This window comes from Pseudoalteromonas sp. SG44-17, assembly GCF_014164235.1.
Classification (GTDB): domain Bacteria; phylum Pseudomonadota; class Gammaproteobacteria; order Enterobacterales; family Alteromonadaceae; genus Pseudoalteromonas; species Pseudoalteromonas rhizosphaerae.
Genome location: NZ_JACJEV010000029.1, coordinates 1 through 56,034, shown reverse-complemented (window position 1 = coordinate 56,034; position 56,034 = coordinate 1). Strand labels below are relative to the sequence as shown.

54 protein-coding genes are annotated in these 56,034 nt (G+C 37.6%); 27 read left to right on the top strand and 27 right to left on the bottom strand.

Going from position 1 to position 56,034, the window contains the following annotated elements:
• The 8 genes from H5182_RS17360 to H5182_RS17325 all read right to left on the bottom strand — a co-directional run.
• The coding region (locus tag H5182_RS17360; RefSeq protein ID WP_182758824.1) for a conjugal transfer protein TraG N-terminal domain-containing protein at window positions 1–5,964 on the bottom strand (5,964 nt) is incomplete at its 3' end.
• A gap of 3 nt (window positions 5,965–5,967) precedes the next feature.
• Window positions 5,968–7,377, bottom strand: coding sequence for a conjugal transfer protein TraH (locus H5182_RS17355; protein ID WP_182758825.1), 1,410 nt, complete (start codon window positions 7,375–7,377; stop codon window positions 5,968–5,970).
• Window positions 7,377–8,384, bottom strand: a complete 1,008-nt coding sequence (gene traF / locus H5182_RS17350) for a conjugal transfer protein TraF (protein ID WP_182758826.1) — start codon at window positions 8,382–8,384, stop codon at window positions 7,377–7,379. The genes H5182_RS17355 and traF overlap by 1 nt, the downstream gene beginning before the upstream one ends.
• Window positions 8,385–8,562: 178 nt before the next feature.
• A complete protein-coding gene (locus tag H5182_RS17345) occupies window positions 8,563–9,081 on the bottom strand; it encodes a hypothetical protein (protein WP_182758827.1) in 519 nt (172 codons plus the stop codon).
• A gap of 95 nt (window positions 9,082–9,176) precedes the next feature.
• Window positions 9,177–9,758: a FlhC family transcriptional regulator gene (locus tag H5182_RS17340; RefSeq protein WP_182758828.1), complete on the bottom strand. Its 582-nt coding sequence runs from the start codon at window positions 9,756–9,758 to the stop codon at window positions 9,177–9,179.
• Between the two features lies 1 nt (window position 9,759).
• Window positions 9,760–10,080 carry a hypothetical protein gene (locus H5182_RS17335; RefSeq protein WP_182758829.1) on the bottom strand — a complete coding sequence of 107 codons (321 nt, stop codon included), beginning with the start codon at window positions 10,078–10,080 and terminating at the stop codon, window positions 9,760–9,762.
• Window positions 10,081–10,330: 250 nt separating this feature from the next.
• On the bottom strand, window positions 10,331–10,687 hold the full coding sequence (locus H5182_RS17330) for a hypothetical protein (RefSeq protein ID WP_182758830.1): 357 nt from the start codon (window positions 10,685–10,687) through the stop codon (window positions 10,331–10,333).
• Window positions 10,688–10,690: 3 nt separating this feature from the next.
• Window positions 10,691–11,734, bottom strand: coding sequence for a ParM/StbA family protein (locus H5182_RS17325; protein ID WP_182758831.1), 1,044 nt, complete (start codon window positions 11,732–11,734; stop codon window positions 10,691–10,693).
• Window positions 11,735–12,979: 1,245 nt separating this feature from the next.
• Here H5182_RS17325 and H5182_RS17320 point away from each other — a divergent pair.
• From H5182_RS17320 to H5182_RS17260, 13 genes are all read left to right on the top strand, one after another.
• Window positions 12,980–13,480 carry a conjugative transfer protein MobI(A/C) gene (locus H5182_RS17320; RefSeq protein WP_182758832.1) on the top strand — a complete coding sequence of 167 codons (501 nt, stop codon included), beginning with the start codon at window positions 12,980–12,982 and terminating at the stop codon, window positions 13,478–13,480.
• Window positions 13,470–14,219 carry a hypothetical protein gene (locus H5182_RS17315; RefSeq protein ID WP_182758833.1) on the top strand — a complete coding sequence of 250 codons (750 nt, stop codon included), beginning with the start codon at window positions 13,470–13,472 and terminating at the stop codon, window positions 14,217–14,219. The genes H5182_RS17320 and H5182_RS17315 overlap by 11 nt, the downstream gene beginning before the upstream one ends.
• The gene (gene mobH / locus H5182_RS17310) at window positions 14,219–16,765 is read left to right on the top strand and encodes a MobH family relaxase (protein ID WP_182758834.1); all 2,547 of its coding nucleotides are present in this window, start codon (window positions 14,219–14,221) and stop codon (window positions 16,763–16,765) included. Before H5182_RS17315 ends, mobH begins: the two co-directional genes overlap by 1 nt.
• Window positions 16,758–18,779: a conjugative transfer system coupling protein TraD gene (gene traD, locus H5182_RS17305; protein ID WP_182758835.1), complete on the top strand. Its 2,022-nt coding sequence runs from the start codon at window positions 16,758–16,760 to the stop codon at window positions 18,777–18,779. Before mobH ends, traD begins: the two co-directional genes overlap by 8 nt.
• Window positions 18,770–19,858 carry a hypothetical protein gene (locus H5182_RS17300; protein WP_182758836.1) on the top strand — a complete coding sequence of 363 codons (1,089 nt, stop codon included), beginning with the start codon at window positions 18,770–18,772 and terminating at the stop codon, window positions 19,856–19,858. The genes traD and H5182_RS17300 overlap by 10 nt, the downstream gene beginning before the upstream one ends.
• Window positions 19,855–20,505, top strand: a complete 651-nt coding sequence (locus H5182_RS17295) for a hypothetical protein (protein WP_182758837.1) — start codon at window positions 19,855–19,857, stop codon at window positions 20,503–20,505. Before H5182_RS17300 ends, H5182_RS17295 begins: the two co-directional genes overlap by 4 nt.
• A 690-nt stretch (window positions 20,506–21,195) precedes the next feature.
• Entirely contained in the window at window positions 21,196–21,540 is a 345-nt protein-coding gene (locus H5182_RS17290; protein ID WP_182758838.1) for a hypothetical protein, read from the top strand.
• Window positions 21,541–21,695: 155 nt separating this feature from the next.
• The gene (gene traL / locus H5182_RS17285; protein ID WP_024595919.1) at window positions 21,696–21,995 is read left to right on the top strand and encodes a type IV conjugative transfer system protein TraL; all 300 of its coding nucleotides are present in this window, start codon (window positions 21,696–21,698) and stop codon (window positions 21,993–21,995) included.
• 11 nt (window positions 21,996–22,006) lie between these two features.
• Entirely contained in the window at window positions 22,007–22,657 is a 651-nt protein-coding gene (locus H5182_RS17280) for a TraE/TraK family type IV conjugative transfer system protein (protein WP_182758839.1), read from the top strand.
• 9 nt (window positions 22,658–22,666) lie between these two features.
• Window positions 22,667–23,734: a type-F conjugative transfer system secretin TraK gene (locus tag H5182_RS17275; RefSeq protein WP_182758840.1), complete on the top strand. Its 1,068-nt coding sequence runs from the start codon at window positions 22,667–22,669 to the stop codon at window positions 23,732–23,734.
• Complete coding sequence (locus H5182_RS17270; protein ID WP_182758841.1) at window positions 23,731–25,089, top strand: TrbI/VirB10 family protein; 1,359 nt, start codon at window positions 23,731–23,733, stop codon at window positions 25,087–25,089. The genes H5182_RS17275 and H5182_RS17270 overlap by 4 nt, the downstream gene beginning before the upstream one ends.
• The gene (locus H5182_RS17265) at window positions 25,089–25,529 is read left to right on the top strand and encodes a hypothetical protein (protein ID WP_182758842.1); all 441 of its coding nucleotides are present in this window, start codon (window positions 25,089–25,091) and stop codon (window positions 25,527–25,529) included. The genes H5182_RS17270 and H5182_RS17265 overlap by 1 nt, the downstream gene beginning before the upstream one ends.
• A gap of 478 nt (window positions 25,530–26,007) precedes the next feature.
• Window positions 26,008–26,982, top strand: coding sequence for a hypothetical protein (locus H5182_RS17260; RefSeq protein ID WP_182758843.1), 975 nt, complete (start codon window positions 26,008–26,010; stop codon window positions 26,980–26,982).
• Window positions 26,983–27,208: 226 nt separating this feature from the next.
• Here H5182_RS17260 and H5182_RS17255 read toward each other — a convergent pair whose 3' ends face one another.
• The 16 genes from H5182_RS17255 to H5182_RS17185 all read right to left on the bottom strand — a co-directional run bounded on the left by H5182_RS17255 (window position 27,209) and on the right by H5182_RS17185 (window position 39,895).
• Window positions 27,209–27,451, bottom strand: coding sequence for a hypothetical protein (locus H5182_RS17255; protein WP_182758844.1), 243 nt, complete (start codon window positions 27,449–27,451; stop codon window positions 27,209–27,211).
• Window positions 27,452–27,460: 9 nt separating this feature from the next.
• On the bottom strand, window positions 27,461–27,592 hold the full coding sequence (locus tag H5182_RS22395) for a hypothetical protein (protein ID WP_259398326.1): 132 nt from the start codon (window positions 27,590–27,592) through the stop codon (window positions 27,461–27,463).
• A gap of 330 nt (window positions 27,593–27,922) precedes the next feature.
• The gene (locus tag H5182_RS17250) at window positions 27,923–28,354 is read right to left on the bottom strand and encodes a hypothetical protein (protein WP_182758845.1); all 432 of its coding nucleotides are present in this window, start codon (window positions 28,352–28,354) and stop codon (window positions 27,923–27,925) included.
• A gap of 143 nt (window positions 28,355–28,497) precedes the next feature.
• The gene (locus H5182_RS17245; RefSeq protein WP_182758846.1) at window positions 28,498–29,946 is read right to left on the bottom strand and encodes an SH3 domain-containing protein; all 1,449 of its coding nucleotides are present in this window, start codon (window positions 29,944–29,946) and stop codon (window positions 28,498–28,500) included.
• Between the two features lie 435 nt (window positions 29,947–30,381).
• Entirely contained in the window at window positions 30,382–30,912 is a 531-nt protein-coding gene (locus H5182_RS17240; protein ID WP_182758847.1) for a single-stranded DNA-binding protein, read from the bottom strand.
• Window positions 30,913–30,989: 77 nt separating this feature from the next.
• The gene (locus H5182_RS17235) at window positions 30,990–31,286 is read right to left on the bottom strand and encodes a hypothetical protein (protein WP_182758848.1); all 297 of its coding nucleotides are present in this window, start codon (window positions 31,284–31,286) and stop codon (window positions 30,990–30,992) included.
• A 97-nt stretch (window positions 31,287–31,383) separates the two neighbouring features.
• On the bottom strand, window positions 31,384–32,181 hold the full coding sequence (locus tag H5182_RS17230) for a hypothetical protein (RefSeq protein ID WP_182758849.1): 798 nt from the start codon (window positions 32,179–32,181) through the stop codon (window positions 31,384–31,386).
• Window positions 32,182–32,192: 11 nt separating this feature from the next.
• Entirely contained in the window at window positions 32,193–32,624 is a 432-nt protein-coding gene (locus H5182_RS17225; protein WP_182758850.1) for a hypothetical protein, read from the bottom strand.
• Between the two features lie 111 nt (window positions 32,625–32,735).
• On the bottom strand, window positions 32,736–32,912 hold the full coding sequence (locus H5182_RS17220; protein WP_182758851.1) for a hypothetical protein: 177 nt from the start codon (window positions 32,910–32,912) through the stop codon (window positions 32,736–32,738).
• Window positions 32,913–32,940: 28 nt separating this feature from the next.
• The gene (locus H5182_RS17215) at window positions 32,941–33,732 is read right to left on the bottom strand and encodes a PRTRC system ThiF family protein (RefSeq protein WP_182758852.1); all 792 of its coding nucleotides are present in this window, start codon (window positions 33,730–33,732) and stop codon (window positions 32,941–32,943) included.
• Window position 33,733: 1 nt separating this feature from the next.
• Window positions 33,734–34,480 (bottom strand): PRTRC system protein B, encoded by a 747-nt coding sequence (locus tag H5182_RS17210; RefSeq protein WP_182758853.1) that lies wholly within the window; start codon window positions 34,478–34,480, stop codon window positions 33,734–33,736.
• Between the two features lie 77 nt (window positions 34,481–34,557).
• Entirely contained in the window at window positions 34,558–35,904 is a 1,347-nt protein-coding gene (locus H5182_RS17205) for a hypothetical protein (protein WP_182758854.1), read from the bottom strand.
• Window positions 35,905–36,031: 127 nt separating this feature from the next.
• Window positions 36,032–36,241 (bottom strand): hypothetical protein, encoded by a 210-nt coding sequence (locus H5182_RS17200; protein WP_182758855.1) that lies wholly within the window; start codon window positions 36,239–36,241, stop codon window positions 36,032–36,034.
• Window positions 36,242–36,269: 28 nt separating this feature from the next.
• A complete protein-coding gene (locus tag H5182_RS17195; protein WP_182758856.1) occupies window positions 36,270–36,797 on the bottom strand; it encodes a hypothetical protein in 528 nt (175 codons plus the stop codon).
• Window positions 36,798–36,913: 116 nt separating this feature from the next.
• On the bottom strand, window positions 36,914–38,656 hold the full coding sequence (locus tag H5182_RS17190) for a PRTRC system ParB family protein (protein WP_182758857.1): 1,743 nt from the start codon (window positions 38,654–38,656) through the stop codon (window positions 36,914–36,916).
• Window positions 38,657–38,722: 66 nt separating this feature from the next.
• The gene (locus H5182_RS17185; protein WP_182758858.1) at window positions 38,723–39,895 is read right to left on the bottom strand and encodes a DNA polymerase III subunit beta; all 1,173 of its coding nucleotides are present in this window, start codon (window positions 39,893–39,895) and stop codon (window positions 38,723–38,725) included.
• A 378-nt stretch (window positions 39,896–40,273) separates the two neighbouring features.
• On the opposite strand from H5182_RS17185, the gene H5182_RS17180 reads away from it, so the two are divergent.
• From H5182_RS17180 to H5182_RS17150, 7 genes are read left to right on the top strand one after another with little or no spacing between them, the layout of a single operon-like run.
• Window positions 40,274–41,050, top strand: a complete 777-nt coding sequence (locus H5182_RS17180; protein ID WP_182758859.1) for a thioredoxin fold domain-containing protein — start codon at window positions 40,274–40,276, stop codon at window positions 41,048–41,050.
• Entirely contained in the window at window positions 41,051–41,818 is a 768-nt protein-coding gene (locus tag H5182_RS17175) for a hypothetical protein (RefSeq protein WP_182758860.1), read from the top strand. It abuts the gene before it with no gap.
• On the top strand, window positions 41,815–41,973 hold the full coding sequence (locus H5182_RS17170; RefSeq protein ID WP_182758861.1) for a hypothetical protein: 159 nt from the start codon (window positions 41,815–41,817) through the stop codon (window positions 41,971–41,973). Before H5182_RS17175 ends, H5182_RS17170 begins: the two co-directional genes overlap by 4 nt.
• A complete protein-coding gene (locus H5182_RS17165) occupies window positions 41,963–42,706 on the top strand; it encodes a TraV family lipoprotein (RefSeq protein ID WP_182758862.1) in 744 nt (247 codons plus the stop codon). Before H5182_RS17170 ends, H5182_RS17165 begins: the two co-directional genes overlap by 11 nt.
• A gap of 19 nt (window positions 42,707–42,725) precedes the next feature.
• Window positions 42,726–45,296: a TraC family protein gene (locus H5182_RS17160; protein ID WP_182758863.1), complete on the top strand. Its 2,571-nt coding sequence runs from the start codon at window positions 42,726–42,728 to the stop codon at window positions 45,294–45,296.
• Window positions 45,297–45,310: 14 nt separating this feature from the next.
• Window positions 45,311–46,030 carry an HDOD domain-containing protein gene (locus H5182_RS17155; RefSeq protein WP_182758864.1) on the top strand — a complete coding sequence of 240 codons (720 nt, stop codon included), beginning with the start codon at window positions 45,311–45,313 and terminating at the stop codon, window positions 46,028–46,030.
• Between the two features lie 8 nt (window positions 46,031–46,038).
• On the top strand, window positions 46,039–46,608 hold the full coding sequence (locus H5182_RS17150; RefSeq protein WP_182758865.1) for a hypothetical protein: 570 nt from the start codon (window positions 46,039–46,041) through the stop codon (window positions 46,606–46,608).
• Here the strand turns inward: H5182_RS17150 and H5182_RS17145 are convergent.
• The 3 genes from H5182_RS17145 to H5182_RS17135 form a co-directional block, all read right to left on the bottom strand.
• A complete protein-coding gene (locus H5182_RS17145) occupies window positions 46,550–47,569 on the bottom strand; it encodes a hypothetical protein (RefSeq protein ID WP_182758866.1) in 1,020 nt (339 codons plus the stop codon). The genes H5182_RS17150 and H5182_RS17145 overlap by 59 nt on opposite strands.
• A gap of 19 nt (window positions 47,570–47,588) precedes the next feature.
• Complete coding sequence (locus H5182_RS17140) at window positions 47,589–48,617, bottom strand: hypothetical protein (protein ID WP_182758867.1); 1,029 nt, start codon at window positions 48,615–48,617, stop codon at window positions 47,589–47,591.
• 61 nt (window positions 48,618–48,678) lie between these two features.
• A complete protein-coding gene (locus H5182_RS17135) occupies window positions 48,679–49,527 on the bottom strand; it encodes a recombinase RecT (protein ID WP_182758868.1) in 849 nt (282 codons plus the stop codon).
• A 1,144-nt stretch (window positions 49,528–50,671) separates the two neighbouring features.
• Between H5182_RS17135 and H5182_RS17130 the strand changes: the two genes are divergently transcribed.
• The 7 genes from H5182_RS17130 (at window position 50,672) to H5182_RS17100 (ending at window position 55,593) form a co-directional block, all read left to right on the top strand.
• Window positions 50,672–51,775, top strand: a complete 1,104-nt coding sequence (locus tag H5182_RS17130) for a replication protein A (protein ID WP_182758869.1) — start codon at window positions 50,672–50,674, stop codon at window positions 51,773–51,775.
• Window positions 51,776–51,864: 89 nt separating this feature from the next.
• Window positions 51,865–52,986 (top strand): PD-(D/E)XK nuclease-like domain-containing protein, encoded by a 1,122-nt coding sequence (locus H5182_RS17125; RefSeq protein ID WP_182758870.1) that lies wholly within the window; start codon window positions 51,865–51,867, stop codon window positions 52,984–52,986.
• A 91-nt stretch (window positions 52,987–53,077) separates the two neighbouring features.
• Window positions 53,078–53,794, top strand: coding sequence for an LPP20 family lipoprotein (locus tag H5182_RS17120; RefSeq protein WP_182758871.1), 717 nt, complete (start codon window positions 53,078–53,080; stop codon window positions 53,792–53,794).
• Between the two features lie 5 nt (window positions 53,795–53,799).
• Window positions 53,800–54,279 carry a metal-dependent hydrolase gene (locus tag H5182_RS17115; protein ID WP_182758872.1) on the top strand — a complete coding sequence of 160 codons (480 nt, stop codon included), beginning with the start codon at window positions 53,800–53,802 and terminating at the stop codon, window positions 54,277–54,279.
• The gene (locus H5182_RS17110; protein ID WP_182758873.1) at window positions 54,276–54,812 is read left to right on the top strand and encodes a YbjN domain-containing protein; all 537 of its coding nucleotides are present in this window, start codon (window positions 54,276–54,278) and stop codon (window positions 54,810–54,812) included. The genes H5182_RS17115 and H5182_RS17110 overlap by 4 nt, the downstream gene beginning before the upstream one ends.
• A gap of 121 nt (window positions 54,813–54,933) precedes the next feature.
• The gene (locus H5182_RS17105; RefSeq protein ID WP_182758874.1) at window positions 54,934–55,398 is read left to right on the top strand and encodes a hypothetical protein; all 465 of its coding nucleotides are present in this window, start codon (window positions 54,934–54,936) and stop codon (window positions 55,396–55,398) included.
• A 36-nt stretch (window positions 55,399–55,434) separates the two neighbouring features.
• Window positions 55,435–55,593, top strand: coding sequence for a hypothetical protein (locus H5182_RS17100; protein ID WP_182758875.1), 159 nt, complete (start codon window positions 55,435–55,437; stop codon window positions 55,591–55,593).
• Window positions 55,594–56,034 lie beyond the last annotated feature (441 nt).

Sequence of the window (56,034 nt, the reverse complement as noted above, 5' to 3'; positions counted from 1 at the left end):
TTGAGCCGTTGAAGCCGTAGCCGCCGTATTCAGCGGGGCATTGCCTGTACCAAAATCGGTAGCTTTCACGTTTTGCCCATTATCAGCTTGATCTGCATTTAGTGAGCTTTCACTGCCAGCCTGAGTATTGTCAGCTTTTGTTTGAGTAGGCTCAGTCACTTGCTGAGTAGCATTGGCTTGAGCTGTTGAAGCAGCACCCGTATTCAGCAGGGCATTGCCTGTACCAACATTGGTAGCTTTCACGTTTTGGCTATTATCAGCTTGATCTGCATTTAGTGAGCTTTCACTGCCAGCCTGAGCACTATCTGCCTTTGGTTGAGTAGGTTCATTCACTTGCTGAGTCGCGTTAGCTTGAGCCGTTGAAGCCGTAGCCGCCGTATTCAGCGGGGCATTGCCTGTACCAAAATCGGTAGCTTTCACGTTTTGCCCATTATCAGCTTGATCTGCATTTAGTGAGCTTTCACTGCCAGCCTGAGCACTATCTGCCTTTGGTTGAGTAGGTTCATTCACTTGTTGAGTAGCGTTAGCTTGCGAAGTTGAAGCCGTAGCCGCCGTATTCAGCGGCGTATTGCCTGTACCAACACCAGTAGCTTTCACATTTTGTGCATTATCAGCTTTTGGCTTTGGTGCATCAGTCACTTGTTGAGTAGCGTTAGCTTGCGCAGTTGAAGCTGTAGCCGCCGTATTCAACGATGCATTGCCTGTATTAACCTCGGCATCATTCACGTTTTGAGCGTTATCAGCTTGAACATCATTTAATGAGTTATCACTGTCAGCCTGAGCATTATCTGCTTTTGGTTGAGTAGGCTCAGACACTTGCTGAGTAGCATTGGCTTGAGCTGTTGAAGCAGCACCCGTATTCAGCGGTGCATTGCTTGTACCAACATCGTCAGTTTTCTCGTTCTGGGCTTGTTCACTATTTAGTGAGTTTGCATTATCTACTTTTGGTTGTGTAGGCTCATTCACTTGCTGATTCGCGTTAGCTTGCAAAGTTGAAGCCGTAGCGCCTGTATTCAGCGGTGCATTGCTTGTAGCAGCATCAGCTTTCACGTTCTGAGCGTTATTAGCTTTTGGTTGAGTAGCATCATTCACTTGCTGAGTCGCGTTAGCTTGCGCAGTTGAAGCAGTAGCCCCTGTATTCAGCGATGCATTGCTTGTACCAACATCGGTAGTTTTCTCGTTCTGGGCTTGTTCACTATTTAGTGAGTTTGCATTATCTACTTTTGGTTGTGTAGGCTCATTCACTTGCTGAGTCGCGTTAGCTTGCGAAGTTGAAGCCGTAGCGCCTGTATTCAGCGGTGCATTGCTTGTACCAACATCGGTAGTTTTCTCGTTCTGGGCTTGTTCACTATTTAGTGAGTTTGCATTATCTGCTTTTAGTTGAGTAGGCCCATTAACTTCTTGAGTCGCGTTAGCTTGAGCAGTTGAAGCAGTAGCCCCTGTATTCAGCGGTGCATTGCTTGTAGCAGCATCAGCTTTCACGTTCTGAGCGTTATCAGCTTTTGGTTGTGTAAGCCCATTAACTTCTTGAGTGGCGTTAGCTTGAGCAGTTAAAGGAGCAGCACCCGTATTAAGTGGCGCCTTACCTTTACCAACATCGTTAGCATTCGCGTTCTGATCGTTATCTACTTTTGGTTGTGAAGTATAACCATCAATAGAAGAAGTATTTCTTGGGACAGAAGAAGAACTATCAACGCCTTGTATCTGTTTTTCTGCCGCTTCATCACTTACTTTTGACTGATTAGTGTTAGTTTGTGAATTTACATAATTCAATAGACCAGGAACACCAACTGCGAATGCTGATACACCCATAGATAATGGTATTTCGCTATTATCAAACTGAGCTGTATTTGAAGACCCTTCAGGTGCCTCAGGCGGTTTAGCACTAGTATTACTAGTCGGATTTACACTAGATGGCTCTTTACTCTCTATAGGTGACATATAAGCATCACCTTGCTTATAGGAATAACCATTGTCCTTTTCATTTTTATAAACAAATGAACCATCTTCATTTTGTGATTGTAAAGTAAATCTACCGTTATCTGTCTTGAATGTTGATACAGGTGATTTACTAGAGCTTACTTCCGTTGGTACATCGACATTATTTGTTTTTTGTATTTCATTCCCGTCAGAATACGGTGAAAGGGATGAGAGACCCTGCCTATTATATGCTTCATTAGCTTGATTAAGAATATCGTTGAAGTATGGTTTAAAGTTTTTTGGTAATTCTTCGTCTGGTATTGAGTCCAAAGCACCCCGAAGTTCATCAGAGTTTTGATAAACACTTCTTAATAAATTGTTGTCTCCGCCCCTCAACATTTTGTCTATAGTTACATCATTCATATTAATATAAGGATTACCCGGAACGGTTTCATTTCTGTCAAGAAGTGAAGTAAATGCTTTAGCTGCTGATGTTGAATTATAACCTTCTTCATTAGAACTCATTATATGTGCTGCATTTTCTTTGAATGAATTCAACGCAGCTGTAGGAGCTGATTCATCTTTATCATAACTAACACCAGTACCAAATAAGGTATTTTTATCCGCTTTATCAACCCCATTTTTGTATGATTGATTATTGTTTATAAGATCGACTTTGTTGGCTTCATAAGGGAATTGAGCCCCGACAGTACCACCTTTACCGGCCATCAAGCCCACTGCATCCATTGTAGATGCATAGCTAAAACCATTTTTACCACCCATTTCCATTACACTGTTAATATCGCGACCTAGGGATGTATTACTTAACGCTTGCTCTCCAGCTTTAAATGCTAATGTAGAGCCGCTAAATTCATCTAACTCGCCAGCACCTAAACCTACAATAAAAGAGTCGTTGCCAGATTGTGTATTAGTCAAATAATCAGCTGCATGTGACATTTGTGCTATTGATTTCATATCATCAAATGAAGCTATGCCGGTATTCACGCGACCAAACATATCTTGGACCTCAGAAGGCGATTTTGTATTCAATGCTTGAGTACCTTCATAAACACTCTTTTCGTCATAGCCTAATTCAGCAGCTCTATCAGCAGCAAATCGCGCAAATTTATCTTCTCCTTCAATCTGCCCGAACGCCCACATTGCACCGTTTAACTCTCCGCTTTTAATTCTATCGATTACATCTTGTTGGTCACCACTTAATAAAGTATGACCTTCAACACGTTTCATTGCATCAGCTTGTTTTTCAGTCATTGCCCCGTATTTTTCTTTTGAATAGTCACTTTCAGAAGGAATATCATTTTTAAAAGGCTTATCAAACTTGGACGTTTTAATCGCATTTTCGGCCTGTTTAGCATTAGAAGTATCTGTATCTAATCCTAGTAACTCAGGGGAAGCATTTTTTATCACGCCACCATCTGCTGTAGTTTCATCAAGTTTACGGTAAGAGTCATTCATCATACTTAGCGCATTAAGCTGAGATGGTGTTGCGCCATTTGATTGGGCATTGTCGGATACAACTTGGCTCCAATCAGCAAGCATATCTGCTTGGCTGTTAACATCATCGATAGACTGCGGTTGTTTTGCTAATGTGTCGTCAAGTATAGACAGCATACCTCCGTAACCTGCTTGCGCTGGACCTGCTAACTCAGCGCCTTCTTTTTGATATTTATCTTTGAGGTAATCTTTTTTACTATCAACTGAGCCACCAGCATCATTACCCACTAATGATTTAACTTGATCGTCGGATAGACCATCAATATAAGTATCTAAAGATTTGCCATCTACAAGGGGTGCTAAAGCTTCATTATTTAGCGCTTGACTAAATTTAAGACCATTACTTGAGTTATACATTTCACCTAAGTTAGTTGAAAGTTCTCGTGATTGTGCAATTTGCTCTTGTAATTTATGCCCTTTATTTAAACTTTCTTGAAAACTTTCGCTTTGTTGATTTGATTCGGAAATATTGTAAGCACCTTGCTCACTATTAGTTGTTTGCCCCTTGTGGCTTTCTGCTACATCTTCCAGAAGCTTTTGGGCTGAACTATCTTTAATACCAAATTTAGTCATATCCATATTTGATAAATTTGATGAAACGCCTGCGTTCACACCAAGCTTAAAAGGAGTAGGAGCACCACCTATCGCAGAATAATCTTTATACGTATTAACGCCGCCAGCTACTGAAATTCCTGCTTGCCCCATAATTTGGAATGCGGCTTGGCTAGCTGCATCGGAAGAAATATTTTGGCCTTCTTCGAGTGACCTTTTCAATGCAACGGTTTTTTCGGCCGTATTCATATCACTCCAAGTCTTGTTTTTTGATCCTGCAACTACATCTGCGTTTTGTTCAAGCGACGCCATAGCAGTTGATGCAGTCTGCTCATATGCTTGGGTTTTTGATTGAACATCTTTCTCGGCAATGGATGTTGAATTACCTAATGAATTATTAATACCAGAATCTATATTTACGTTTGCAAAACGACCCGAATCACTTGATTTCACGTTAGCTTCAACAGCTCCAGTGCCAGCGTTGTATGTATTGCTGTGCGTACCCATACTTTGCGCACCATCAGACCACGAACTTGATAACCTTGGCGCAATATTTGTACCATCAACACTGCCTTTACCAGTTGGATTAACTGAACTCATAACACCCATTAGTGAGTGAACACCACCGTAAAGTAAAAACATTGCAAGCATTGGTATTGCAGCGGTTAATGCCGAAGCTACACCTAAGAACCCTTCAACTTCCGATATTACAGCGGGCATAGCTCCCATTGAGAATGGGTCCATCTGAGCGAAACTAGTAGATACTGAGAATGCTTTTTCTGCTGCTTTATATGTAAACAAATCAACAAAAACTTTAATGAAACCCCATAAGTTAACGAACAAGATAAGGTACATGTATTTGCCTATCATGGCGAAACCAGCGCCCCCCATAACAGATAATAGAATCATTACAGGCCCAATAAAGAACGTAAACATTTCAAATACAGAAATCATTGGAATCATGTAGTTCATGAACAAAGAGCGTTCACCTGCTTGCTCGTACAAACGTTTTTGCATTGACTCAAAGACCATTTTATTAACCCACGGGCTATCTTGGCCTTGTAGAGCCTCATAAGTATGAAAAGCAAGAAAACGACCTGCCATTACTTCATATGGATTAGGGCTGGCCATACCACCACCAGTCAAAAGGCTATATGCAGCAGTTATAGAAGGAGCATCAACACCGCGCGCTTCATAATAACTAGAAACCATAGTAGGGAATTTACCCGTATTTATATGGGCGTATATCTTGTTATAAGCCACGTCACACGATAGATACTCTCCATCAGGACTATTATTTAAAAATATTCTAGTGTAGTAGTCAGGGTATGTAACCTTAATTTTATCAATTACCTTGTCTAATCTAGCTGCATCTAATCCACCCATATTCCCATTTGGATTACCTGTACTTAATAGCTGATCAGGTATATAGCAATCATTTATATAATTTTTGATAGATGTCTTAAAATCGTACTGTCCCGGATGATCTAAGGAGTTTATAACGGGTGACATAGGAATAGAATGGAGTCTTACAAGTGCTCCTAATGGATCTGCGGGTGCATTACTGCCCATTGAAGGTGTTGTGAAGTTGTTTGCAGCTAAATCACGTAAGCCACCAATTAAATTCGTACCAGCCCAAGAAGGAACAGCTACTAAGAACGGTACATTTGAGACAGTCCGAACATCAAGCGAACTAGTTGAAACTGATTGTAGATGAACAGTAAAACGCGGGGATAGAGGGCCTACAAACATAATAAAGCCCATAACGCCGAAGACAAACTCTTTAAAAGGGTAAGGTGAGCGTTCTGGATCTAGAATATACTTAAAGTATGATAGAAATAGAGTTAGGAATATTAAAACTCCTGCACCAGTTTGTATTTGATCGTAAGTCGAACCAGCGTTAAACATACGGGCTACAGCAACAAGAGTATCATTCGCAAACTCTAAATCACCTTGTAAATAAACATTTAAGTCCATATATCACCCTTTAGTCTGTTTGGTTATAGCAGAGATTTGCACTACTGTTTGGAGGGCTTGGGTGCTCTCTGTATTACTTGCATATATCTTTTTGCTTACAAGCTCGTACTGTTTGCTAAAGTCTCGGTATGCAATTTCATACTCCTTTTTTAAAGATGTACCTGAGTTATACATATTTTCTTTAGCCGAAGCGGTCATTGCATAAACTTTGCTGACTTGATTAAAAATTTCCTCGTTAAGTTGTCTCAACAACAATGTAGCTGCATAGTTCGCAATATCGTCTATGTTTATATGGTTCTCTTTAGCAAATACTGCCCAACGTACATATGGGAAAGTGAATATTTTAGCAAAGCGCTTCTCCTCTGCGTTAAGAGGTGTTTGACTTAAATATTTAGCAAAAATACCAGGACTACCTGCTTCTCCAACAAGTCTCGCTTTTACTACCATCTCTAATGGAGTAAAGCTCACTGTTTCTGTTTCAACATTTAAACAGCGATATTCGCCACCTATAGGAATAGTTTCAGTTCCACAACTTCTAATTTTTATCGGTACAGCTGTTTTCCCAAAAATGAAATCTGAATAATTAGCAGGTCCAGTGTTATCAACTCCAGGTTCTGCATCTACATCAGTGGCACCATTTTCAAACTTAATAACTTTGGTACCTAATAAAGTCATTAACATAGATGCCATTTTTTTCTTCTGCGTATCACCTTTGAACTCAAGCGCATCCAAAAAAGGTGTTGATGAAGTTGGGTTTAATATGGTAACAGCTTGATACACTGAATTACCTTCAAGAGTTAGCTTTCTGGTGTTTAAATCTTTCTTTTCATTTGTATTTTTATCGCCAAGAATAGAACCAGCCCAACTAGTAACAGAACCAACTTTTGAGGCCATATCGGAACTAATAAGGCTTTCTTGCATTACCAACCTATCTTCACCAACATATTCGTTATTAGCTAAGAAGGTTTGAGATTCAGCGCAGGCATTTCGAGCCAGTTCATTAAATCGCTGTAATTTATTTTGTAAGTTTTCCATTTCTGCAGCACATGTTGAGCAGATATTATTAATTGCTAGTTTAAAAAAGTAAGCAGCTGCACCTTGAGCTACCGCTCTACCAACTTGAACTAGCTCGTCGCCAGATATTAGACCAAACGAACCTCCGTATAGATCTACGCCACCACAACCTACGGACATAGATGGACTTTCCAATGAAACGACATCAATTGTAGGCTGATTCCAACGAGCAGAAAATTGACCTACCCCCCAGTTATTGCCACTAGCAACGTCAACTTGATATGGACCTAAATCATTTTGATACGAATCAAATAAGTCTTTCATTCCTGCATTAGCATTTAGAGAGCTTGTTAACATGCACAAGCTAACAAAAATTCCAATTCTTTTTAATTTCATCATTATTCCCCAGAAAGAGAGTTAAATAATTGAGCACCTACTGGCTTAGAATCAGCTAATTTCGATTTAAGTATTTCAGCTAAATAACCAGGGTCATTCTCAATTAATTCTGCATCAGCTAACATAGTTCCATCCGTATCGGTCAGCACATTTATCTCCCGAACGTTTTGAGTTTGTTGATACTGTTCATCGGTAATTACATTTTTTAATCGGGCGGATAAAAGAATACGATCTTGCATTAGAGGTAACGTAGTTAAGCCTTCACCTATTTTGGTGAAACCGCTACCGTCATTAAGAGCCATAAACATGGTTGGTGTGAACTGAACGCCAAAGCGTTCAGCAACATTTGTTGTATCAACCACGACTTCAATATCTTCCATGTCGGGCAATACTGACCCATCCATTGAGATACCAAGTACATTCATACCAAAGCGTATTTTTAATTCTTTTAATAACGGGAGTTGTTTTTTGCAATAGGCGCAATTAGACGAGAAGAAAAACCATAAATGAGACTTTTCATTGATTGCACTAATAACATTGCTTATGGCTTTTTTGGTGTCATCTTTAAATACGTTTAATGAAAACGTGGACATAGGGCGACGTTTTGATTCATCTAATTCAGATTCGAACTGATTAAATTCCATTGTTTTAGTAGCAAATCGTGAGCTAATATCGAGCATATAACGCTGCACATACATGTAGCGTGCAATGTTTTCCCTGGTTGGGTTATTAATAGCGGCTTCTTGATACTCAGGTATTTTTGATTTGAGCCAAGCAACATCTAAGCGTACTTTTTCTTCTTTTTTCTCTTCTTCTGGCTTAGTTTCAGCTGCTGGTACTGCCGGCTTTTCTTTTTCTGGCTCATCTTCAGGTTCTACAGGTGGATCTTCAAACCAATACCACCCTCTGTACTTATCGCCATAAAAAGGAGAGTTTGTTGAAGTTGATGATGCAGCTGAAGCATTAAAGCAAGTTGCAAGTAGTAAAGTAGCTAATATAGTGTTTTTCAAAATGACCCCCAATATTCAATTGAGCCATTTTCATATTAATATAGGAAATTTTGAAATATTAGAGAGTACAAATATGCCACCTCTAATCATTCAACAGCCAAAAAAGGAGGAGGGGAGAGTTAATCGAAGAAATAAATAATTATGTAATAAAAAAGAGGCTTATGAGCCTCTTTTAAAATTATAAAAATTGATTTGGTATTTCACACAATGAAATTGAATTTATATTACCAACATCTGAGATTTGTTGAACAAAATGCCTGCCATTACTTGCTTGCTGAAATCGATGCCATGGAGCAGAAAATGACATTTGTTTATAATACAGTTCCACGCTTTGTGATAAATAAGCCTTAGTTTTTAAGAGTTCATCTGCAAAATCACCTTTTAGGCGAGAACATGTTGCCTTTACATTTACGTGATTGAAATAAAAATCAAATCCAGACAAACTTTTATCGAAGTTAGCTACTACTAAAGTTAAATATTTAGGTTTCTCTTTTTGAATTAGCACACCCGCGACATAATGCTTTTGTTCAGCATTGTTGTTTAGCCCAACATTAATTAGTGAAGCCTGCTCATCACCTAGTAAGTTAACAAAATTAATGCTTATTTGTGACTTCTTAGGAGTCATTGGATCAAGCCATTCGACAGCCTGCAAAGGTAGTGTGGCAATAAGAAGTAATGATAAAAAAGTTTTACGCATAAAAAAAACAACACCTTGGCACTTGAAATTGCTATTAGTATTGGTTTTCAAATATTAAAAATCAAATTTTTTAAATACGTCTCTTACATTAACTTTTAAACTTGTTGTCGCTGAGGTAAATTATCATGCATTGGAACGTCAGTTATCTGATCTTCAAATAGCCCATGTTTCTCACGTTTAGCCTTTGGAGCTTTTGCACCAGTAATATGGCACGATGCACAAAGGTTTATGTCAGAGTTGTCATCATAATGAACTACGTAAGACTTAGAACAGCAAGCACATGACGGCATAATACCAAGTAGCTGTTCACGTACTAGTGGGAAAAAGTAAAATATACGAGTAGGGTGAATTTTAGAGTTTGGGTATAATGCATTATAGGCATAGTACATGTTCAATAATTGCACACCAGTTATAGGTCTGTCTAGTTGGGTATCTTTATACATTTTTTTATATAACGATAAAATTCTGTCGGCCATCAGCCGACCTTCAGTATCTTTTACCCAACCACCTTGACCACGACGAAATTGTCTTGAAAAAGGGAGGTCTTTCCAAAAGTGTTTGATATTGTCTTTTCGTCTATGAGACAGAGCAAGTAGAATTTTCTTTTCAGTACCTAACACTGCTAAAGCGCAAATAGCTATTTCATTTTTATAAATATTAGTCAACGATATAGACATTCTATTTAACCTCAGATGCAAATATGTGGTCTATTGACCCTGCTTTTGGTTTGTTTATTTTCATAGAAGCAATAGCTTGAGTTAGGTCACTTGGTGAGCACGCTAATTTGAATAAAGGAACGCGAGAATCTGCATTTTTTAAACATGCAATATCTTGAACATGAGCATTTTTAAGAGCTGTTACAAGTTGTGAATCAATGCCAATGACACCCTCAATATCACAATCAAAATCAATAAGTGATTTAATTATTAATAACAGCTCCACATTGCAATTAAAGTAGTTATTAATTTGATCGGCAAGGTTGTTTGCATTTTCTAGCATTGCTCTAGTTCCGTTTAAAATTATTCTATGAATTTGAATTATAGATTCATAAAAGGAACATCTCAATAAAAATAACGCCACCACTTGTGACTTAGGGCGAGTTAATTTTTAATTTAGTATATAAATACTAATAGATTCAATGATTAACGAAACATCAACTTAAATTATATGAAGTAAAATAAAATTTAATAGCATTTTTTTCTAATCGCTTTACAAAATGCCCATCCTAAAGTATTGGATAGGCAGGCCTTTAATCGGGACTTGCATTTGAATCTGTAAAATCAAAATCTTCCATGTATCTATCCAAGTAAGGTACGAGGTCAAGTTGATTTTTACCTTCCTCAACTTCTTCTACAGGCTCACTTTGGGTTTTCTCTACAGCAACAGAAGCTTTGTTCAAACTACTGTCAACCAAAGGGTGATTCGGTTGGTTAACTGATAACTTTACCTCCCCTCCATTATTAACTAGACTCTCAAATAACAAACCTTGAATGGCTAACCTAATTAACTCATTAGGGTAGCCAGATAACTGAGAATCATTAACCAAATGAATCCCAAGTTTACTTTCTCTTTTTATTCTCGCTGTTACTTTAATTATACTACTCATAGATTAACCTCTAACGACTTGTTTGCCCGCGTAGAACAGCCCCTCAACAACTGTAGTTAAATTATTTTCTAGTACAATCATTTTGTGATGTGGATATTGCGCTCTAATAGCTGGTTCAAAAGTTTTCATTGGTCCACCGAATAAAACAAAATAATCAATGTCATCACCGCTACCTACAATGTTTCTTACATAGTTTGCAGCCGTACTTGTCGAACTATTAATATTACCCGTTACGTCATATTCGATACCGAGATCATTATCTTCTTTTTTGCAAATTGGGAATGGGTATTCGTAACCTCTAACCTTTAGCTTGCCATTAGTTTTCCAGAAAGCATCATCCACTAAGCGTCTTGATAAGTTGTTAGTTAATGAAAAAGCTTTAGATAAGGTCGGTATAATTTCATTCAACACGGTTGAAAAGCCGTTCTCAGTAGCACCACTTCTTTTTTCAATTGGCGTTAATCCACGAGATGTACATACATCTAGTGTTAAGTATCCGGCATCGACACAAACAACGTTTGCTGTTTTAAAGTTTTTTTCAAACTCTTGTTTAGGTAGACTTGTCGCATAAGAAACTAATCCAGCAACCGGTTGTGGTAACACCATAGTCTTTTTAACTATTCGTTGCTTACCGCCTTTGAAATCATGCACACCTTCTGTTAATTTGATAAGCTCGTTTTTTTTTGACCAATGATTAACAGGTAGGCCAACAACAAGCAAATCAATAACACGATCATGCATTAGTGAAAGACTGCCTTTTAATAATGCTTTATATTGTTTGGAACCAACATAATGATCACTTAAAACATCATCAGAGTCTTGAGCACTTAAATAAGCGTCAGGCCCAACTTCAAAAATGTCGCCATCAATATCGACTTCTACCGTTTCACGCTTACCAATTCCCATATCGGCTTGCCCAATTCGGCTCTCATTAATTCGCCCAACAGAAGAGCTAAACGTTTTTATCACTGGCTTATCGTCACCCGACACAGTAAAACTTACTGTTCCAAACCCAACCTCAGCAGCTCTCACTATCTTCTTAGCCATTCTCTACACTCCTATATGTATTGTTCAGGCAGAGAATACACCCAGTAATTAAAAGCTTTAAATATTAGAGCACCCCAAAATGACACCTCTAAGGTTTAATTATAAAACTTATTAGTTATTAGTTGAGTGAACGAAAACCAAAAACACAGACCAATACAAAGCTATAGAACAAAAGTGGCATAATAGCGGCATAATATGGCAATGTACGATTTATAATATTGGATATGTAAATTATTTACCGACCAGCGGCATGAAAGCGGCATAAAAAGGGAGCGATATGGCGATGCGAAATTTATGGTATTGGGTATGTCAATCGCTTATCGGGAAGTGGCATGAAAGAGGCACAAAAGCGGCACAGCATTGCAATTATGACTAAGTAAATTCCATATTGTTCGCATGCAGCTTTAATTGATGAACTGCGCTACTCATTTTACCTTTCCCTCTAATTAAATACATTAGCACTTTCACAAAGTGAGCTTCATTTCTTCTTGATTGGTATATCCAGCATTATGATTGAGATGCTGAACGATAAAAAAATCGCATATTTATAATAAATAACTAAGCCAAATACGCCTCAATAATTTAGAACCACAAAAATATATAGTTTAATACCGCCCTCAATTAATGGGGTGAGATTTTTTTTACGCCCATTTTTAGGGCATTATCCCTAGTCTAAAAAATAAAAAATTATTAAAACTACCCTCAATTAATAGTGCACTTCCCTAGAACCTACCCACAATGGCGCAACTCCATTTATTTAGAGGAATTACGCTAAATTTCATACTTCTCCAAAATTAAAGTTTACAAAATATTAATTCAACAAAAAAAGAAGCCGCCCTCAATTAATAGGGTGAGATATTTATTGCGCCCATTTTTAGGGCAGGATATTAAATTAAATTGATAAAAAAAATTAAAAGCGCCCTCAATTAATTAAGACGTCACTCAAAACGCCCTTTTAGGGCATTTTACAAATCATTCTGTTCTTACCAAAAAAAGCACCAATTAAGCAAACCTCGAAAACTTAATTCTCCCCTAATTAATTGAGGGCAGTTTTGGTTAAACCGCCCGTTTAAGGGCAGTTTGATGAAACTGCCCTCAATTAGATTTTAGGGCATCAATAGTAAAAGAATACCTCACCGGAAGGTGCCCGAAATTTACAGCATGCATTTATACCCTCTGTATTTTTTTTCTCTTAAGGATAATTACGCGAAAATGACATCACGACAGAAACAAGAGTTTTGAAAAATGAACCAAGATGCATTTGAAGTTCGACAGTATTTAACTGATAAAAAAGACGACCTAGCTTTAAAGCTTGATTCGTTAGTGGATGGATATTGGGGTGTTTGGCGAGACATTAATAGACAAATCATAAGTCAAGCCGCTAATCCGGACCGAACCGATAAAGTCGGCAAGGTTGCACCGAGCATTCGCATATACAAAACCAAAAACCATAACCGAGTAACGCTCAGGTGGCGAATTTACGAAAACAGTTGGGCAAGGCTCAATGTTGCTAAAAGCAATAAGCAGACACTTCGCTACGCAAAAGAACTCAAGCGGAATAAAGATGGCACAACAAGTCGATTCCAATTAGTGAAAAACGCTGAAAGCTGGGAAGTTAGTTTAATTGATGAATTCCTAATTAAAGCGGAACCAATTATCACGCTTATTAATATGATTCATCAAAGCTTAAAGCTACTGAACAACACAAAAACTTTAGAAACTGAGGAGATACAAAATGCAGAATAAAACTGAAAATTCAATATCAGCTGAACATGTCAAGAATGAACAGGCGCAAAGAGCGGCCACAAAGCATGCTGGAAAAATGAAAACAATCACTACCATGATTAAGTATGAAACAGACCACACACATTCATATTTAAAGCTTAACGAGCATAAAATTCTAAATGCATTCGAGCGCTTAGCTGCAATTTTACGGATGGCAAAAACCTCTAGCGTTGCGTACACAAGAATAAGTGAATGGCATAGAGATATTAATTTAAGTCTTGCTCAAGCCCAGCTGGATACACTTCATGAGCACCGAGTAGAACGTGAGAAAAGTTTACCGGTTATGGGTGACCTTATAATTAATACTCCAGAAAGTTACGCCATGCAATTTGAAGTGTCTCACCCAGTAGGACTCACAATTACTCAGTTAATTGTTGCCGTGGACAAAGAGTTAAACGCAATTGAAAAATTATTTATGTTTGGTGCTTTAGATGATCTTGAGTATGAGCAAGCATGCAAACAGGCAGCAGCAATTGTTACTGGTGTAACTGACAGAATAATGAAAGTGACTTCGCCGGGTAAACGCGAAGGAGGCCAATTTAATCCGCGTTACTATTTGGAATTTTTACGTGATCCACAATTTAACATGCTTTCACTGTGTGACATTCCTTATGAGGTAGCAAAAACAATACTGACTGAAGAACAATTAGTATTAATTGTTAAAGCCAAAAATGAAGATAGTGAAAGCAAGGTAGCATAATGTCATTTGTATCCACCATGAAAATGCTATTTGGTTTATCCACTTCTACTAAGCCGGTTAACGGTGACGTAGAGGTTCTTAAAGATAAACCTAAGCCGATCCACTTACAGACCAATGTAAGTGGAGAAATTTATTTGGATATTTATAACAGGCCAGTACACGATGCTGAAGCTCAATTTTACCCACCTAAAGTAAATGGTTTGAGCGTGTTTTGTGTAGACGCCATTTTAAAGCGCTATAAAGACCAAATTATAGCGCTTGAGCAACACGTAGATATTGGGTTTCATAGAACCACTGCGGATGGTGTTAATCTTTTTGACGCGCGTTATTTGAGTGTAATTCGCAAGCTAGCGGAATATGTTCACATGCTTCCTGCATCTGAATACCACCACCATTCACAACCAGGTGGATTATTTCGGCACTCGCTAGATGCAGCTTTAATCGCTTTGCGTAAAGCAGACAATCAATTGCCTCCGACCGTTGGTAAAGTGGACTTAGATGCACAACGTCGTGTCCGTTACATGTATGCAGCGTGGGTTGGGGCGCTTTTACATGATACAGGTAAAATTTTGACAGATATGCAGGTGAGTGCGTATACAATTTTTGATGATGAAAAAAATATAAGTGTACCAATCGCGAGCTGGGGGAAACCAATTAAGCCTTGGATACCACAAATTGAAACTTTAATTGAATGGGCTACCCGCAATAAAGTAGAACGATATTTTGTCCACTTTAGAGCATCTCGTGTACACAAGGAGCACGTGTCTTCAGGTGCCACTCTGTTACCACACATATTAAAAGGAGAGGGGTTAGAGTTCATTATGGACTCCCCAGATGACTTATATAGCAATCTAACGTCTGCACTTAACGGATATGCTCACATCAATGGATACCTTGCCACAGCAATTCGTTTTGGAGATTCAGTGTCAACGGCTAAAGATGTCAAAACAATGGCAACTTCGGCTTTTGGTACCTTAAAAAAATCAAGAATGATGTCTATTGTCGACACGATGCGAAGCCTTAAAAGCAAATGGAATTTTAATGCTGAAAAAAGCCATGCTTTTGTAATTGGAGATTGTGTTTTTATTCGTTGGCAATCAGCGTTTGATGGAATCCTAAAAGCTGCACGGGCTAACCAGTTCGATGCTCTACCAAATGATACAAAGTCTCTATTAGGAATGATGGAAGATTTCAGAATAGTAGAGCCATTCGATAAAGAAAATCGCTTTGCGCTATTTGCTATAGGCAAGTTCACTGAACAAGATGTAATAAACATCATTGACGAAACAATCAGCATTAATTGGATTGAGTTGATTAAAGTGGTGTATCGCGAGTGGATATATGATTCTGACCCAGTGCACCCAAACTTAGAAGGTTTACTTTACCTTAGTGGCTCAAACAAATATTTCATTACGAAAGAAGATGGAAGCTTTACAGAGCTAAGCTTTGATACTAAAGCGCTAAGCGAAGAAAAAGAGACGGTAATTGAAGGTACGAACGAATTACATGACAAAGTTAACATTAGCACGACTAAAAAAACCGTTTCCGTTAACAATGGTGTAAACCATGTTGAGGAAAAAACCAGTACCTCCAAAACAGAAAAAACAGTTCCGCCTAAAACTGAAGTAAATACAGAGGAAAAAAAACAAGTCACGGCCAAAAAGAAAAAAATGCCAAAGCCTAAAAAACCGGAAAAAGCGAATGTTACACCAATTCTATTTGAAAACAGCACCGATACCTCTGTATTACAAACTGAACAGACAACACTTGCAGAAAAAACTGAACAGGCTGTACCTGCTCAAATAAATGAACAAACAATACCTGCGGAAAAAACTGAACAGGCTGTACCTGTGGAAATATATCAAAAGGCAATACCACCAGCTTTGGAGAACGAAAAACCTACATTCCACGAGTATGTTTTGCAAATCAATAATAAATGGTACGTAGACGTAAACAAGTACGTTGAAGCCTACAACACTAATCAAATCGAAGCTGGACAAGCGCTATTAAGCAAAGGTTTTATACGGCAAAAACTAGGTAGCTCATCCCTTGCAACACTTGTTCGGCGTCAAAAAGCAAAGTCTGTCGTTTGCTTTGAACTAACACCTTTAGGTCAGTCCTCGTTAACTGGCGCTGTTAAAAGCAGTTCAGAAACCAAAAAAGGTGTTAATACCAATTCACCTAAAGCAAAGAGTGAGACTACTAAGAAAAAAGCCACTGCCGGTAAAGATAAATCTAGTTTTCCTTTGACCGACCCAACAGAGTTTGAATTCACAACAACAAGCATCAAAGGAAGTCTTGGCGAAATCTTGCTAGCTCACAAATTTAATGTAGCTGGTGGTCCAGAACACATAGACATTATATTAAAAGAAGTAGCGTTAGTTAGCGATTCAAGCCCATCTTTTATAAAAGGGATACGTATAAGCAAACTAATCCAATTAATGAAAGCGCGCTATAAACATGACGTAAAAATTAACGACATGAGTTCATTTTCCATACAAGTCCACATACAAGATGTATCAAATACAGAGGTGTTCAGTGAGTAGTAAATACAATAGAACAGATGGGCGATACGTTGAGTTTCTATTTCGACCTATCTATGAAGTAAACACAGCAATAGCTTATGGCATTGGTGCAATAACAACTCCGTTTGTGACTTTAGGTGCATTCCAACCAGGAGCAACCGTTTCATTTGGTATTGCTGGCATACTGGCTGGTGGAAGTTATCTGTATGCTTGGAAAGCAAAACCATTAATAGAGCGTCAGTTAAAACTAAAACTCAATAGAAAAGAGTTTATGGATTGTAAACAATTACGGGAAATCAACTCGCTTGAACCAAGAATAACGAATGACAAATTTATTGACCCTAGACACAACTTTATGGGGTATGGGTTTGAATGGGGTTCAGAACATGCCAATCGTATTTATCAAGTTATGAATATGGACTCAAAATTAACGGATATAAAGCTTCCATTTTTTCTACGCAAAGCAACAGACGAATTTCAGCATGAAACTGAAGAGCTTGGTGGAAAACCCTTTATCCATGCTGTAGGCGATGAAACAGAAATAAAGGTTGTGGAAGATACTTATTTTGGGCACACACTCATATCAGGAAATATAGGTACAGGCAAAACAACACTATTACGCTTGCTTAGCCTCAACGCTATACATATGGGTGCAAAAGTAAGTTCAGCTCGCTTCAATATAAATGGCCAACAAAATAAGATCAAAAAAAGCGACAAAACAAAAAATAACAGCAAAGTAATCGTCGTTATCGATCCAAAAAACGACACTGACTGGAAAGAGTCTATCAAGCAGGAAATGGAGCACTTAGGTTATGGCGATAGGTTTTTCAGTGTACACCCAGCTGCGCAAAGTGACTCTTGTCGTATACCGTTACTAAAGAACTTTGTACGCGTCTCAGAAATTGCTGACAGAGTAGCGCCACTCATGGGAACTTCAGGGGGCAGCAAAACCTTTGAAGACTTCGCCTATGAACAAATAACATTTGTAGCTGCAGGCATGGAGTACATTGGCACACCTATTCGCTTAACTTCCATTCAAAAAGCGTTGTCTTCAGGGAAAATACCTTTCTGTGAAAAAGTGTTGCGTGTGTTTTTTGAAAGGACACTAGGACCAGGATACGAAACAAAGCTGAATATGGCTGAGTACCTTAAAAAAGGTGTAGAGGCGTGGCAAGTAATGAGCGAATACTATAAAGCTCGTTTAAGCGAGTCGCATGAGAACGCGGCTATTTTAGGTATTATTCAATTAATCGAACATCCTTCTGAGCACTTTATAAAGATGATCACATCGTTACGCCCTGTATTAACGGCGCTAACGTCAAAGCCAATGGATGATTTGTTTTCCCCTATTGATGATCCCGAAAGTGAAGATAAGCGAAGAATAGTAGATTTAGATAACCTCATGGAAAAAGGGGGGTGTCTATATATAAGTTTAGATTCAATGACTGATAATAAAACAGCAGGTTTTTTAGCGCGTTTAATTATGGCTGAGATTGCTGCTGTGTCAGGTCGTCGTTATAACAATAACGACAAGAAAGCATCACGAGTTGCTGTTTTCTTAGATGAAGCACATGCTGCACTTGAAAATAATGACAGCTTATTAAATCTCCTTGCTGTTGGTCGCGCATCATCAATCGAGCTTTATCTTGCTACACAAACAATAAGCGACATTGCAGCTAAAACCGATGAGCCTACAGCCAACAGAGTTTTAGGTTTATGTAATAACTTCATTTCATTTAGAACAACTGATCCAAAGACCCAAGAGTATGTTGCTGCGCAATTTTCAAAGACAGCAATCACAAAAGTTCAAAATCAAAGTTCATCTGGTGCATCAAGTAGCGAAAGTATATTTGCCTTCAACTCTATGCATGGTGAGCGTTCAGCTAAAGAGATGGATGATTCATTTCCAATGGGCTTAATGGGCGATTTACCAAAACTTCAATACATAGCACGGTTAGCAGATGGCCGAAAACTTAAAATGAGGCTACCAATTGTAATTAACAGCTGCCCAGAGGAGCGAGCCAAATGGTTATAGATAAGTGGCGAATTGAAAACTTTAATGGTTTAACTGCGCAAAAAACATGGCTTTCACTGAATGACATTGAAAAGCAATCATCTAAGAATGAGATACGAGCACGACTAAGTGAAAAAAATCAGGATAAGTTTTTAAAGTTATGCAGTGATAATGAAGCAGTATTGGAATTGGCAAGAAACATAGCGCTGTATGTTGGTTTACAAAACAAGATATACAAAGAACACGTATTTAGCCTCATTATGAACGGCGTTATAGACAATCTTGAAAATACAAAAGTTGAAACTCTAATTCTGGCAGTATCCGAAAAGTTATACCCAATCATTTACGCAAAAGTGTCGGGCAGGCCAAAAGGCCAGCGATTGTCAGCCTCTGTAACGTGGGATTTTACGAATGAAAGTTTATATTCGTGGATTGAAAACAATAACTTTGAGTCAATTTCAACGACTGAACTTAACGTAAAGTTAGAGTACCTGCGCAAAGATGAAGTAGGACTACTCATTTTAAATAAATTCTTTGACGCTGAATCTATTTTAAAATTCATGCATGCAGTTAAAAATAAAACACTGACAAAGAAAGCGCAATTGGTTGATTCAATCGGTGAGTCAAATATTAAAATACAATTGTCGATGATAGATACCATCAACCCGGCAGTAGTAAAAATATGTAACAAAGTCAAAGAGTACATGGGCAACATTGATATATTCAATAGTGGCGCACCTACTTATATATCCATCATTACAACATCCTTGAGCGCGTATTACGCCAAGGCTGAGATACAAGGACAATCGGCTGCGTATTTGGTTTTTTGTGAATATATTTCTAATCAATTAACTCAATTATGTTGCATGGAAATTAAATGTGAAAGTGAGGTGTGGGATTGGACTAAAGAAAGCTTGTGCGCCTGGACAAAAAGGCACCCAAAAGACAATTTAATAACATTGCACACTCCAACTAAAAAGACGAATAAAAAACTATATTTAATTTTCAATTTATTGGTATTTAATCGCGTTGATTTAAGTATTTGGGGAGTGCCGGCCACAGGCAAAAGGCAGGCAATATTTTGGGGGGATGCAGTATGAAGACTGCAATTACAAGTAAGCATACACGTTTAGAAATATTATTACTGCTCTCCTCACTATCGGTGGCGGCTATGCTGCTCATGCTGCTACTAACTGAACCAGACGAATATAAAACGAATGTACTGCAAGAGTCATATCAGATTAAAGATGCGATTTCAGAGAATGATTGGAACGTATTGCATAACGAAACCCTCTTTTTACAAGATAAATGGGTAAATGGGAGTGGGCTATACAAATGGTTTTTATCAAAGTTGATGCCTGAAAAGGACACTGAATGGGATGGTGTCATAGGTAGTACATTCCAAGAAAGACTAGCAATAAACGGGCAGATACTAGCGTATCAAATCGCTTTGCGAATAATGATGTTTAAGTATTGGCTGTTTGTATCACTTCCACTTTGTTTAGCTTTAATTTACGGCTCTGTTAACAGACACAAAGCAAACGCATATAGATTTGGCGGGGCTAAACCTAATTTGGTGCGTTTATATATAAAGATCATTTGGATTTCATTCTGTTTATTTACATTTTTTATGTTAGCGCCGAATTTTGTAGGCGTAGTGCTGCCCTATTTCCCATTTATTTTTTTGATAGGTATTGCCCTATTGATTTCAGGAATAATCCGTAATTTCCATAAAGGTACAAGTTAAAATGATTACAAATTTACTAAGATAATTTAAAAGAAAAAAAGTTGAGAAGTTAGAGTTCCACCTGAAAATTTAACACAGGCCATATCAGAGTTAACATCTACAGTTGAATCTAAGTTAGGACCAGTAGCGAAGGCTTATTCATTTTCACAGGTTTTTAAAACATTCATTATATTTGGAGGCTTCTTAACGGCCATATTAATCAACTGTAAGACAGAGACATTAGAAATAAATAAGCCTAAGTATGTATCGCAAATAATGCTTGAGGGTGAGATGACTGATGCTGGTGGCGGCTCTGGCTACAATTTAGCGAAAGATTGAGGGTGCAAAGTCAAAAGGTTTCATAGATGGGATAAGTAGCACAATAGAAGTTGAAATTGAATTAATGGAGATGACAGAGACTAAAGATGCTAAGTCAGTTAGCGCTCAAGGTTTCAGCATTAGTCGCCTAATAGGTGGAATTCTATAAATGTATACCTTAGAGGTGCGATTTTAACCCTCTGTAAAATTTAAAATAAGCCAAATTAAAGGTAATAATGATTTTGCTGAGAAGGACTAGGAACACATTAATGTGCTCCTTTAAAATTAGCATAGCTTAGAGGGGCCATTTTAGTACGCTCTAAAATTTTAAAATGAATCAATTACAGTGAATAATCACTTTGAATTAAAACCACTCATTAATCGGAGATAACCATGAGTATAGCAATTGCAAACATCGACAACATGAATAACGTTGAGACATCTAAAAAAACTAAATACCTTCTATTAGCACTAGCTATAGCATGTGTAGTGTTTTCATCACTAGCACTTGCTGCAGGTAGTGGTACTGAATGGAACTCGATATATTCAACGTTTGATGGTTGGGTAAAAGGTATTCCGGGTAAAACAATTTCACTTTTAGCATTTGGTTACTCTGTTTATAACATTACTCAACAAAACTACACTATGGCTGCTGGTGCATTCCTTGGTGCAGTATTAATGGTAAATGCTGGTTCAGTATTAGATTTAATCTTTACTGCGGGTATCCCAGGCCTTTAATAAAAAATTTAGTTTCCCTCCTTAATATAAGGCTCATTTTGAGCCTTTTTTTTTGGTCTAAATAATTAGAGGTATCAAATACACCCTCTCTAATTTTATGCATTCGTTTTTATACGGTAAATAATAGCGAATACATTTTAATGAAGGACAAACCAATGTCAGACAATCCTTTTCAATACAGAATGCCAAAACGCATTAACGAGCCACTAACTCTCATACTGTGGCCAATGCACTACGTACTTATGCCGATCATGTGTTTTGGCTTTGGCATATTAATCAACAAACCAATGGAATTGCTTACTTTTGGTTTAATTTGGTTTTTCACATTGAAATACACAGAAGAGCGTTACTCACGAGGGTTTATTCTTCATTTCCTATGGTGGCATGGCGCTTTGCCTTTTTTGAAAAAAAGTAAATATATACCTGACCCATATAGTCGTGAATATTTTCAATAGGAACTCTTTAGATGAAAAGAAGTGAAAGCAAAATTTTAAAATCCGTTAGCGAGATTAAAAAAAATCAAACTAAAAACACAATTATTCAGTACGGTCTACTTGCCATTGCAGGGGTATTAGCTTGCGCATTGGCTTTTAAAGACACTGAAGTAATCGCCACGCCACCTAATTTCACACAACCTTTAGTCGTTGCAGGTAATGTAGCCAATAAAGAATATAAATTACGATGGGCAGTTGCGGCAGCGTCGATAGCAGGGAACTTATCGAAGGACAATGCTGATTTTGTATTGAATCAACTGGATAGCATGCTTTCACCTTACTTACGGCAGCAAATATTGCCATCACTAAAAAAAGAGGTCCAAATTTTAATAGCACGGGATGCAGAGCAAACATTTGTTATTAAAGACGCGATTTACGACCCAGTAAAGGACTTAGTTTGGATCTGGGGTGACAGGACTATCAAACTAAAAGCAACGGCCAATAATATCAACTTACCTCAAAGATGGACGTATGAGTTCAGAATTAAACCTTTCTCTGAACGTGCAGCTATTACGCATTTTAACTCATACAAAGGTCTGCCAAAGAACCGTGATGTTGAATATCTGGTTGAAGAAAACCCTATGTTAACTGCTGAGCTTAAAAAAGTCATAAGTGACGATTAAGGAATGAAAATGAAACTAATAAATAAAATAACAGCATCTATCTGTTTATCACTGAGCTTAATGCCGGCAGTCTATGCGCAAGACGAAGGGTTAGACATACCAATACAAACAAACTTTGGTAGAAAACCAATGAATGCAACACCGGCGGGTCAACCAGCTTACAACGGTGCCGCTGAATTGCGCGCTGCAACTAATAGCTTTGTACCTAGTGAAACTAATAGAGCAACGTCGAACGCTCCTGTAAGTAAAAGTAGTAATGAACCTGATTTCTTACAAAAGGTGAAACAAAGTTTTAAACCAGAACAATCGTACAATCTAAAGCCGGGAAGAAACATAGTTATTCCAGTCGGACAGGGTTTTAGTAATGCCATACGCACCAACTTTAGAAGTTTATCTGTTAAAACGAGTGCCAACGCAGAGCAAGCTTTACTTGAGGTTGAAGATGGCCACTTGTATGTGACGTTACGAACAATGCAACCAATTAGTTTATTACTATCTGAAGACGGTGTTATTGAATCTGAAATTTCTATCGTATTAGTACCAATGGCTTCACCACCAGCCATGGTAGATATTGATATAGATATGCCAGCTGAAATGACGTTAAAAGCGCTGAATCATTTTAACGAAATGGAAAAACAGAAAAAAATTGATAAAGCGACTCTTGAAGCGCAAAACGCACCGGTACTGCGTTCATCAAGTTATCAAAAGAGTATTGTTTCAATATTAAAACCGATAGCGCAAGGTAAGACACCTGCTGGATACTCAATAACAAACGATATACCAAATTACCTTAAACATCCGTGCCGTATAGCTATATATCATGAAGCGGGCCAGCGATTAAGTGGAAGCCAAGACTTTATTGATGTAGTTCTCGTACACAATGATAGTGATCGTGTTTACCAAGTACGTGAAGAAATGTGTCTAAATGATGGTGTTACATCGGTTGCGCTATATCCAAAGTCCTATTTACAACCTGGTGAAGAAACAGAGATTTATATTATTCGTAAACTGAAAAAGGCAAGTGCGGACTCATATGGTCAGACTAGACCACGCTTAACAATGGGGGCAGGTGAATGATGCAGGAAAAGATAAAAACCTATATTGAAGACAATCCATGGTTACGCAAGGGCATTCTTGGAGTCATATTTCTTGTTATTCTTTGGTTTGTAGGTGGATCACTGTTTACAGATGACACCATGAGTGAACAGCAAGTAGAGAGTCAATCCGTTACATCAATTCTGGGCCTATCCGACACACTAGGCACAATGGATCAACGCGAAGCAGAAGGTATTGTAGATGAAATGAAAGTACGTCTAGCCGATAAAGAGCGCGAGATGGAGGCTAAGTACAACAAAGACGCAGAAAACCTTGAGCAATTGAAACTTTCAATGCAGCAAATGCAAAATGAGATGTTTGAGCTGAAAAGGAAGAACGCTACGAACACAAAACCAATTGATATAAGCACTAAGCTGCCTAGCAAACAGTTTCAAGTACAAGGTGAGCCAGTCAGTTACAAAGCAGATCAGCAAAACCAAAATGTACTATATAGACCGCAAACTGAGATAATAACGCAATCACCGCAAATTAAAGGCAACGTTATTAGAACAATTACTCAACGCAGTATACGTGAAGTGCAGCGCTCTGGTGAAGTAACTATAAGTGATATTAAAGTTCAGCGTTTGACGAATGACAGTCAAAATGTAGACGATAGTCGTGAAGGACAAATTGCTAAAAGTAATGACGAAAGAAACCCGTCAGCAAAAGGGGATAAAGGTGAATTTACATTAGCAATGGGCTCAATATTATCGGGCACGTTAATTAATGGTGTTGCGGCGCCAACCAAAGTAGGTTCACAAGATACACCAATCCCTATTTTACTTCGTGTAAAACGCGAAGCGATTATGCCTAACTTTTTCTCACTCGATATACGTGAGTGTATGGTCCTTGGTGCAGGTATTGGTAACCTAGCAAGCGAACGTGTTGAAATCCGTGCAGAAGCAATTTCATGTATTACCAATGATGGCCAAGCCATTGAAAAATCATTAACGGCTTATGCTGTGTCTAGTTCAGATGGTTTAACCGGTATACGTGGCACGGTAATCGAGCGTAGTGGTAAAGCGATAGGTAACTCTATCAAAGCAGGCTTTTTGTCAGGTTTTGCAAGTGCAGCTGCCCCGCAGCAAGTACCTTCGATTAATACTGAGCTTTCTGCATCAACAGTATGGCAAAGCCAAAACCTAAACCAGTACGCTGGAGCAGGCATAATGGAAGGTGCAAGTAGCGCAATGGAGCGTGTAGCTTCATATTACTTAGCAATTGCTGAGGCTATGTGGCCTGTTATAGAGATTCCAGCAGGTATTGAAGTAGATTTCTTAGTTCAGAAGGGAATGACCTTACAATTGAACCAAGACGATATTAAGGACCTAAAATAATGGCCGGTTATTTAGCAAAACTAATTTTAGCCTCCAGCATTGCTATTTTATTATTGGTAAGCGTTAAAACTTACCAACAGACAAAACAAATAGCTCAGCTGCAGCAACAAGTAAGCAAAAAACCATCTCAAGTGATCGCCTTAAATGGTAAGCGATTAATTGATAAGTTTATGCGTGATGGAAACACACAAGCGGAGTCAATGGAGGCTTTCGCGCTATTAATAAAAATGATGGAGGATGAGGGAGTATTAATTATTGATAGTAACCAAACAATAACTGCGCCTACAGACAAGCAATTTAAAGATCTGCGCGTAAGCGATATAAACGCAATGGCTAAAGATAAAGGTATAAATATAGTTAAGTTTCGGGATGAAATAATTGAACAAGCAAAGAAGGAAGCGGACAAAATGATAAAAGAGTTAGAAGCACTACAAAGGTAGATTTAAAAAGGCCAAATACCCAACGGAGAGTAGTGTTGGATACTCGGCCTAACCCTTGAGAGACATAATACGTATTTCGATATTTTAGGCTACTGATTAGAAAAGGGTACAAATGAGCATAAAAAAGTGATCATCATTTGTGAATTATCTTGATCTAACTATTTAAGCGAAGTATCCTTTGCCCGAATTTCGATAAATAATTGAATAATTAACATATAGTTAAGGCTAAGCACAACGAAGAAATAACAAAAAAATAACATTGCTAAGCAATAGAAAAACAAAACCGACATAAAAGTCGGTTCTAGAAAGGTTTTATATTTATGTAATGTTGTAAGCAACCAGCGCCAACTGGTAAGTCCCACGTAACTCAGGACAGCTTATAACTACATAAAAATAAGGTCAAGGGCTTTTTTGGCTAAAATTTAAGTTATAAGTGTTTTTTTATGAAAATTACTCTATCTGATCGTAGTGTCATCCCATGAGCGACACTGCAATAACGGGTCGCTCTGTGCATAGGCATTTGACTCCGCATTTCGATTTTAAAGCTAAAAATCCAATTGCGAAGCTCCTTGTTGCTCGCATTGAAATGCATGATTTCAAACTAAATACGTTCTTAAACAAAGCGCGATACGCTGGTGGCATTGTAAATCTTGGTTTCAGTAACCTCGTACTCGCGGCGCGAACTAACCGTATGCGAATAGAAAGAGAGCAAACCCTTCGCGAAACGATGAAGGCGTTAGTTTACTGCGCCTCATACAAACCCTATTCAGATTCACTATTTGAAATTAAAATGTCCATTAAAGCTTTGGCCAAAATGGTTAATCAACTTCACATATCAGGGCCAACAGCCAAATACCGCCATGGCCGTGAAAACTACAACCCTGTAATTAATGCATTAAAGGATTTAGCTGCTGCAGGATTGGTCATGCTACAACAGAATTACAGCGTTAAACTAAAGCGCTATCAAAGTATGCGTATCTTCATCACCCCTGAGTTGTTCACATCCCTTGGTATCAATAAAAAAACCGTTAAAAAGCTTATAAACTCACAAAATAAGCACGATATTAAAAATGGATTTGATGTAAATAAATCAAATAGAATAGAGCATTTACGCGCGCAAAATAATGCGGCCATACAAGAACACGACAGCCATAGCTTAAAAGCATTTAAGGCCCGCCTTAAAAATGAATTCAATGTTCCTGACGATATACGCGAGATGAAAGAAAAGGTAACGTCGCTGATTAAAAAGAAACAAAAGGAAGTTGGGAGCGAACAAAAACCAGGGGCCAATCCACAACAGGTGTTTAACCGGTTAGTTGTAAAATTGAATGTGCCTGCGTTTAAAGTTTATGAATTAGAAGAAAACATAAAGCAAGAACATCCCTATATTGAGAAAGCCTCCCCCCCTTACTACGAGCTGTTAATAACATTACTAAAAGAAAGTCACCTATAACCAATTAGGTGAAAGCACACGGCTGCCCAGCCATCAATGACCCATCAAAAAACACCCGATTTCAGAAAAAACCAACCCATAAATACGAGTTTAATTATTTCTTAATGATACTAAAGTTGAGTGCTATTATTTTTGAACAATTAATTGGGGGATTTTTTAACACACATACTTAAATAAATTTATTAGAGCTGGTTTTTAAGCCCAGCATCTAATTTAACTGTTAAAACTATTCACTATCATTAATAGACATCACTACTAGATTATCTGGATCTGAATAGTAATTTGAAGGTAAAGTACCATCAAACTCTAACAGAAAATCGACATCGTCAGAATTAACACTGTTATCTTGATTGGATAATAGAACACCAGATTCACGCATTTGCTCATCAGTTGCAGTATCAGCAAACATTGATGAGCTAGTAGTAATCAAGAAAAACACACCCATTAAAATTACGAAGAAAATAATCATTGAGTTCTCCTAGTGAACTGTTGGTTTAGTAAAGCGTTCAGACTTAGCTTTAATTGATTTGATTAATTCTTGGCTAGACCCTTTAGTTAAACCAAGTTGCTTTTGCGCCTCAAGTAAACGTTTGTTGAAAAGTGATTCCATTATATTAAAAGCCAGTTGTGAGTTGATGAAATAATAGTATCAACATTCAATATTTGGGCTACTGATTGGAAAACAGTTACTGAAAGGGTTTCTGGTAAGTATTCGGTTACCCATAGTCGAAATACTATTTGGTCCACTGAGCTATGTTGACAAGCTTATTGAGTTATATATTGAAATAGGGCGTAATCTTGATTATTGAAAATGCTGGAAAAGAATACCAGGCAAGGACATACACATTAATGCACTGATATTAGTCAATGAAAGTATAGTATCGAGATAGGCAAAAAAAATGCGCTGAACAGCGCATTTGATTACATTGAGTGGTAGATGTTATTTATTAAACTCTAATTTACGCTTCAGCGCGTTAAAGCCTTTTAAAGCATTAAAGGTAATTGCTTTGCGGATCGGCAGTGAAAAAGACATTAACGGTAAACTTAATTCATTGTTTTTGTTTAAGTAGTGCAGCTTAGCACCCAATAGATAATTGAAAACTATGTATATATCTTGATGATAAGCATCTGTCTTAGAACAATAAATTACCCGGTGAAAGATAGAGCTTTTATTATCAACAGAATGGTGTGCATCACGGACATTAAAAACATTAACTGGTTCGCCACAGCACTCACATGAAGTGGGTCTAGCTATTCGTACCTGAACACCATTAGCACATGCAAAACCTATGTTAGCGCTTCTGTTACTTTGGAACGATTCTTTGATTGGTTGAGCTATCAAGCTCTCAACTTTACTCTGTACTTTTTCCATTCTAATTCTCTTGTAATACTTACTGGTAACTCGTTGTTGCAGAATAATTTTAACTTAATAATCAGGAAGTGAAAGTGTGATTCGCTTCATCAATTGTAAAACAACGATACTGGCTGAAAGTGTATAATAGCGTGCACTTATATTTAGTCGTCATAATCAAGGGCTCGTGACATAACAAAACCAGCAGTGCCATCATGCACCACCTGGGCCCAACCCCAATCATCCAAACCTATTAAAGTAACCTCATCACCAGCATCTAAGCTACCGATAACATTGCTTTGTGGGTGTGCATTATCTCTAAAGTTAACAGGTCGAGTAATAACTGCAACGACCTTTTGAATATTTCGATCCATTGGCTGAACTTTAACCTCTTCATCGATTTCAATGTCATTCTGTAACTCTAAAACATCATTTTTACTGGTTTCAGTTTCGCTCTGTGACTTTATATCAATCAAGTCAGTTTCAATGGCAACAGGGGCAGGAGTGGCCATTGGTCGAATATCTTCATTGACTTGCGCAGCATTTAATAAAGATTGCTCTGCAAAGCCATAAACACCTAGTTCATCTTCAACAACAAACACACTGCCGTTATGAAGTTCATCTACAACATTGAAACGTGCGCCACCCATAACTAGGACTGGGGGAAGTGCGTTATCCTGCACGATTGACGCGACATAAATATCTTTTTCGGTCGTTATTACTTTTTTTGAATCAAGTATTAAGTTTTTGTAAGGTAATGCTCCATCGACATCATTTGAAATTGCCTGTGTTAGTAGTGGCCACGCCTTGCTGTACGACTTGTAATGATTGATGTAAAACTTAGCCAGGGTGAACGATGCGTTATTGTCGCCCTCTGAATGCAACTTATTCAGAATTGATTCTATGAAAGGGTAATCTGCACTGATGAATGTTCCTCTGTCATAGAGTGATACTAAATCAGTCATGGCGTCTTTATTACCATGTTTGGCAGCGACTTTAAGCCACAAAATAGCAGGAGAGGCATCATTCAACGGTTGTTCTGTATCAAGTTTTAATAATTCTGAGGCGTAGATGTATTGCGCGGAATCATTTCCCGCTTGAGCGGCTGCGATAAGCGCTTTTTCAGCTTGTTTTGTTTTCCCTTCACGCTTTTCTAAAATGTATAGATTTAGGTAGCCAAGTGCATCCCCTTTTTCACCTGCTTGAGAATACAAATTTCGCGCTTCAATCAAGTCATTTTGCTGCTCTTTAATATAGGCCATGTTGACTAACGACTTAACATACCCATTATTAGCTGCATCTTGGTAAGCGATATAGGCTTTTTCTAAGTCTACCTGACCGAAAACACCTTTTTCATACAACACGCCCACCATGAATTGTGCTTTTGGGTTACCTGATCTAGCTGCGCGTAGTATTAATTCAGACCCTTTTTCGGTTAAATCACCCGCGACACTCACTTGCTTTGTTAGCATTAACTGGCCAAGCAAAAGTTGGGCTGAAGTATCACCCACACTGGCTTTTTGCTGTAAGTCAGTGATTTCGTTTTGCTCAATACTCAGTGCGCTAAATGAGATTGCAGCCAGTAGGCTCGTGTAGATTAACTTCTTTAACATTATTTACTCCGCTTATGAGATGTATAAGCGTATTAAAACGTTTTTAATCTAGGAAGTTAAAAAATAGAGATACCTAAAAAGGGGTGTGTAAATTTAAATGTTTGATATTTGATATTTGATATTTGATATGGAATAGATGGGGAAATGGCGCACCAGTGGAGAGTAACCAATTCAAAACTGGCGCGACACCAAAACTAAAAGTTTTTTCTGCTCAAACCCTAGAGCAGATTTTCATTTTACACAACATTCCTTTTAATTCAATGTGAAAAATGAGTATTTCAACACAAGAACAAGGATAATTATTCTGTTTATAAATAATCCTTGTTCGCCAGCATCTTATTAGGGGGGAAACTTATAAGAGAATGATACAGGACTAAATTCGGGTCGCCGGTAGGTATTAGAAAAAAGAGTGCTCAGTGGCACTCTTTGATGGTTTTACTCAAATTCTGAGTTAGGTGCAAAGCCTTCCCCATGCATTGCCTGATATTGATTGCTAGGTCTTGGGGCGCTCTTGTGTGGTTCTTGTTGCTGAACTCCCGCGCTTTTCTGTTGAGATTGGTTATGAGTAGTGGGTGCAGGTTTATTATCTTGGTGTTGATCGTCAAGTTCGTTTGCATTGTTATCGGTGTAAGCATGATCTTTCTTTTTACCATCTAAAAACTTGATAGTGTGGCCTTTAATATTTTTATGATAAATTTTACCTTTCACTGAATTATTCTCAATAGAAGTGCTTTGCTCACCGAGTACAAACACCAAACTCCCTTTTTTTAGGTATGTATTTATATTTTCTGCCACTGAACCTGTAAAAAAAACATCATGGCTTTCAGTTTTTTTCTTATTCTCACCATCGCTTTTGTAATATGTATTTGTACCGATACGAATATTAACGATAGCTGTACGTTGCGCTGTATAACGAAGAATCGGGTCTTGGAATAAGTTACCTAGAACTAGCATTTGATTGAACATAATAAAATTCTCTATAAAGTTTATTGGTGTATTTGGTTATTAAAGCATCATTTACATTTCTGGCTACTAAGCTAGATTTACCCTCTGGCCTTTTTATAATTCTGGAATGTGGCTGATTTCATTTCTGCATTCAATAGACAGCGTTCTGCTATGAAATAAAGGCTAATAAGCAATAATGCATATTTAACGCTCTCTTTAAATACAGCAAAAACATACTGAGTTTCGTTGATAGCGACATTTGCATCTGTTTCAATATGAACTGGGGGAAGGATAGATAACCAAATAAACATAATTGACGCTGTTAAGATGATCGTAAAGCAGGTTGCAGTAATAAAAAACCTTACAAATCTATATATGTAATTTAAAATACTCATTCGTTTCTCTCTCGAAGTACAAAATAATTAAACGTAGTTTTACCTTTATTGAGTGAAAGTGAAAAAAATAGAGAGGGTCAAAACACCCTCTGTAAATTTATCCCACCAACTCAAAACGAGTTTGACTTAGCTCAGAGAAATCATAATAGGTTGAGTAGTTGCCTTCTGGCTTTGCTGTGCCCTCGATAGAAGCTTTAGTAATAAGCGCATCATCATGCAAATAAATACCCTGTAGGCCATTTAATTTAGCGGTCGTTATATTTGAAACATCATGAGCAAAGAGATCTGCAGGATGGCCATTAAGCATGTAATCACGCCCTCGAAGTAATACATGATTTATTAAACCTTCCGCAATGGCGCTATGTGTTATATAGCTAGTTGTATGCCTAAGCTTTAAATAAGAGCCTATAAAGTAATAGAGTGAAGGTACATTGTAGTTATCTCTTGCCTCATACCCACTTGTGCAAATACTGATTGAAGAACTCACACTCAACCCAAAGTCTGTACCAAAGAACTGAGTCGCTTTCTCTAAAAATGTTTCATCTTTGCGTACTGAAAAAGAAGATAATTGCTTTGTTACTGGGTCTGGACACATTGAGTCAGCGAGTATATTGATAGCTGCCGATGCTTGAGTGATTATGCTGATAATGTAATCTTTATCACTTAACGATACCGCTTTTCTAAATTCACTGCGTTCACTTACGCTTTTGGCCACTACCTTTAATTCTGCCAGCGCATTTAATGACTCGCGTTCCACCAGCTCACTCACGAAAGGGAATTGCTCAAAGCGATGGTTATTATTCAAGATCAACTTCATAAAGTCTCTATGCAGTAAGATATTAGCCAATTGCAGGAGTGATATTTTCATTTCTTTTGGTGTTTTAATGGCAAGCATTGGGTAATCCTCTATTGATAGCTGGTGGTTGAAATATCGCTTACAAAAGCCATGAACGAATTGCTTTTGTATTCACAACCCTCAAAAGTGACTGCACTAGGAAGCTTACCTAAAACATGAAAATAGCTACGCGCTTTACGTCTAATGTGGCAAATTGCATTTTTAGGTATAGGGTCGCTTATGTCGCCTTCACGTAAATTAGCTTTAATGCGTAGAAAATTAATTTGAAGTTTCTGCTCAACCGCTTTAGCTTTTGTATAAAGCGCGCTTAGTTCAGGGTACATTTTCAACAGGGCGGTACTGTGACGATGTTCTAGCGGTATGCGACTCTTAGCATGTAATCGAACTTTCATGCTTGTACGCTTTGCGTCAGCGACTTCATTGTGTAAGTCTGGAATGGTTTTAATACGAGCACGGCGCTCTTGGTAAGTATCTATTTTCATAATGACAAACCTAACTAGATTGAATATGAGTTAAGTTTGCCAGAATAAGATAATCGCGCTACTGATTGGGAATGGGCTAAATTAAGATGCAGAACACCTACAGAAATGGATTTAGAAATTACTGAGTGAAAATGATTCTAAATAAATCTCTTGCGTACCAAACTTTGAAACCGCCTCTTTTGCCGCCAGTTCCAGAGCATAACCAACACATTCCCCTTGAGTATTAACTGTTTTACGAATATCTTTGCCACTTTGTTTACAGATGAAAATAAAACTATAACTTTTCATTTCATTGTGTGCTCCCTTCATCACCAAATTAAGTGCGCTTATCAGTGAAGCCAAACATTGTCCAGATTTCTGGGGCGATTGGCAAGGCATTCACAGTAAAAGATTTTAAATCAACTAAAGCGCCATGCGCCCTAATTTCACCTTCACGGACTAACTGCCAAAATAGCTGCGTCATTTGCAATGCTATTGCATTATTTATACCGAGCGTTTGTGATCTCATTGCTTCAACATGCGAACAACTTTCGGTCGCAATATACTCCTGTGTTTTAAGCTGATCTGCATATAAGTCAAAAACAGAAGGTAAGCGACTGTATGGTAGGTCTTCTCTCTGTTCATACGTACCAAGCACTACTTGCCCATCTGCCCTGCTGTTCCCACCATCAATCCATAAAACTTCGCTGTTTAGCCGCTTTTCTAAATGCTCACCCACGGTGACACGCGCAATTGGATTATCGACACATGTAAAAACTACACAGTTATTGGGAATATACTTGCCTATATTTTCGGGAGTTATTCGTTTAACTACGTACTTCCACTTTAAGTTACCAAACGTATTAAAGCGTTCAATGAGTGTCTTTGCTTTTGATAAACCGAGATCAAAATGGTAGAACGACTGCCTCCCTAGATTAGTGGGACTAACTACATCATCGTCAATTAACGTTACGTCTAGGCCAGCACTACCTAATTCCATTAATGTGTAATTAATTTTGAAAATTTGGCTTATTAACTCAGAACCAGTACCACCAGCACCAATAATTACAACTTTAGTTTTTTTGTTTTGAAATTCATTATCCGTTAGCCATTGCGGTGATTTATACATTTTATACTCCTTGAGTTAATGTTTTAAAAGACACGGTAGACAATACAAGTTCACTCGCTTTAGGTTCGCGATTTTCTTTTTCAAACTTCTTCCATAAAGCAACATGCCCCGCTGTTGTCACATCCTTTTTACTCTTAAAGGTTTTAGGGTTATTTATGTGGCTAAAATTGGTATCAAATAACGCTGATTCACACGCATTACGTATTTGCTTGCTATCTGATTGAACGTCATCAGGCAATGTCGCAGAGCCTAAGCAGAGTGAGCCATTGAGACTTACATTCATCAATGGTGCGTTATAGAGTTTCGTTTCGAAGGTTGGGCGAGATTTTGATTTACAGCTAAACACTCTTAACGTTCGGGCATTACGATTTAGGGAAAAAACAAAAGGTGGCGTGTGAACTTTCAGTGAAAATTTATTTTCACTAGCTACAAACCAAAGCGCTCTTTTTTGAGCGGGTACATACCAGATTAATTGATTGTCACTTGAATACAAAATGTCTGTATCTATCCAGTTACATTCGCTTTCTATAGGCTCGTCTTTCAAGCTGGCGAGTGCTTTTACTGCTTGAGCAATGTCGATGAATTTACCATCTTTGATTTTGTTATTCGCATCAATGTCATGGTAAGTAATATAGGTAGATGACTCATACTGATTTACAACTATGGCACAATGGCCTTTCATGCCACCAATTTCTTCGATATTGGTGATTTGCTTTATATAATCATCAGAACTATTTTGTGCAAACATTCTATTCGCTCCTATATTTAATATAGGTTCATAATAAAATATTTGAAAATTCAGGCTACCGAACGGGAATACACAAACTAAAAATTAAATTGCTTTGCGCGCTCACTAAGGAAAGATAAAAAGTTCATACAATACGAATTAATCAACGTGTTTTTTACGGTAGTTATATTGCTGTCTGTCAGTGATATTTTATAGCTTAATGTTAGCTCGTCTACTTCATAAGCATGATTGTAAACATCGTCAATCACACTGTAGGCAGCTTCATTATCGCTAGTCATGTAATCAGTTAAAACGAAGGTTCTAAGTCCAATATGATCTTCATTAGCTATTTCTAAGTAACCATTGTCAGTTGCTTTACTGGCAACATCATAAATTGCTTTCAGTATTTTAGCAGAACTTGCCTTTTTGTTGTTAAGCTTTGAAAACATATCAGGGTCTTGAAACCTTGATGCTAAATAGCTAAAACTGGCGATTCTAGTCAGCATTTGATGGAAAAAAGTCACCAGAGACTCCAATTCACAGTCTATGTTTATACGGCTGTTAGCAAGTTCATCTACATAACCTTCATCACACGCCATCAATCGCTCTGCATCCAAGTCATTAAAGTTCATTAAAAGCAACTCAGATATTTCAATATCATATTCTTTTTGAATACGTGCCAGCAAAGGTAACGCTAACTTAACCCACGCAGTTTGGTCTTGTAATTCGTCTAAATCTAACTTGCTCGATAGCAGCTTATTAACTTGTGCGATTATTTTGGTGTCCGTGATTGGATCACAACTTTCCATGTGGTTGTAATAAGATGCATTATGACCTTGATCGAATAAGTTACCCTTGCATAATAATGACACTAAGGCACTGGCGGCTTTAGAGTTAGAGCGAAAACTATCAATGTTAACAATCAAACACCCTTCAATATTAGGTGTCTCAAATACAAGTTCAGAATTGTTGTAAGTAAAGTCAAAATCAGGGCTAAATTGAGCGTCAAATTCCTCAATTAGCTCACTTGGCACACCACCAGCAATCAAGTCTTTTTTAGCAGTGTGTACATGCGGCATAAGCTGCTCAATAAGCTTAACGGGTACGTTAGCAAGCAAGTTACGAACAAGATTAATTGATTCTTTTGCTTCATCAATCGTTGTCGGACGTAGATTGGGAAGTTGATTTGGGTGAATCAGATTAAAATCAATAGCATTAATAATAACACCAGAATATTTTTCAATAAAGTCAGAGGCTTGGCTTAAATAGTAACTGTCATTTAATGAATTAAAGTAATTAGAGTTTTCATAAACAAGCGTTTCACCAGTAAGGCTAACTAATGGGTTAGTTACATTAATGGCGGTGCAAACATTCTTAATACGTTTATTGGCGCGTGTATCTTTTTTAATTTTTGTTTCAAAACCACAACCTTTGATGAATCGCATGTTTTGTATTCCTTCTTAAATTTAATGCTTGCACTTGGCTTACTAGCTTTTGGTTTTACTGAGTTATCACTGTGTTCAGTTTTGTTAAGCTCAATCAAATAATCTAAATTTGATTGAGCTTGCGGTGTTACCCGTTCGTTTTGCATGGCGGTAACTCCACTTCGTAAAGAATTGAGCCATCTGATTGCGGTATCCCATCTACTTCGAGAATATGTGTGAAGCGAAACATAGGGAAATTAATCATTAATTGGTCAACATTTTCTTGTAGAGAACCATTTGGTAAAGGTGCATCAATCTCACGCGCACCCACTTTGAAAATTCTTTTTAGTTTATTCATTTTTTTGTTCCTTACTTACTAATTAAAATTAAATGCTGACAATATCATCGAAATCATTAAATAAATCGTGTTCAACTGCTGGTGGCTCTTGAACTACAACAGGTGCTTGTGCTGGTTCATTTTCAACTACTGTAGTAGCTGGTGTGGTTGCAGTATTAGGCTTATTATTTTCTTTAGGCGCTACGGCAGTGGCTTTGTTGGCTTCAACGGCTTTAGTTGCGCTATTTAAGGCATCTATAAAGCTTGAGTTATTCATATTTGAGTTTGCTTGCTCTAATGGAGTGCCAGCACTATGCAAAAAGTCATTTAATTGCGTTTCTATGCTTTCAGGTGTGCCTGTCATAACCCAAGGGGTTGATAGGGCTGCACGAAGGTTAAAATGGCTCTCAGCGTTAGCCTTACCATCTTCTAATATGTCAGATTTACCAGACTTGCTTAATGCTGCTAACTTAGGAGTGAAAACGATAGCAAGCTCAGTGTCGTTTTTTGAAGTAACGTTAATTGCTACTCCCGCTAATGTCGCGCTATCAATGATTTTTTTAAGAGTGTTCAACATGGTTATCTCGTTTAGTTAGTATCTATGTTTTAAGTGTCTACATAGTAAAACAAACGAAAAAAACCGCTACTGATCAGGAAATAGCGGTTTGGGTTGGGAAGTTATGTAAAAAGGGATTAGCGTTTAAGTAGTGTCAATAACGCTGGTGGCGCGTACTTCTGCCAGTTAAATTTAGTGCCTAAAATTGATTTAATGAAATCGTTTTTTTTGGCCGAGTGCATTGTTTTAAAGCTGTCCTCTGCCTGTTCATTGGCGGCCTGTGCAAAGCCACTACCAGAGCATAGTTGTTTAAGCCCCTCAATCGTGTAGCTTGAAATATTCTCTTTACTCGGTTGCCATTCTTGCACTGCTTTATCAGCAAGCCCATCAATGCTTTGAAATGCTAATTCATAAAATTGGAATGCATTTGCATTATCAGCGCCATCACTTGTTAATATAAAATTAGTAATAGATTTTGAAAGTTCATCCAAAATTTCTTTTTTAGTTTTGGTTGAAGCAAGTTCAGCAGCGATTTTACCAACATTATTAAACCCTCTTTGTTTAGAGTGTGCGCTGGTTACACATGCAACAGCAAGGCTTAATCTAAATAGTTCGTTATCTTTTAACTCATTACGTGCAAAGTCCACCAGCTCCTTTTTATGAGACTCAATGACCACGTTTGAAGGTTGGCAAGCAACAGGCTCAACAGTTCCCAGTGTTTCGACAGGCGCACTAGTTGTTTCTGCATCCGCTTCATTAATAATACCTTTATTGTCGCTCTCGGATTTCGGAATACTTTTTTGAATTTTTTTCGTTTTTGCTTTTTTAGCTTTAGCGAGTGCCGCAACACACTTATCATTGCAGTCAACATCAATACACTGACTTTCAATAACAGTGCCTTCATGTGCTGGGCGGTCATCAAGTATACTGATGCGCTTAGAGCAAAGGGCGCAACCGCTAGTGAATTGTTCTTCACCCACGGTAGTTGTATCAACTTTTCGTCTATCGGCTGGATTAGACTCACTAAAAAATAAAACTTTACCGTATTTTTCTTCTAATTTATTTTTTTGGTCACTTAAATATGCCTGTGTCTTGTTTCGGTAGCATGTGCCAAACGAACAGGTAGAGCTTTGTTCATCACCTAAATCGAACAAACCCACTTGGCGCTCGCTGTTATGCTTACATGAGTTACAATCTGTTTTATCAAACTTGGCCGTACCTAATGGCAACTGAACTTTAGTTGCTCGTTGCTTTAACTCAGCGACAGTCAATTTCTCATCAATAACACGTTTTAATGTGCCGATTTGAATTTTCTCTGGCAGGATAGATAAAATCAAAGCATGACCTGCTTTAATCTTGCCTTGGTCTAGCGCGTCCAATACTTGATCACAACAATGAACAAGCTCAAGTCGTTCGTTTAGCTTTTTAACACTCCACATAAGGCGCTTGGCTGCACTTTCTCTATCGCCATTAAAAAAGCTTAACCAGCGTTTTGACGCTTGAATTTGGCTAACAAAGTCTAAGTCCTGACGAACTGTATTTTCGCAAAGGTGCTGCTCCATAGCTTCACGGTCTGTAAGCTCTTTATGCTCAACATCAATTGATTCTAAGCCGTTACTGATAGCCGCTGAAACGCGTCTGTGGCCAACAACGATTTCAAGCTCACCTTCACTGTTTGTGCGTACTACAGGTTTTTGAATGATGCCAATATTACGAATTGACTCACACAGCTCGTTAAAGGCCTGTTTATCGTTTTTTCTTCGTGTGTTACCCCCTTTAAACTCTTTTAGTTCAGCAGGGTTAACAGTGATGCTACGTGAAGCAATAGACGCATTTGGCGTAGTAGCTTCGGTTTCATTTTTATCAGTTACAGTATTCATTAATAATCTTCCCAAGACTTAATAAGTTATAAGTATGCTAACCAATTTCGATTTTCTGGCTATTGATCAGGTTCGCAGTGGTAGCACTATCATGCGGCTGGTTTCATCTTCACCTTGGATAACAAGATATTTATCTTTCGGGTGTTGTCCAATTCGCGCAACTTTGCTTGTTACGTTAGCCACGGCTTGCATTAAGAAGTTTAAATTTACAGATAGCGCATTTTCAGGTTTAAAAGTCACCTTTGATTTAAGGTAGTCCTCACCAAGCGTTTTCCCGCCTTGCACTGTGCGTAAATGTGTTTCTTGTGTTTCATCGTCAATCAATAACTCTATAGCGGGTAGACGCTTATCAATGGCCGCAGATAAACGCCCCAATGCATCAGCCATATCTTTTTGTTCTAAATCCATCAACCAATCTGGTTCATTTAAAAATAATTCGGATAAGTCAGGGAATTTATTATCAAGTAACTGAGAGCGAATAAGTGTACTTTTGAAGGTGATTTCACATGAATTGGTATCGCAACGTAGGCGTACTAACTCACTTGCATCACTTACTTTTAGCCCTTGAATCATATCAATTAACTTAGTGGGGATAACGATATTGAAATCATTCTTAGAATTTGTAACATCAAGCTTATTATCGTAAACACGGTATCCATCGGTAGCTGTTAAAGAAATCGCTTTTGCTGAACAGTCTAGCTTTATATTTACACCATTTAGGGCAGGTCTTGTGCTGTTGTTGACCGCCACTGAGCCACGCGCTTGCACAAGTACGTCTTGAAGTCGCTTTAGGGGGATAGTCAATACTGAATGTTCAGCGTATAACTTTGGTGGTGCTGGGTACGCGCTAGGGTCTGCGGTATCAATTTTCATTTTTGAACGTTTAGCAGTAATTAACCCTCCATTTTCGCTAAAATCATCCCATGAGATTTTTACAGGCTCGTTTGCATCAAAAGACGTATAAGCACTAACAATAGATAAAAGCTTTTCACCTGAAAGTAAAACCTCTTTATCTTCACCCAACATATCTATATCGCTTTCAAAATTTTCTATTCTACGCGCCATAGACTGCCCACCATTTGAAGCACTCGCGTAAGCGGCAAGCTTGCCACCTTTGTTCGTAATAAGAATGCGAGCGAACTCAAGTACACCGTTACTCTTTTTGTTAGAGCAAGCAAGGCGAGCGATAGGGTTTAAGATTGATATAAAGTCTGCACAGGGTAATTTAATAAAAGACATAAGGGCTACTCTCCGTAAAAGTTAAATAAATAATACGTTTATTTGAAATCCTGACTACTGAACGGGAATTAGGTTGAAGCCCACGTAAATAAAGGGGTTAGCTAGTGTGGATAAAAGTAATAGCGTGAAAGAGTCAATAAGTCCAAGCGTATTAGATGATCGGGTTTTTAAATTCACAGATTAATTTTAAAAGGTTTAACAACCGAAAAGACATGGGGTTACAGGGTGTAATTGGGTGATCGGTTTTTTAAATTCACAGATTAATTTTAAAAATGAATATTTAAATAATTAGAGAGGCACTTTATACCCTCTGTAATTTTAGCCAAGCAACTTATAGGGTGTAAAAATAGACCTAATCAAATTAGATAGGCCTTAATTATGAAGTTAAATATGAAGAATATGGTAACGCTTGCATTAAGCGTTACATTTTCGTTAGCAGCGAATGCTGAAGGCGTAAAAGTTGAAAAAAGCCAAGCAGAAATCGTACTGCAAGCCGCGATAGACAACTTTACAAAGCTTGTACCAATTCCAATTGTCGCAATTGAAGAATCACCACTTCCAAATATGGTGCAAGTTGTTACCGAAAAAGGCGTGTTTTATGCCACCAAAGATGGAAAATATATTGTTGCTGGCAATGTTCATGAAGCTAAAGAAGGCCTTCCTAATTTAACTAAAGCGCGTTTAGCAAAAGAAAATGGAAAGAAAATTGCTGAATTAAAAGATAGCTTTATTACATACAAGGCTGAAAACGAAACTAGTGAAATAGTCGTTTTCTACGATACCTCATGCGCGTACTGCACAAAATTTCATAATGAAGTAGAAGACTTCAACCAAGCGGGTGTAACTGTCCACTATGCAGCATGGCCAAGACAAGGCGTATACAACCAACAAAATAAAACGCAGTACACTGGTGCTTATTACAAATTAGAGAATGTGTGGTGTGCCGAAAACCCTAAAGCGGCCTTAGATGCCGCAGCACATAGAGCGAACGTGCCAAGAAGTACGTGCGAAAATACAATCCCTGAGCAATTTGCACTGGGATTAAGTTTAGGTGTAAGTGGAACGCCTGCCATTTTCTCAATTGATGGGCAGCTAGTGCAACGAGGATATGCGCCAGTTGATGTTCTAATTAAAAATCTGAAAGGCGTTAACTAAATGAAATTACTAACCCTCCCCATTATTGCGGCACTTCTAAGCAGTTCTGTTTTTGCAGAAGAAAAAGTAAATAAGGATGAAGTTAAATTACCTTTACCGTCACGCACTGAATTTGCAGAACAAACAAAACGTGACCTTGGAAAGTACGGTGCTGTAAACGCTATTCAAGAGCTGCCGGTCTCACGCTTGTATTTTGTCGAAGCTGAAAGTGGAAGTTATATAATAAGTTCTGACGGTCGTTTTGCTATTGAGGGAGCGATAAAAGACGTATGGCATAGAAAAACACTCAAAACTGTGGACGATGTGCGCGATACATTGCGCATGCCTTTATCTGAAATGAAATTCGACTTTCAAAAAGACCTAGCTTCACTTGTTCTTGGCAATCCTGATATACCGCGCCAAGGGGTTATTTTCGGTGATCCAACAGCTAAACATACCCAAGAATTTGTAGCAAAGATTAACGCTAACAAAGAAAAATACCATTTCGTATTTGTCATGATGCCGCTGATTGGTGGAGAGGATGCAGTAAAGCGCAGCATGAGCATTCTGTGTGCACCAGATAGAGAGCTTGCAATAGAAGATTTAGCTAACAACACAAGCAAATCATTCTTGGACACAAATGAAGGCTGCCCTGACCAGAATTTAATGTTTACTGTTTATATGCAGGAAATTTTTAAAATCACCAATTTACCGCATGTTGTACGAGAAGATGGCCTTGTGTCGAAAGGCGCACCTGTTGAATTAGATAAATGGTTGGGATCATTATGATTAAAACATTAACAATAATAATTTTGGTAAGTGCATTAGGTGGCTGTATGTCACCAATTGGCAGTGAACCTGATCCGCGCCATTGCCCACGCTACCTGACTCAAACAGACAACATGTGTAATCATTCAGATTTAGGGATTTACAATGAAATTTAAGCTTTTAACTACTTTAACGTTGGTCATTAGTGCTTTAAGCCTTCAGGGGTGTGTGAACTCACTAGGTAAAGAAGAATTTACCTGTCCAAATTTAAAAAAAGGCGGAGTATGTGGAGGCCCTCGTGATGTTTATAAATTAACGAACAACCGCGTTAGTCTTGAGAACCTAACCCAAGAAGAGCTTAACGCATACCGCAATGGCCAAAATACAAATCAAGTTTCATTGTACGAGAGTGATGGTGAAACAAAGCAAGTTATTACCAATCAAAACAAAACAACAAAACTAGAAAATAAATCAAGTAAGCGTGGTACAGACAATAGTGTTACCTATGCAGCGCGTGGAGATGGCCAACAAACCCCCGATAATTACCAAACACCGGAAGTCTTACCGCAAACCCGATTTTCATACCAACAAAATCAATATGAACAGTGGCCAAGCAATAATGAACCACTCGCACCTGAACCATTAGCGACGCTTGAGCCCGCTCAAGTTATGCGTGTATTAATTGCCTCATATACTGATTCGGATGGCTTATTACATATGCCAGGATATACATTTGTTGAAGTTACACCAAGACGATGGAGTTATGGTGAGGCAGCGAACGACAGACCATCTCGCGTAGTACCGTTAGAAGTAAAACGCCGCAGTGAAGAACAATTCAACCGTGCTCGTAATCGTTCAAACGGGGTCGATGCTATGGAAGTTGTAAACCCAATCAATCGTAAAAAGTAAATAAAGGGGTATTTAAAAAATGTCTGCATTTCGCCGCCGTAACGAAAAATTATTAAAGCACGAAGCTTTTGCTGATTTATTCCCGTACTTAGAATACTGGGAGGATGAAAAATTATTTTTACTAGAGGGGCCTTATCTTGGCTTTGCATTTAGATCAATGCCCACAAACGGCGGCAATCGTGAAATTTTAAATAGCTTAACCGGTATTTACAAAACAAAATTCCCCAAAGGAACACTTATACAGGCATCTTTAATTTCAAGCCCTGATATTGAAAATCAGCTATATGGTTTTCGTGCTGCACGAACTGGACGCTACTTAGGTAAAGACCAAGAGCAAGTTTCATCCATAGCAAAAGCTGTTCATGATTTCTACCGCAAGGGTACAAACGAAGGAATAAATGAATCTGATTTTATTTTTAGAACTTTTGAGTTCATTTTTACTATAAAAATTCCAATTAAACAGCTTGTACCAACTAGTAATGAACTGACGCTAGCCAAAGATGTTAAAAAGCGCGCTTTACGCTCACTGTCAATATTAGGCGCAGTAGAGCTTGATGATGTAGGTTTTCGTCGCCGCTTACGCGTTATGTTCAACATGTTCAATAAAGACAAGTGGCGTACACGCCCGCACTTTAAAGAAAAGTCACAATCTTCGGGCTTAATGCGTGATCAGATTTTAGATCCTGGCAAGCGAGTTGAGATAGAAGGTAGTGGCATAAAAATACTAGATGAAAAAGATAAAGAATGTGAATACATTAAATCGTTGTCTGTAACTGAAATGCCAGAAAATATGGTTTATGGTCAAATGATGGACTTGCTTGGTGATTGGCTAGAAGGTAAGGGAGCACCTTTGACAGAGCACTTCATGATCACACTTAATATGTATTATGAAGACGCAGTAAAAGCTATTAAAGATATTAAATCTAAACGTAGTTTTATAAACTCACAGGCAAAAGGCAAGTTAGTGCAATGGGTTGACCGATTACGCTTCCAAAATAAAGACTTTAACGATATAAATCGTGAAATAGAGCAAGAAAAATCAACTATTGTTAAGTATGCACTGCAAGTAAATGTGTTTGCTAAAAATGAAGAGCGAGCTGACGTATTTGCAGAAGAACTTATTGCATTTTACGAGCGTAAAGGTTGTACGCTGGTTGATAATAATTTTTTCACAGTACCGATGTTCATAAGCTCACTACCATTGGGGCTTAGCGAAGAAGTTGTTAATCTCTCAGGCCGTTATAATGTGTGTACTTCAAAAGCACTTCCTTTTTTAACCCCTCATATGGGGAGCTGGGCGGGAAACACCTCGGAACCTAGACTATTATTAACATCACGGTTAGGTCAGCTGGTAAATATCGACTTTTTTAAATCACAGACTAACTATAACTTTTATATTGCAGCTACTTCTGGAGCAGGTAAGTCTTTCTTTACGGGATACCTCATTGCAAATATGCTTTCATCTGGCGTTAAGTTACAAGATGATCCCGATAACCCTGCACAAAACAAAGATTTCGATGATGGAACTCAAGTATTCGTAATTGACGTGGGGCGTTCTTATGAAGGCCTAGCAAAGCAGCTGCATGAAGCACAATTCTTAGTGTTCAATAAAGACTTAGCCTATACACTAAATCCGTTCTCATATATTCATGAGTTTGATGGTGAAGAAGGTCAAGGTATACAATGTCTAGCACAACTAAAAACAATGGCAGCACCTTCAGGTAAAATATCAGACTTTCAAAGCTCGCAGATGCTGACCCTGTTAACTGCGCTATGGAATGACAAAGGAAATAAGGCCTGTATTGATGATTACTATGAACTGTGTGTAAAAAGTGAACATGAAGCAGTGAGAGAAATTGGCCACCAGCTTAAACCATTTTGTAAAGGGTATTACTATGGCGCATATTTTGATCCCGAAAAGCCGCCAGTCGATTTCTCTTCTCGCTTAGTGGTAGTTGAGCTCGAAGAGCTAAAAGGCGACCCTCACTTACAAACAATTGCGTTAATGTCTGTAATTATGTCAATACAGCAAACAATGTACCTTGGTGGGCAAGCACGTCGTCGGATGTTCCTGCTTGACGAGGCGTGGGAATATTTGAAGGGCGATGAAGCAACAAAAGCAAGGCTTGGTTTTTTTAGTCAATTCTTAGAAACAGCTTGGCGACGCTTCAGAAAATATAATGCTGCTGGTGGGCTTATCACTCAATCTGTCATGGATGGTTATAGCTCAGATGTAGGTCGAGCGATACTTGATAACTCAAATTGGCTACTTTTACTTAAACAAAGAGAAGAGGCCGTTGAAAAACTACAGAATGAGAAAGCATACTCTGGTAGTGAATTAGATTTTAAACTGATAAAATCAACACATACGGTACAACCTGATCCGTCTAGGACAGATGTTGCTTATTCTGAGATTTTTATAAAGTATGAAGGACAATCACAAGTCTGTCGATTATATACTGATAGACGTATACAGCTTACCTTAACCACTAATGCCGACGAAAAGCAGCGCAGGCAAGAGTTAATTGATAACGGTTACTCTTTCATGGATGCAATTGACCAAATGGTATTAGAAGACAACCGTCAGTAAATAGTGAAAATTGAATGTTAAATTTGAGTAATGAATCCCTTGTTGTTTTGGAGGTCCGGCGTCTTTTTGGCGCTGGACGCAGCTTGGTTAAAGCTAATAACAAGGTGATAACTGAGTTAAAGAATGCATGCTTTAACCAGGATTACAATACTGCAAAGATAGTACAATTGGCTCATACGGATGGCGCAGTGCTATCAAAGATAATTGAAATAGCTAATAAGTCGGTAAGATACAAAAGAAAAACGCCTATAACTGACCCAGCCCAGTGCGTAGCTCGTATTGGTCAAAAATGTATGCAAGGTATCGCACTCCATTTGGAAATTGAATCGCTTAGCGTCAAGCTAAATGATTTTTGGAAGAAAGTTTTCATAAAAATTGAGTCCAATACAAGAAAAGCACTTTTAGAAGCAATGAATTTAAATAAGGCAAACGAAAGTAGTAACTTGTTTGAAATAACAAATAAAACCTTACTGCTTAGTTTATCTTGTTACGCCAAGGCTATTGCATGTTCTAACATCGACATTCAGATGACCAAAGAGTTACTTCAATTTGTACTAACACCAGAGCCTGTGATGGCTGAATTAATTCAAACGTCGGTGGGGGTTCGTGTTGAAATACTCTGTTTTTCTGAAGAAGACATTTCAAAGAGTTCATACATTGCTGCTGCAGCATGGGCAAAGGTATCTGGGGTAGCAAACCCTAAAGAAGTCTGTAACCTTGAATTTAGTCCATAGGGAGTTATATGAGTGTAGATATATTTGAACATGTTGAAGCTATAAAAGCTGGGGTTTCATACTTTGAAAACCAGGACAGTATAATTGATGCAGTTTCAAGCTTGGAAATGATGGTTTTCTTAGAAAATGCATTTAAAGGGCGCAAAGTTAAAATATGTGCTAATTACTCTAAGGCCAGTGGGTATCACTTTACTATAGACAGACCAAAGGCGGGTTATATAGTTTTAAACTCTGTTTCGGGGCAATGGCATCATGATAATTACATAGAACAATTTCTTATGCGTATAAGACTCTGTGAGTTGTCATCACTTCCATACCAATGGGTAAACGAACAAAACGAACGCAACCACGATATAAAACTTTTAATCGTTCATGATGGAGATAAGAACTATTTAGAGGCGCGTCGGTATTTTGATTTATATGGCGGGGTTCGGTGTGATAATCTTTGTAAAACCATTGAGGATTTTACTGTTTCTGCGCAACTTTTATCACAAATAGTGCAACGTGATATGGGCTTGGTTAGAAAAAGATCAGAGGCTCCCTTTCATCATTTTCAGTCCGAACACACGCAACACTAGCATATTCAAAAAAATTGTAATTAGACCTACTGTAAAACACACTAGGTCTTTTACATATAGCACCAGTAGTTACATTCAAACATTCGATAAACTCCCCATCTAAGTGCAAAGAGGCACGCTCAGGCATTAAATCATCAATAATAAGAGTATCAATTTGACTTTCAACGTCATTCATCAATGACAATGGAACTGAATTTTCTTTTTTAAGGAATAAAACTGAACTGTGCACAACTGAGTATGCGCTGCATCCTAAATTAGTACGACTTGAGATTTTTAAGTCACCAGTTTTAAATAAACTGGAATTAACCCTACTTACAAAGCTATTCATTAGTTTAAAACGTTCGCTATAAGGAACATCTATTAGCTTTTTACCATTCACTATCGCAGCATCAACGGCTGTAAAACCAAATCTTGCTGAATAGAAGCCTTCCACAATAGTGTAACCCAAGCCAAGTCGCTTAAAACCAGCCTTGATCATGTTCGTATATGTCGTTGGTAAAGGGAGTGCAGCCCCTTCAATACCAATTTTGTTAGCTGGATAGAATCTAACATTGTAAAATTCATCAAATACAACGACTGACTGAATGCCTGAATAGACTTCTAAGCATGGATGATTAGCTAGGCCATTGATTTGCTTGTCATCTAACTTTGAGTAGGACAGAGGCATGATAGGCTTCGATTTTAGCTGCTCTAGCTCAAATGTTTGGACTGAATTGTCATTACGTTTGGCAACTTCAAAATCAATTTGCTCTAAACATGTAATTTCTTCTTCAAGGCGTTCATAAGCCAAATGTTCACGTTTAAAGCCACCTGCGGTAAATTCTTCATACTCAAAGTTCAAACCCTTACCACACAGATCCAAACGTATGAAAAACTCAGAGTCGTTCTCATACACCATTATGCGTACTGATTTGCGCTCATTTTCATTACATTTTAATATGACACGAGTTTTAATATTCATTTATTTCACTTTTAATTATTTAACAAAGAAAGTCGCTAACAATAAGTTCTTCAGACGATTCCATATGTTCATGCTCTGCCGGTGATATAGTTTGTACTGGCTCAATCTCACTGCGTTTGTTATTAACCAATATTTCATGATTGAAATTTCCGAAATCAAATGGATCTAAAGTAACCTCATTATTATCGAGAGAGCTAGTAGCACTTTGACCACGTGATGCAGCAATTTTAAATGCACCATAACGCGGTAAGTTTTTCTGTTGAATTAATTCAGCAGGGGAGAAAAGGTTAGTTTTTCTACCAATAACTCGACCAAAGTCATTCTTAATTAAAGAATCAGCTCTTTCTTGTTTGCGGAAAAATACGTTATGCATTTCTACCGCTACTTTGTACTTAGCAGTCACAGATTTACCAAGAATTTTTTCAGGGCATTGTAATGCGTCATCTTCTAGTGCGCGTCTGTATGTTGATGCTTTGTATATATCAAGCCATTCATCATCATTAAATACATTGAAGCCGCCGTACTTAATATCTATGTAGAGTCTTTTAATTGCTTCCAGCTCTTTAAGAGAGAGTCCACACGAACCTTTACTTTTATCTATATTGAAATTGATACATGCAGCGATAACTTCACTGTTTGGCTTTTTAGGTAACTCACGATAATTAATATGGTTATCGTTGCCACAAAGCTGGTACATATCAGTCGTGTATAAAATAAAGTCCTCATGAACCTTTGTCTTCGTACTAGAGTTAATTAGGTGACGAAAATAAGCTGATTTCAGCTCAACAACAGCAGTGAGTTGTTTGGTATTGCGATCAATTGCAGGCACTACACTCACAAAATCAAGTAATTCGCTTAAATCCAATTCTAACTTTAACAATGTTTCGTTAAGGGCAAGTAAAATGTCCGACTCATTGACCTCGTGCAAAGAAATAGGTGTGTTTTCATGAATAATTACACGGTTATATTGACCTTGAACAAAATGGGTGATTTTTGCTGTTTTATTGCTTTTGTAGTGCTCAGCGATAGCTATAATAATTCTACGCACGATAGATATCCTTTAATTAATCATGTTGAGATGGCCACTATAGGCCATCTCAACAATCTGGCTACTGATCTAATTGGTTGGCCAACAGTGCAGCAAAATCTTCATCGCTCACTGATTCTTCAGTAAAATGCGCAGTTTGATTAACTTTAGGTGTTTGTTGTTCAACCTTAACGACAACACCCGAATCATTAATGCTTCTGTTGTTCGGCAGTAAACCTAATAAGTTTGCGAGGCTATTAAACGTTCTGCGTAAAATGACGTTTCGTACACAACGACTGGTAAAGTTAACCCAAGCACTTATACCGGCTTCATCCATCATTTGAGTTTTATCTGAAATAATAGACTGAATTTCATTTGTGCCAATATAGGAGCAATAGAACGTACCATCCGTAAACGTTATCACTGAGAAGGCGGCAACTATTGCGTTTCCATCGGTTGTATATGAGTGGATAAAACGAGGTGGAGTGTTCTCACCATACCACTCAAACTGATCACCATCGTGCACGACACTGAAATTCGTTGATTTGATTTTTGAACATGCACCATAGAATTGATTCATGCCCTGGATTCCAATTTGGACTGTGGGAAATACTTGTTCACAGTGAGATTCCCAATGTATAAACAGATAAGCCTCTTTGTCGTATGGGTTTATCGATAGGCCCATGTTGGCTATTTCAATAATACACCGTGCTAACTCCTTTGTTTTAATGCTGTCAAAGCTAGGTTTGCGGTTGCTATACAATTTTTCTTTATTAACTTGAGATGTTATCCAAGCAAATAGTTCCCGTAATTGGCTATTAATTTCATTCACATCAAATGAACGCCCAATTTTGTTTGTTTGATACGTAGCTATAAGTTTTGTTCTAAACTCTTTATCTAAAAATAAATCGATGTAATTGTTATGTGACATAGTAGCCTCCAGTTTTTTCAGTAGTTAAACATATTTAATAATTCTGGCCACTAAATGGATTTAAGCATTCCTATTTTAATAAGGTTAACAATAAAGGTTAAGATGGTTAATATATAAGGTATAAGGATAAGGCTATAATATTTACACTTAAGGTTATGAAACTTAATACTATTTTATAAAATATCAGATCCACTTTCCAATAGGTTAAGATCAGAGTTCCCCTTTAAGTAGATCGAGTTTCCAATATTTAAATCTAAATACTTTAGTTTTACGCACAGCTTGTACACATTTCTACGGCATTTTAAATATGGGAGATCTGATCTCCCATATTTAAATAGACAAATTTCTCCGCTTAGAGAGATAAAACACGTCAAAAATCTGCTTTTTTATTCAGCTAGATCATGTTTCCAACACTATCAGATCGAATTTCCAACGATTTAGAGGTTTTTATCCACAAGCGTATTTGTGGCTGCCATAAATCCTGCTCCTTTTATGTTTGCATATAAAAATCAGCTAAATTTTGGTTAATATAAAGCTATTAATTAAGATTCAGAACAATATTCCCCTAGTTAAATTCATTGAGTGTAGTGCAAAAATAACAAGGTGTAATTATAAGCGCCTGATTTAATAGTGTTTTCATTTTGAGATCAAATTTCCAACATTTAACTTCTAAAACCTGACTTAGTAAACATATCTTCAGATCATATTTCCAACATTAAAAGTAATGATTTAATATAAATTAATTCGTTTAACAATATCTATAAGCTATTGTTTATTATCAATTTATTATGCCAGATCAATTTTCCCCTATTTAAATTTAGTTCTTACAGTTGCACTTAAAAATAGTGGTGAACCAGATGAGACGGTTACTATGAAGCCATTCAGAACAATATTTCCCTATTTAAAAAGCTTCAGTTTACGAACAAACAAAATATAAGTTTATGTTATTTATAGTATTAAATTCCCAGATCAATTTTCCCCTATTTAAATTACATGAATATGCTTTGAAGGGGAAAGCGCTTTTCGTGTGAGCTAGTCCTTTTATCACTCATGGGGTGCAAACAATAGGTTTTATATAGGCATTGATATTCGTTTAAGTTATAGTTTGTTAAAGCTAATGATAACTTAAATAGGTACTAGCATCGTGGTTTCTAAATTACTTTTAACAAATCTCCCTGATACATTAAAAAAGGATGTTTCTGGCATTACAGATGCTCATGAAATAGAGCAGTTAAATTTATTTGGAGATAATAGAAGTGTTGAAAGCAAGGTTGGAAACACAATCTCCAACAGCTTTAATGCATATGATTTAAGCTCACGATTTCTTAGAAACCGCAAACAAAAAGTAAAAGTAAGTGATAGTCCAAAAAAAATCATTCATGAACGAAGAATATCTGAGCGTCTTGACGGTGTTACATATGAAGGTATTTTGCGTATTTCACCTGCTATATTGAAGGGTAAAGATGATGATTATTTTGCGTGGCCTTCTGATAGAGAAGAAAAAGTTGAACGTTCGTTAATTCGCTTAGCAAGTCAAGGAAAAATAGCTAGAATATCAGGACGAATGGGTGAGCGATATGGCATTTATTTTACGCTGGCTGAGTTAAATAATGAACTAAAATCAGTAAACCAATCTTTAAATCTACAGGAATTAAAAGAGTCATTGCACATATTGAAAGGTGCAGAAATGTCATTGCAATACGACACTTCAACTGATGGTGGCATTACGCAAAGAAATGAGACAACAATGAATTACCTTAGTTCAATTCATTTCTCGACTGTGAAAGGACGGTCAAACATGCGCTGTGTTGCAGTATTGAATGAGCTAATGTCTACACAAATAGAATCAGTTGAGTATAAAAGCTACTACTTCAATCGTACCCAATCATTTAAACGTTCTTTGTCTATTTGGCTTTCTTTTCGATTATATAGGATGTTTAGATACGCAAGCCCATCACATACGCATCATTTCAAATTAGTTAAAACGATGGTTAAATATGGCTCTATAGATAATGAGGATGAAGCAACTAAAAAGCTAATAAGCCTACGCAGGGATATGACTACTACAATGAAGGATTTAATAGCTGCCAACATAATAAGATCTTATGACATTGAAAGTGTAAAAGATGAGTCTAATTCAATAGTTGATTATATATATACCCTATACCCAACAGATAAATTCTGTTTTGAAATTTTAGAGCTGAACAAGCACCACAAAATGATTACAAGCAAGTCTCAGAATATTTAAGTTGTTGAAATTATAAAACTTCCTGTTCGGTAGCCAGATTTTTAGATTTTGGCATTATGGTTGACATAAATAGTTAAAGGGCTAAATAAATGTCACCTGCAAAATGCTTTAATTATGATCTTGATGAGACTCAAGTATCTGTTACAAATAACGAAATTGACCTTGAGCCTAATTTTAGTAATTGGGTTGAAAAAGCCATACAGACTTTCGGTGCTAATGGAGAGCCTAACTATATTGATTCTCAAGGTGAGTTAATCGAAGGCATTTACATTGATATGCCTAACGATTTGTATCATAGCCTCCCTGCTTTAAGCTCATCTCAACTTAAAGAATTTAATGAATCACCGCCTCATTATTACCGTAGATATCTCTCAGGTATTGAGGTTAAGCGCACTCTTCAAACTAAACGCACATTAGATGCAGGTACACTTGGGCATGAACTAATTCTTGAACCAGAAGACTTTTATAATAAATACTTCAGAGAATTATTACCAATCGATGAGCCCGATGCATTGCATACTGAGGCGCAAATCAAAGCTGAGCTGGAAAGGCTTAACCTAAAAACAACAGGAAGTAAGGCTGTTAAAGCTGAGCGATTGGTTCAACACGATCCAAATGCTAGAGTTTTTGAACATTTACTACGACTTAATCGCGAAAAAGAGGGCGCACAAAGCACCGCAGTAATAGAAGGCGAAGAAAAAACATTGTATGGCGGTAAGCTTGGTGTTGATGGCCAAGTGTGGGATAGCGCTATACGAATTGTTAAATCTTTAAAAAATGAACCACAAGCTGATGCATACATTAATTATGGCTTACCAGAAGTTGCCATTATTTCACGCTGCCCACGTTCAGGTTTACTTTTGAAGGTAAAATTCGATTGGCTTAGGTTTGATGATGAAGCCGCTGATGTAAAAACTACTCGCTCTGCTAATCCAGATGATTTTTCAAGACAAATGCGCTCGTTGAAATACGACCTACAGCAAGCTTTTTATACTTATGTAGCAAGTTTGGTGGGTATTCATATTCGTCGCTTTTTGTTTGTTACTGTCGAATATGCGTCAGCAGATTATTGCCAACTATTCAAAATTAAAGATACTCGCCTTGCTAAAGCGTTTGAAGAAATGCATCAAGCCAAAGATGAATTCGTAGAATGTAAACGCACGGGGAAATGGTTAAGCCGCTACAGTGGCTCAGTTATAGAATTAGATTAAAAAATTTACAATGTAGTTTTTGGGTAGCTGTAATTTTATAAATTGTTGTTGCTCGATGTTAATATTCAACTTTAAAACAAGGTATACATCCATGAAATTGAAAATAACTTCGCTAGCGATAGGTCTAGCTATTTTATCTGGTTGTTCATCAAATGATGATATGGCAGATAGACTTGAAGCACTTGAAAATCAACGAGCTGCAAACGAAGCTGCGCAACTAGAAAAATCAACTGTACAGCAAGAAAAAGAACTTGAAGCTTTACCTGAGTGGGTACTCTCACCACCAGCGTCCGATTCAACCGGGTTTTATGGTGTTGGTATTGCACAATCAAAACAACTTAATCATTCTCGTCGTGCCGCACGATTACAGGCTGAATTTGAATTGGCTAAGCAAACAGGCCAAGAGTTCTCTGGTTCAGAACGTTCGTTTGAGCAAGGTGGTGCAAGCGGTGAAGTTAATACGCAAACTACATTTTTAATCGACCAAATAGTAGATTCGATACCGGTAGTGGGTTACCAAATAGTAGATCAAAAGCTCACGACTATTAACGGTCAATTCCACGCGTATACGTTACTGAAGTTGCCGTATGAAGAATTTAATAAAGCATTACAGCAATTGAAAGCGAAGAGTAATAATAACGCTGTTCTAAAGCAATTTGATGACTTGGAAAGACGCTTAGGTAAGCGTCGTGCTGAGAAGGAAAAAGCCACTCAAGCTGAGCACAACCGTGAATTAGAATTAATTGAAGCTCGTACAAAAGCTTTAAATCCAAGCACTGAAACTAAAAACAATTCTACTAAAGGTTAAAGGCAATGATGTTTAAAAGCCACCTTGCAATAGCGGCTGGTGGCTATCTCGTAGCTTTAGACTTTTTGAGTGATAAATTCGAACAAATCAACTCACAATTAATACTTGGTGGAGCATTAACTTTAATTGGCGCTTCGTTGAACGATCTTGATCATCCAGGTTCGTTCATCGGTAAGCGGCTTAAATTTATCTCTATTCCAATAAGCTTTATTTTCGGCCATCGAGGACTGACACACAGCATAATCCCCTTGGTCGTTATTCTGCTTTTATATGGGCAATCTGCTCCGTACTGGCTGCTATGGCTTTGCTTCGGCTATGCAATGCATTTGGTTGGTGATTATCTTACTGATAGCGGGATTCCTCTGTACTACCCGATAACGAATAAGCGGTTTAAATTTTTATTAGTAACTAAAACCAACACTATTGGTGAGCCAATATTAGTCACTGTTTTTTTAGTTGCATGTTTTCTATGGGTGTTTTTATGAATAAAAAATCTTTTGATAAAGATAGTAATCCATTTGGTTCAGATCTGAATGAAGACCTGTGCCAAATAATGTCTTCTGGGCACTACCAGCCCGGCGAAATAATTGAGAACGTTACGATGTTTGATGTTACACAATTAATCGAAGAGGTTGTTCTTGAGGATGCAATTTATGAAAAAAACAGAATTTTGTATAAATTAGACTATTTCGATTTAATCGTCAGACCTCTTGAAGCGGTTACCAGTTGGAGTGGTGAAGAAACCGTTAGTAGCCTTTATTTTGAAAGCAGAGTAAAGAATTTTTCATTCTTTGATTATCAGTTACTTTCTGAGTTCAATCTACGGTACAAGCTTTTAAAAGTATTTATTAACAATGAAAATCAGCTTTGCTTTTGTTTCCCTTTGATTTTAGAAGGCGTCACTACAGAGCATTTGCTTGGTGCAATACACTCTTACATGACTGATTTGCAGAGTGCTCGTAAAATGATTAAAGAGCTTGTATGCATAAAAGATATTAACACTTCACCAAAACATTAAATGTTTAATAACACATTAGGCGAAGCATGAGGCCACGCCTAATTTGACCATTCTAGTTTAGTGGCCTGATTTTTCATATTGTATAAATTAGTGCTCTGTTCTTTTCTTAAAGGTAATTATTATGAAAAATTCTAACAATACGAAATATTCTGATGTTCAGGTTGAGTTTTTAAGTTTGAATGTGAATCAATATTCTTTGGCAGAGCTTACTAAGCTTTACAATTCAACATTTAAAACTTTCAAATCAGATACAGCTATAAAAAACACGCTGTATCGCAACAATATAAAGCGACCAAAAGCAAAGGGTATAAGTGAAGATGTGCTTAAGGCCTTTTTTATGGCAAATACAAATTGCACTGCTGATGAGTTAACGCGACGATACAATAAGAACTTCGCAAGCAACCTATGCACAGCATCAATTAGAATTAAACGCAGAAAGTATGTTGAAAAAGTAGTAGAAGAAGAGGAGAGAACACTAGCGTTTACAAAGTATGATGAAAATTTGAACCCACATATAAAAGAATTAATATCGTCAAACTGGGGGTTATTGCTCAGCAAGCAGCCCGCAAGAAAGAGCGCAGCTTAAATGCCTGTGACAAATTAAGATAAAAAGGAGTTTGAAATGTTTACAGATCAACAAAAACTATCATGTGCCGTTGGTGAGTTAGTTCATAGCTTAGGGAATTTGATTGTAGATAAAGATATGTGCTTAGGAGGCTTAACTGTGTCAGATGGGGAGATATTGCAAGCACTAGGCAAACGCTACGAACGAAAGAACTAAGTGATGATAACCTAGCGCTTCAAAGTGCAGGAATAAAACCAAGTTTACATTCACGAGCTGAAATTGTTGAGATGGCAGAGGCTATATTGCTAAAAGATTCTTAAAGCACAGGCAGTTAAATCATACTCATTGCTACAGCATTAAAAACAACTGTTTAATCGCTTATAGTTAATAAAGTAAGTTGGTGATAGATACATGATTATGTTTGAAATAGAGAAAGCTGGCCCCTGTTGCCGGCTTTTTTATTGTCAATTCAATGAAGAACCATTAAACCTGTTAAAAAAGGTGAGTCTGAGTGAATTAGTCTGAGTGAATTAGTGTGATTACCAAGGGATTATGTCGGTCTAATTACCGAGCGACTTTGTCGTAAATAGCATATCAGCCAGTTGCTAAACTGGCTACCTTTTATGCCGATTCAGCCAGAGCATTAGATTTTTCGAC

What these genes read in the sequence shown, in the direction of transcription:
- H5182_RS17145 (WP_182758866.1), bottom strand. Translation starts at nt 47,569, where the DNA reads ATGAATATTAAAACTCGTGTCATATTAAAATGTAATGAAAATGAGCGC.
- H5182_RS17180 (WP_182758859.1), top strand. Translation starts at nt 40,274, where the DNA reads ATGAAGTTAAATATGAAGAATATGGTAACGCTTGCATTAAGCGTTACA.
- H5182_RS17265 (WP_182758842.1), top strand. Translation starts at nt 25,089, where the DNA reads ATGGCCGGTTATTTAGCAAAACTAATTTTAGCCTCCAGCATTGCTATT.
- H5182_RS17275 (WP_182758840.1), top strand. Translation starts at nt 22,667, where the DNA reads ATGAAACTAATAAATAAAATAACAGCATCTATCTGTTTATCACTGAGC.
- H5182_RS17135 (WP_182758868.1), bottom strand. Translation starts at nt 49,527, where the DNA reads ATGTCACATAACAATTACATCGATTTATTTTTAGATAAAGAGTTTAGA.
- H5182_RS17205 (WP_182758854.1), bottom strand. Translation starts at nt 35,904, where the DNA reads ATGCGATTCATCAAAGGTTGTGGTTTTGAAACAAAAATTAAAAAAGAT.
- H5182_RS17170 (WP_182758861.1), top strand. Translation starts at nt 41,815, where the DNA reads ATGATTAAAACATTAACAATAATAATTTTGGTAAGTGCATTAGGTGGC.
- H5182_RS17260 (WP_182758843.1), top strand. Translation starts at nt 26,008, where the DNA reads ATGAGCGACACTGCAATAACGGGTCGCTCTGTGCATAGGCATTTGACT.
- H5182_RS17160 (WP_182758863.1), top strand. Translation starts at nt 42,726, where the DNA reads ATGTCTGCATTTCGCCGCCGTAACGAAAAATTATTAAAGCACGAAGCT.
- H5182_RS22395 (WP_259398326.1), bottom strand. Translation starts at nt 27,592, where the DNA reads ATGGAATCACTTTTCAACAAACGTTTACTTGAGGCGCAAAAGCAACTT.
- H5182_RS17190 (WP_182758857.1), bottom strand. Translation starts at nt 38,656, where the DNA reads ATGAATACTGTAACTGATAAAAATGAAACCGAAGCTACTACGCCAAAT.
- H5182_RS17105 (WP_182758874.1), top strand. Translation starts at nt 54,934, where the DNA reads ATGAAAAATTCTAACAATACGAAATATTCTGATGTTCAGGTTGAGTTT.
- H5182_RS17335 (WP_182758829.1), bottom strand. Translation starts at nt 10,080, where the DNA reads ATGCTAGAAAATGCAAACAACCTTGCCGATCAAATTAATAACTACTTT.
- H5182_RS17320 (WP_182758832.1), top strand. Translation starts at nt 12,980, where the DNA reads ATGAACCAAGATGCATTTGAAGTTCGACAGTATTTAACTGATAAAAAA.
- H5182_RS17290 (WP_182758838.1), top strand. Translation starts at nt 21,196, where the DNA reads ATGAGTATAGCAATTGCAAACATCGACAACATGAATAACGTTGAGACA.
- H5182_RS17355 (WP_182758825.1), bottom strand. Translation starts at nt 7,377, where the DNA reads ATGATGAAATTAAAAAGAATTGGAATTTTTGTTAGCTTGTGCATGTTA.
- H5182_RS17230 (WP_182758849.1), bottom strand. Translation starts at nt 32,181, where the DNA reads ATGCTTGCCATTAAAACACCAAAAGAAATGAAAATATCACTCCTGCAA.
- H5182_RS17100 (WP_182758875.1), top strand. Translation starts at nt 55,435, where the DNA reads ATGTTTACAGATCAACAAAAACTATCATGTGCCGTTGGTGAGTTAGTT.
- H5182_RS17235 (WP_182758848.1), bottom strand. Translation starts at nt 31,286, where the DNA reads ATGAGTATTTTAAATTACATATATAGATTTGTAAGGTTTTTTATTACT.
- H5182_RS17125 (WP_182758870.1), top strand. Translation starts at nt 51,865, where the DNA reads ATGTCACCTGCAAAATGCTTTAATTATGATCTTGATGAGACTCAAGTA.
- H5182_RS17115 (WP_182758872.1), top strand. Translation starts at nt 53,800, where the DNA reads ATGATGTTTAAAAGCCACCTTGCAATAGCGGCTGGTGGCTATCTCGTA.
- H5182_RS17315 (WP_182758833.1), top strand. Translation starts at nt 13,470, where the DNA reads ATGCAGAATAAAACTGAAAATTCAATATCAGCTGAACATGTCAAGAAT.
- H5182_RS17225 (WP_182758850.1), bottom strand. Translation starts at nt 32,624, where the DNA reads ATGAAAATAGATACTTACCAAGAGCGCCGTGCTCGTATTAAAACCATT.
- H5182_RS17270 (WP_182758841.1), top strand. Translation starts at nt 23,731, where the DNA reads ATGATGCAGGAAAAGATAAAAACCTATATTGAAGACAATCCATGGTTA.
- mobH (WP_182758834.1), top strand. Translation starts at nt 14,219, where the DNA reads ATGTCATTTGTATCCACCATGAAAATGCTATTTGGTTTATCCACTTCT.
- H5182_RS17185 (WP_182758858.1), bottom strand. Translation starts at nt 39,895, where the DNA reads ATGTCTTTTATTAAATTACCCTGTGCAGACTTTATATCAATCTTAAAC.
- H5182_RS17250 (WP_182758845.1), bottom strand. Translation starts at nt 28,354, where the DNA reads ATGGAAAAAGTACAGAGTAAAGTTGAGAGCTTGATAGCTCAACCAATC.
- H5182_RS17150 (WP_182758865.1), top strand. Translation starts at nt 46,039, where the DNA reads ATGAGTGTAGATATATTTGAACATGTTGAAGCTATAAAAGCTGGGGTT.
- traL (WP_024595919.1), top strand. Translation starts at nt 21,696, where the DNA reads ATGTCAGACAATCCTTTTCAATACAGAATGCCAAAACGCATTAACGAG.
- H5182_RS17215 (WP_182758852.1), bottom strand. Translation starts at nt 33,732, where the DNA reads ATGTATAAATCACCGCAATGGCTAACGGATAATGAATTTCAAAACAAA.
- H5182_RS17175 (WP_182758860.1), top strand. Translation starts at nt 41,051, where the DNA reads ATGAAATTACTAACCCTCCCCATTATTGCGGCACTTCTAAGCAGTTCT.
- H5182_RS17165 (WP_182758862.1), top strand. Translation starts at nt 41,963, where the DNA reads ATGAAATTTAAGCTTTTAACTACTTTAACGTTGGTCATTAGTGCTTTA.
- H5182_RS17280 (WP_182758839.1), top strand. Translation starts at nt 22,007, where the DNA reads ATGAAAAGAAGTGAAAGCAAAATTTTAAAATCCGTTAGCGAGATTAAA.
- H5182_RS17245 (WP_182758846.1), bottom strand. Translation starts at nt 29,946, where the DNA reads ATGTTAAAGAAGTTAATCTACACGAGCCTACTGGCTGCAATCTCATTT.
- H5182_RS17295 (WP_182758837.1), top strand. Translation starts at nt 19,855, where the DNA reads ATGAAGACTGCAATTACAAGTAAGCATACACGTTTAGAAATATTATTA.
- H5182_RS17300 (WP_182758836.1), top strand. Translation starts at nt 18,770, where the DNA reads ATGGTTATAGATAAGTGGCGAATTGAAAACTTTAATGGTTTAACTGCG.
- H5182_RS17195 (WP_182758856.1), bottom strand. Translation starts at nt 36,797, where the DNA reads ATGTTGAACACTCTTAAAAAAATCATTGATAGCGCGACATTAGCGGGA.
- H5182_RS17200 (WP_182758855.1), bottom strand. Translation starts at nt 36,241, where the DNA reads ATGAATAAACTAAAAAGAATTTTCAAAGTGGGTGCGCGTGAGATTGAT.
- H5182_RS17220 (WP_182758851.1), bottom strand. Translation starts at nt 32,912, where the DNA reads ATGAAAAGTTATAGTTTTATTTTCATCTGTAAACAAAGTGGCAAAGAT.
- H5182_RS17240 (WP_182758847.1), bottom strand. Translation starts at nt 30,912, where the DNA reads ATGTTCAATCAAATGCTAGTTCTAGGTAACTTATTCCAAGACCCGATT.
- H5182_RS17345 (WP_182758827.1), bottom strand. Translation starts at nt 9,081, where the DNA reads ATGCGTAAAACTTTTTTATCATTACTTCTTATTGCCACACTACCTTTG.
- H5182_RS17255 (WP_182758844.1), bottom strand. Translation starts at nt 27,451, where the DNA reads ATGATTATTTTCTTCGTAATTTTAATGGGTGTGTTTTTCTTGATTACT.
- H5182_RS17325 (WP_182758831.1), bottom strand. Translation starts at nt 11,734, where the DNA reads ATGGCTAAGAAGATAGTGAGAGCTGCTGAGGTTGGGTTTGGAACAGTA.
- H5182_RS17110 (WP_182758873.1), top strand. Translation starts at nt 54,276, where the DNA reads ATGAATAAAAAATCTTTTGATAAAGATAGTAATCCATTTGGTTCAGAT.
- H5182_RS17340 (WP_182758828.1), bottom strand. Translation starts at nt 9,758, where the DNA reads ATGTCTATATCGTTGACTAATATTTATAAAAATGAAATAGCTATTTGC.
- H5182_RS17120 (WP_182758871.1), top strand. Translation starts at nt 53,078, where the DNA reads ATGAAATTGAAAATAACTTCGCTAGCGATAGGTCTAGCTATTTTATCT.
- H5182_RS17330 (WP_182758830.1), bottom strand. Translation starts at nt 10,687, where the DNA reads ATGAGTAGTATAATTAAAGTAACAGCGAGAATAAAAAGAGAAAGTAAA.
- H5182_RS17210 (WP_182758853.1), bottom strand. Translation starts at nt 34,480, where the DNA reads ATGTTTGCACAAAATAGTTCTGATGATTATATAAAGCAAATCACCAAT.
- H5182_RS17155 (WP_182758864.1), top strand. Translation starts at nt 45,311, where the DNA reads ATGTTAAATTTGAGTAATGAATCCCTTGTTGTTTTGGAGGTCCGGCGT.